At 64.9% G+C, this 56,588-nt stretch carries 54 protein-coding genes and 1 tRNA gene (1 of these 55 running past the window's edge); 33 read left to right on the top strand and 22 right to left on the bottom strand.

The features are described 5' to 3' along the window. The 3 genes from AC1DS6_RS32330 to AC1DS6_RS32320 all read right to left on the bottom strand — a co-directional run. Positions 1-300, bottom strand: the 5' portion of a protein-coding gene (locus AC1DS6_RS32330) for an FAD-binding oxidoreductase (protein WP_477103936.1). 1,113 nt of this gene lie to the left of the window's left edge; the window shows 300 of its 1,413 coding nt (coding positions 1-300); its start codon is at positions 298-300; its stop codon lies off the left edge, out of view. A 29-nt stretch (positions 301-329) separates the two neighbouring features. Next, the gene (locus tag AC1DS6_RS32325; protein ID WP_441636295.1) at positions 330-1,076 is read right to left on the bottom strand and encodes a FadR/GntR family transcriptional regulator; all 747 of its coding nucleotides are present in this window, start codon (positions 1,074-1,076) and stop codon (positions 330-332) included. A 235-nt stretch (positions 1,077-1,311) separates the two neighbouring features. Then, positions 1,312-2,097, bottom strand: coding sequence for an IclR family transcriptional regulator (locus AC1DS6_RS32320; RefSeq protein WP_006155981.1), 786 nt, complete (start codon positions 2,095-2,097; stop codon positions 1,312-1,314). A 237-nt stretch (positions 2,098-2,334) separates the two neighbouring features. On the opposite strand from AC1DS6_RS32320, the gene AC1DS6_RS32315 reads away from it, so the two are divergent. From AC1DS6_RS32315 to AC1DS6_RS32305, 3 genes are read left to right on the top strand one after another with little or no spacing between them, the layout of a single operon-like run. Next, positions 2,335-3,060: a (Fe-S)-binding protein gene (locus AC1DS6_RS32315; RefSeq protein WP_441636298.1), complete on the top strand. Its 726-nt coding sequence runs from the start codon at positions 2,335-2,337 to the stop codon at positions 3,058-3,060. A 41-nt stretch (positions 3,061-3,101) separates the two neighbouring features. Continuing rightward, entirely contained in the window at positions 3,102-4,511 is a 1,410-nt protein-coding gene (locus AC1DS6_RS32310; RefSeq protein ID WP_441636300.1) for a LutB/LldF family L-lactate oxidation iron-sulfur protein, read from the top strand. Beyond that, complete coding sequence (locus AC1DS6_RS32305; protein ID WP_441636302.1) at positions 4,511-4,786, top strand: hypothetical protein; 276 nt, start codon at positions 4,511-4,513, stop codon at positions 4,784-4,786. The genes AC1DS6_RS32310 and AC1DS6_RS32305 overlap by 1 nt, the downstream gene beginning before the upstream one ends. Before the next feature lie 65 nt (positions 4,787-4,851). Here the strand turns inward: AC1DS6_RS32305 and AC1DS6_RS32300 are convergent, their stop codons facing one another. The 15 genes from AC1DS6_RS32300 to AC1DS6_RS32230 form a co-directional block, all read right to left on the bottom strand. Then, positions 4,852-5,646 (bottom strand): ABC transporter ATP-binding protein, encoded by a 795-nt coding sequence (locus AC1DS6_RS32300; protein WP_477103935.1) that lies wholly within the window; start codon positions 5,644-5,646, stop codon positions 4,852-4,854. Position 5,647: 1 nt separating this feature from the next. Then, positions 5,648-6,544, bottom strand: coding sequence for an ABC transporter permease (locus AC1DS6_RS32295; RefSeq protein WP_035860075.1), 897 nt, complete (start codon positions 6,542-6,544; stop codon positions 5,648-5,650). Between the two features lie 149 nt (positions 6,545-6,693). Next, positions 6,694-7,665, bottom strand: coding sequence for an ABC transporter substrate-binding protein (locus AC1DS6_RS32290; protein ID WP_477103934.1), 972 nt, complete (start codon positions 7,663-7,665; stop codon positions 6,694-6,696). 320 nt (positions 7,666-7,985) lie between these two features. Then, the gene (locus tag AC1DS6_RS32285) at positions 7,986-9,044 is read right to left on the bottom strand and encodes an aldo/keto reductase (protein ID WP_441631272.1); all 1,059 of its coding nucleotides are present in this window, start codon (positions 9,042-9,044) and stop codon (positions 7,986-7,988) included. A gap of 95 nt (positions 9,045-9,139) precedes the next feature. After that, entirely contained in the window at positions 9,140-10,174 is a 1,035-nt protein-coding gene (locus AC1DS6_RS32280; protein ID WP_441631270.1) for a quinone-dependent dihydroorotate dehydrogenase, read from the bottom strand. 111 nt (positions 10,175-10,285) lie between these two features. Then, positions 10,286-11,110, bottom strand: coding sequence for an arginyltransferase (locus AC1DS6_RS32275; protein WP_441631268.1), 825 nt, complete (start codon positions 11,108-11,110; stop codon positions 10,286-10,288). A gap of 91 nt (positions 11,111-11,201) precedes the next feature. Continuing rightward, complete coding sequence (gene aat / locus AC1DS6_RS32270; protein ID WP_441631266.1) at positions 11,202-11,948, bottom strand: leucyl/phenylalanyl-tRNA--protein transferase; 747 nt, start codon at positions 11,946-11,948, stop codon at positions 11,202-11,204. Positions 11,949-11,976: 28 nt separating this feature from the next. After that, positions 11,977-12,561, bottom strand: coding sequence for an NUDIX hydrolase (locus tag AC1DS6_RS32265; RefSeq protein WP_035860091.1), 585 nt, complete (start codon positions 12,559-12,561; stop codon positions 11,977-11,979). Between the two features lie 196 nt (positions 12,562-12,757). Next, positions 12,758-12,833 (bottom strand) — tRNA-Met (locus AC1DS6_RS32260). A 123-nt stretch (positions 12,834-12,956) separates the two neighbouring features. Next, positions 12,957-13,709 (bottom strand): RES family NAD+ phosphorylase, encoded by a 753-nt coding sequence (locus tag AC1DS6_RS32255; protein WP_441631264.1) that lies wholly within the window; start codon positions 13,707-13,709, stop codon positions 12,957-12,959. Continuing rightward, entirely contained in the window at positions 13,669-14,058 is a 390-nt protein-coding gene (locus AC1DS6_RS32250; protein WP_035860093.1) for an MbcA/ParS/Xre antitoxin family protein, read from the bottom strand. Before AC1DS6_RS32250 ends, AC1DS6_RS32255 begins: the two co-directional genes overlap by 41 nt. A 156-nt stretch (positions 14,059-14,214) precedes the next feature. Beyond that, positions 14,215-15,450: a benzoyl-CoA 2,3-epoxidase subunit BoxA gene (boxA, locus tag AC1DS6_RS32245; RefSeq protein WP_477103933.1), complete on the bottom strand. Its 1,236-nt coding sequence runs from the start codon at positions 15,448-15,450 to the stop codon at positions 14,215-14,217. A 74-nt stretch (positions 15,451-15,524) separates the two neighbouring features. Further along, positions 15,525-16,949: a benzoyl-CoA 2,3-epoxidase subunit BoxB gene (boxB, locus tag AC1DS6_RS32240; RefSeq protein ID WP_441631260.1), complete on the bottom strand. Its 1,425-nt coding sequence runs from the start codon at positions 16,947-16,949 to the stop codon at positions 15,525-15,527. Positions 16,950-17,027: 78 nt separating this feature from the next. Beyond that, positions 17,028-18,710 (bottom strand): 2,3-epoxybenzoyl-CoA dihydrolase, encoded by a 1,683-nt coding sequence (gene boxC, locus AC1DS6_RS32235; protein WP_477103932.1) that lies wholly within the window; start codon positions 18,708-18,710, stop codon positions 17,028-17,030. Positions 18,711-18,844: 134 nt separating this feature from the next. Further along, positions 18,845-19,783, bottom strand: coding sequence for a helix-turn-helix transcriptional regulator (locus AC1DS6_RS32230; protein ID WP_441631256.1), 939 nt, complete (start codon positions 19,781-19,783; stop codon positions 18,845-18,847). Between the two features lie 222 nt (positions 19,784-20,005). On the opposite strand from AC1DS6_RS32230, the gene AC1DS6_RS32225 reads away from it, so the two are divergent. From AC1DS6_RS32225 to AC1DS6_RS32180, 10 genes are all read left to right on the top strand, one after another. Continuing rightward, positions 20,006-21,640 (top strand): benzoate-CoA ligase family protein, encoded by a 1,635-nt coding sequence (locus AC1DS6_RS32225; protein ID WP_441631254.1) that lies wholly within the window; start codon positions 20,006-20,008, stop codon positions 21,638-21,640. A gap of 48 nt (positions 21,641-21,688) precedes the next feature. Further along, complete coding sequence (locus AC1DS6_RS32220; protein WP_441631252.1) at positions 21,689-22,504, top strand: alpha/beta fold hydrolase; 816 nt, start codon at positions 21,689-21,691, stop codon at positions 22,502-22,504. Between the two features lie 145 nt (positions 22,505-22,649). Then, a complete protein-coding gene (locus AC1DS6_RS32215; RefSeq protein ID WP_045241734.1) occupies positions 22,650-23,831 on the top strand; it encodes an ABC transporter substrate-binding protein in 1,182 nt (393 codons plus the stop codon). 137 nt (positions 23,832-23,968) lie between these two features. Next, entirely contained in the window at positions 23,969-24,835 is an 867-nt protein-coding gene (locus AC1DS6_RS32210) for a branched-chain amino acid ABC transporter permease (RefSeq protein ID WP_441631249.1), read from the top strand. Positions 24,836-24,839: 4 nt separating this feature from the next. After that, positions 24,840-25,865 (top strand): branched-chain amino acid ABC transporter permease, encoded by a 1,026-nt coding sequence (locus AC1DS6_RS32205; protein ID WP_441631247.1) that lies wholly within the window; start codon positions 24,840-24,842, stop codon positions 25,863-25,865. After that, the gene (locus AC1DS6_RS32200; RefSeq protein ID WP_441631245.1) at positions 25,862-26,665 is read left to right on the top strand and encodes an ABC transporter ATP-binding protein; all 804 of its coding nucleotides are present in this window, start codon (positions 25,862-25,864) and stop codon (positions 26,663-26,665) included. Before AC1DS6_RS32205 ends, AC1DS6_RS32200 begins: the two co-directional genes overlap by 4 nt. Beyond that, positions 26,662-27,372, top strand: coding sequence for an ABC transporter ATP-binding protein (locus AC1DS6_RS32195; RefSeq protein ID WP_441631243.1), 711 nt, complete (start codon positions 26,662-26,664; stop codon positions 27,370-27,372). The genes AC1DS6_RS32200 and AC1DS6_RS32195 overlap by 4 nt, the downstream gene beginning before the upstream one ends. A 306-nt stretch (positions 27,373-27,678) precedes the next feature. After that, on the top strand, positions 27,679-29,580 hold the full coding sequence (locus tag AC1DS6_RS32190; RefSeq protein ID WP_035860122.1) for a potassium transporter Kup: 1,902 nt from the start codon (positions 27,679-27,681) through the stop codon (positions 29,578-29,580). Between the two features lie 321 nt (positions 29,581-29,901). Next, positions 29,902-30,147 carry an AbrB/MazE/SpoVT family DNA-binding domain-containing protein gene (locus AC1DS6_RS32185; RefSeq protein ID WP_052686225.1) on the top strand — a complete coding sequence of 82 codons (246 nt, stop codon included), beginning with the start codon at positions 29,902-29,904 and terminating at the stop codon, positions 30,145-30,147. Continuing rightward, positions 30,147-30,569: a type II toxin-antitoxin system VapC family toxin gene (locus AC1DS6_RS32180; RefSeq protein WP_441631240.1), complete on the top strand. Its 423-nt coding sequence runs from the start codon at positions 30,147-30,149 to the stop codon at positions 30,567-30,569. Before AC1DS6_RS32185 ends, AC1DS6_RS32180 begins: the two co-directional genes overlap by 1 nt. A 140-nt stretch (positions 30,570-30,709) precedes the next feature. On the opposite strand, the gene AC1DS6_RS32175 is transcribed toward AC1DS6_RS32180, so the two are convergent. Then, the gene (locus AC1DS6_RS32175; protein ID WP_441631238.1) at positions 30,710-33,079 is read right to left on the bottom strand and encodes a Tex family protein; all 2,370 of its coding nucleotides are present in this window, start codon (positions 33,077-33,079) and stop codon (positions 30,710-30,712) included. Positions 33,080-33,243: 164 nt separating this feature from the next. Here AC1DS6_RS32175 and AC1DS6_RS32170 point away from each other — a divergent pair, with 164 nt between their 5' ends. From AC1DS6_RS32170 to AC1DS6_RS32160, 3 genes are all read left to right on the top strand, one after another. Continuing rightward, positions 33,244-34,056, top strand: coding sequence for a hypothetical protein (locus tag AC1DS6_RS32170; RefSeq protein WP_441631236.1), 813 nt, complete (start codon positions 33,244-33,246; stop codon positions 34,054-34,056). A gap of 140 nt (positions 34,057-34,196) precedes the next feature. Beyond that, the gene (locus tag AC1DS6_RS32165; RefSeq protein WP_035860131.1) at positions 34,197-34,400 is read left to right on the top strand and encodes a DUF465 domain-containing protein; all 204 of its coding nucleotides are present in this window, start codon (positions 34,197-34,199) and stop codon (positions 34,398-34,400) included. A 144-nt stretch (positions 34,401-34,544) separates the two neighbouring features. Further along, complete coding sequence (locus AC1DS6_RS32160) at positions 34,545-36,656, top strand: DNA repair helicase YoaA (RefSeq protein WP_441631277.1); 2,112 nt, start codon at positions 34,545-34,547, stop codon at positions 36,654-36,656. Between the two features lie 84 nt (positions 36,657-36,740). Here the strand turns inward: AC1DS6_RS32160 and AC1DS6_RS32155 are convergent, their stop codons facing one another. Next, the gene (locus tag AC1DS6_RS32155) at positions 36,741-37,571 is read right to left on the bottom strand and encodes an outer membrane protein assembly factor BamD (RefSeq protein ID WP_035860133.1); all 831 of its coding nucleotides are present in this window, start codon (positions 37,569-37,571) and stop codon (positions 36,741-36,743) included. 16 nt (positions 37,572-37,587) lie between these two features. On the opposite strand from AC1DS6_RS32155, the gene AC1DS6_RS32150 reads away from it, so the two are divergent. After that, positions 37,588-38,805, top strand: a complete 1,218-nt coding sequence (locus AC1DS6_RS32150; RefSeq protein ID WP_035860220.1) for an RluA family pseudouridine synthase — start codon at positions 37,588-37,590, stop codon at positions 38,803-38,805. Beyond that, positions 38,795-39,586 (top strand): peptidoglycan editing factor PgeF, encoded by a 792-nt coding sequence (gene pgeF, locus AC1DS6_RS32145; protein ID WP_441631233.1) that lies wholly within the window; start codon positions 38,795-38,797, stop codon positions 39,584-39,586. Before AC1DS6_RS32150 ends, pgeF begins: the two co-directional genes overlap by 11 nt. 13 nt (positions 39,587-39,599) lie before the next feature. Here pgeF and AC1DS6_RS32140 read toward each other — a convergent pair whose 3' ends face one another. Continuing rightward, complete coding sequence (locus AC1DS6_RS32140) at positions 39,600-39,881, bottom strand: hypothetical protein (RefSeq protein WP_441631231.1); 282 nt, start codon at positions 39,879-39,881, stop codon at positions 39,600-39,602. A 370-nt stretch (positions 39,882-40,251) separates the two neighbouring features. Between AC1DS6_RS32140 and phaC the strand changes: the two genes are divergently transcribed. The 12 genes from phaC to AC1DS6_RS32080 all read left to right on the top strand — a co-directional run bounded on the left by phaC (position 40,252) and on the right by AC1DS6_RS32080 (position 52,346). Next, positions 40,252-42,045, top strand: a complete 1,794-nt coding sequence (phaC, locus tag AC1DS6_RS32135; protein WP_441631229.1) for a class I poly(R)-hydroxyalkanoic acid synthase — start codon at positions 40,252-40,254, stop codon at positions 42,043-42,045. Between the two features lie 79 nt (positions 42,046-42,124). Further along, a complete protein-coding gene (locus AC1DS6_RS32130; RefSeq protein WP_441631227.1) occupies positions 42,125-43,306 on the top strand; it encodes an acetyl-CoA C-acetyltransferase in 1,182 nt (393 codons plus the stop codon). Between the two features lie 115 nt (positions 43,307-43,421). Next, positions 43,422-44,162 carry a 3-ketoacyl-ACP reductase gene (locus AC1DS6_RS32125; RefSeq protein ID WP_035860140.1) on the top strand — a complete coding sequence of 247 codons (741 nt, stop codon included), beginning with the start codon at positions 43,422-43,424 and terminating at the stop codon, positions 44,160-44,162. Between the two features lie 200 nt (positions 44,163-44,362). Continuing rightward, positions 44,363-44,611: a hypothetical protein gene (locus tag AC1DS6_RS32120; protein WP_441631224.1), complete on the top strand. Its 249-nt coding sequence runs from the start codon at positions 44,363-44,365 to the stop codon at positions 44,609-44,611. 6 nt (positions 44,612-44,617) lie between these two features. Then, positions 44,618-45,169: a polyhydroxyalkanoate synthesis repressor PhaR gene (phaR, locus tag AC1DS6_RS32115; RefSeq protein ID WP_035860143.1), complete on the top strand. Its 552-nt coding sequence runs from the start codon at positions 44,618-44,620 to the stop codon at positions 45,167-45,169. A gap of 262 nt (positions 45,170-45,431) precedes the next feature. Then, on the top strand, positions 45,432-45,734 hold the full coding sequence (locus AC1DS6_RS32110; RefSeq protein ID WP_441631222.1) for a type II toxin-antitoxin system HigB family toxin: 303 nt from the start codon (positions 45,432-45,434) through the stop codon (positions 45,732-45,734). Between the two features lie 3 nt (positions 45,735-45,737). Further along, positions 45,738-46,094: a helix-turn-helix domain-containing protein gene (locus AC1DS6_RS32105; RefSeq protein WP_477103931.1), complete on the top strand. Its 357-nt coding sequence runs from the start codon at positions 45,738-45,740 to the stop codon at positions 46,092-46,094. Between the two features lie 427 nt (positions 46,095-46,521). After that, complete coding sequence (locus AC1DS6_RS32100) at positions 46,522-47,502, top strand: tRNA dihydrouridine synthase (protein ID WP_441631218.1); 981 nt, start codon at positions 46,522-46,524, stop codon at positions 47,500-47,502. Between the two features lie 178 nt (positions 47,503-47,680). Further along, the gene (rimO, locus tag AC1DS6_RS32095; protein ID WP_045241720.1) at positions 47,681-49,060 is read left to right on the top strand and encodes a 30S ribosomal protein S12 methylthiotransferase RimO; all 1,380 of its coding nucleotides are present in this window, start codon (positions 47,681-47,683) and stop codon (positions 49,058-49,060) included. 103 nt (positions 49,061-49,163) lie between these two features. Beyond that, positions 49,164-50,348 carry a beta-ketothiolase BktB gene (bktB, locus tag AC1DS6_RS32090; RefSeq protein ID WP_441631216.1) on the top strand — a complete coding sequence of 395 codons (1,185 nt, stop codon included), beginning with the start codon at positions 49,164-49,166 and terminating at the stop codon, positions 50,346-50,348. Positions 50,349-50,360: 12 nt separating this feature from the next. Beyond that, the gene (locus AC1DS6_RS32085) at positions 50,361-51,014 is read left to right on the top strand and encodes a hypothetical protein (protein WP_441631214.1); all 654 of its coding nucleotides are present in this window, start codon (positions 50,361-50,363) and stop codon (positions 51,012-51,014) included. A gap of 105 nt (positions 51,015-51,119) precedes the next feature. After that, positions 51,120-52,346, top strand: a complete 1,227-nt coding sequence (locus AC1DS6_RS32080; RefSeq protein WP_441631212.1) for a cystathionine beta-lyase — start codon at positions 51,120-51,122, stop codon at positions 52,344-52,346. 60 nt (positions 52,347-52,406) lie between these two features. On the opposite strand, the gene serB is transcribed toward AC1DS6_RS32080, so the two are convergent. Then, a complete protein-coding gene (gene serB, locus AC1DS6_RS32075; RefSeq protein WP_441631210.1) occupies positions 52,407-53,261 on the bottom strand; it encodes a phosphoserine phosphatase SerB in 855 nt (284 codons plus the stop codon). 1,271 nt (positions 53,262-54,532) lie between these two features. On the opposite strand from serB, the gene AC1DS6_RS32070 reads away from it, so the two are divergent. The 3 genes from AC1DS6_RS32070 to AC1DS6_RS32060 all read left to right on the top strand — a co-directional run. Next, on the top strand, positions 54,533-54,994 hold the full coding sequence (locus tag AC1DS6_RS32070; RefSeq protein ID WP_441631208.1) for a hemerythrin domain-containing protein: 462 nt from the start codon (positions 54,533-54,535) through the stop codon (positions 54,992-54,994). Positions 54,995-55,127: 133 nt separating this feature from the next. Next, positions 55,128-55,262, top strand: coding sequence for a hypothetical protein (locus tag AC1DS6_RS32065; RefSeq protein WP_441631206.1), 135 nt, complete (start codon positions 55,128-55,130; stop codon positions 55,260-55,262). Positions 55,263-55,725: 463 nt separating this feature from the next. Further along, the coding region (locus AC1DS6_RS32060) for a phospholipase D-like domain-containing protein (protein ID WP_441631204.1) at positions 55,726-56,588 on the top strand (863 nt) is incomplete at its 3' end.

Raw genomic sequence — 56,588 nt, 5'->3', positions numbered from 1 at the left:
ACGGATCGCGTTCATGCGGTCCATGCTCAGCACCACGTTGACCGGACTGCTGTCAGGAGCGGCGCCGCCGCACAGGCCGGTATTGCCGCCGCGCGGCACCACCGGCACCGCGGCCTGCTGGCACAGCGCCAGGCAGCGGGCCACCTCATCCACCGAGCGCGGCCGTACCACGGCTTGCGCATTGCCACGGTAAAGGCCGCGCCAGTCGGCGAGCCAGGGCGCGACCTGGTCGGGCTCGGTGGCAACCACGTCGGGGCCCAGTGTTTCGATCAGGCGGGGCAGGAAGGCTGTATTTTGCATGGTGGTTCTATCTGGAGAGACGATGCGGCTCAGGCCGCTGAATGGGATGGTTCCTGCCGGGCTGCGGGGGACTCGGCGCGCGCGTGCGGCCGCAGGCCCAGGCGCGCCGCCGCGCCCTGCAGATGGGACACGGCAGCGGCGCGCGCCAGTTCCGGGTCGCCGGCACGGATTGCGTGGAAGATGGCCAGGTGCTCTTGGTGGACTTGTTCGGACAGGCCATCCTGCTGGCGCGTATTCAGCCGTGCCACATGCACGGCCTGGTGCAATTGCAGGTTCAGGTATTGGAGCAGTTGCAGGTAGTACTTGTTGTGCGTGGCGGTGGCGATTGCCACGTGGAAGGCGGTGTCCGCCTCCACGCTGCGGTGAGGATCATGCAGTTGCGCCGCCAGCCGCTCCAGCAGCGATTGCATCTCAGCGACATCCTGCGCGGTGCGTCGTTGCGCGGCCAGCGCGGCGGCAGCGCTCTCGAGGTCGAGCCGCAGTTCGTAGATGCTCGCCAGTTCGTCGCGATCGATGTCCATCTCCCGCGGCAACTGGAAACCGGCGTTGCCCACGCGGGAGCGCACCGTGCTGCCCACGCCCTGACGGCTTTCGATCAGGCCCTGGGAGCGCAGGTGTTCGGTCACCTCGCGAATGACGGCCGGGCTCACGCCGTAGTGCCCGGCAAGCTGCTTGCCGGTCGGCAGGCGGGCGCCAACGGGGTACGTGCCGTTGGCGATCTCGGCGCGCAGTTGCTGGGTCACCTGTTCGGTGAGGGTGATGGCTTTGGTACGCATGCCCGGCAGGATATCGTTGTTCAGGTTATCTGAAAACTAAGTGTAAACCCTTGCCGTTGCGGATCGATGCATGAATGGGGAAATGGGGTTAAGCGCGCCGCCGGCGATTGAGGATCAATAACAGCCAAGCGGCAACCCAGCGGCAGGCGTCAGCGGAAAAGCAGGATAGCGGGGTGAAGGCGGTGCCGGGACCGGGCGGGAAGGGTGTCCCGCCTATCCCTCACCCCCGAGGGGCTCAGGCGGCCACGTCGGTCGCGTAGCCCATGCCGCGCGAGATCTGCAGCGCGGTTTCCTTCAGGTTCTGCAGCCAGCTGTCCTGCAGGCGGTCGGCCGGGGCCGATAGCGAGAGCCCGGCAACCAGCCGGCGCGAATCGTCGTAGATGCCGGCTGCAATGCAGCGCACGCCGAGTTCCAGTTCCTCGTTGTCGCGCGCGTAGCCGTTCGTGCGGACCCAGTTGAGTTCGCGTTCCAGCTTGATCAGGTCCGTGATCGAGGTGCGCGTATGGCCGGCCAGCCCGGTGCGGGTGGCATAGTTGCGCACCCGCGCGACTTCGTCGGCCGCCAGGAACAGCTTGCCCACGGAGGTCAGGTGCAGCGGCGCGCGTCCGCCAATGGCGCGCACCACCTGCATGCCGGAGCGTTCGCTGTACGCGCGCTCGATGTAGACGATCTCATCGCCCTGGCGCACAGACAGGTTGACGGTCTGGCCCGTCACGCGATGCAGTGCGCGCATCGGCGCCAGTGCCGCGTCGCGTACCGACAGGCGGGCCTTGACCAGGTTGCCCAGTTCCAGCAACCGCATGCCAAGCCGATAGCTGCCGGGATCGGAGCGGTCGACGAAACGGCAGGCCACCATATCGTTGAGGATGCGGTGCGCCGTGGAGGGGTGCAGGCCGGTGGTCAACGACAGTTCTTTCAGGCTGACCGGATCAGCATGCTGGGCTAGCGCATCCAGCAAGGTCATCATGCGCTCGATGACCTGGATGGATGTCTTTCCTGGTGCCTTGTCTGCTTCTGCCATGGGGAAATGTTGCCGTGCGGCAAATTAAGCGGTTGCCTGATTCTATCTCGCATTGTGAAAATTTCAATAGGTGAAATGACATTACCGAAAGAAACTTCAGATTCCGCCGATGGCGGATGTGCCGGGAAAGGCATGCAAAAATGCAGTGAATTCCCCCGCGCCATGAACGCTTTTGTATGCCGCACGGTGCGCAAGAGCGCATAATTGCGGGGTTTCGGGGTCTGGAAAAGGGAAACAATGCGAGTCGGTCTGTTCGCCACCTGCCTGGTGGACCTCATGCGTCCGGAAATCGGTTTCTCGGTGCTCAAGCTGCTGGAGAAGGCGGGTTACGAAGTGATGGTGCCCGAGGCGCAGACCTGTTGCGGCCAACCTGCCTACAACTCGGGCGAACGCGTCGGGGCGCGCGATCTGGCGGAGAAATTCCTGCGCGAGTTCGAGATGTTCGACTATGTGGTGATCCCGTCGGGCTCATGTGGCGGCATGGTGCTGCATCACTACGCCGACCTGCTGGGCGACGATCCCGAACTGAATGGCCGCTATGAGGGCTTGCGCTCGCGCGTGTTCGAGCTGACCGACTTCCTGGCCAACGTGGCCAAGCTGGGCGAATTCGATTCCAGGTTCGCCGGCCGCATTACCTACCATGACTCCTGCTCCGGCCTGCGCGAACTCGGCGTCAAGAGCCAGCCGCGCGCCTTGCTGGCGCAATTGCCCGGCGTACAGTTGAGCGAAATGAAGGACTGCGAGGCCTGCTGCGGATTCGGCGGCACCTTCTCGGTCAAGTACGGCAATATCTCGACAGCCATCGTCGACGAGAAGTGCGCCAACATCAAGGCCAGCGGCGCTGATGCCGTGGTGCTGGGCGACCTTGGCTGCATGCTCAATATCGAAGGGCGCCTGCGCCGGACCGGCGACACACGTACCCAGGTGCTGCACATCGCGCAAGTGCTCGCCGGCGACGCCTGAGCCCGGGCGGACGAAAAACAAACCTTGGCGAGATCCCCGCTATGCAAGTTCGCAGCATGGAATTCAAGGCGCGCGCGGGCCAGAAACTGGCTGACCAGCGCCTGCAGCAGAACCTCAAGAAGCTTTCCACCAAGTTCGTGACGGCGCGCGCCGATGCCATTCGCGACATCGATTTCGATGCCACGCGCGAGGCGCTCAAGGAGCGACGTGACCGCGCGTTGCAGAACCTCGATGTCTGGCTGGCCACTTTCGAGGAAAACGCCACGCGCCGCGGCGCCACCGTGCTGTTTGCCGAAACCACCGCGGATGCCGCGCGGCTGGTGGCGGAGATCGCGCAGAAGCATGGCGTCAAGAAGGTCATCAAGAGCAAATCGATGGTGACCGAGGAAATGCGCCTGAACCAGGTGCTTGGCGAGATGGGCGTGCAGAGCATCGAGACCGACCTCGGTGAGTACATCCTGCAGATCAACGACGCGGAGCCGCCGTCGCACATCATCGCCCCGGTGGTGCACAAGGACAAGGAAGAGATCGCCGACCTGTTTGCCAGGGTGCACCACAAGCCGCGCCTGACCGATATCCCCGAGATGACGCGCGAGGCGCGCGAAGTGCTGCGGCCGGAATTCCTGTCGGCCGACATGGGCGTGACCGGCGGCAACTTCATCATTGCCGAAACCGGATCGGTGGCGGTGGTGACCAACGAAGGCAACGAGGGCATGTGCACGGTGATGCCACGAGTGCACGTAGCCGTGACCGGCATAGAGAAAGTACTGCCGACGCTGGAAGACCTGGCCACCGTGATGCGGCTGCTGCCGCGCTCGGCTACCGGGCAGGCGATCTCCAATTATTTCTCGCTGCTGACCGGCCCGCGTGCCGAGGGCGAGCGCGATGGCCCGGAGCATATGTATTTCGTGCTGGTCGACGGCGGGCGCAGTGGCCTGATCGGGGGCGACTTCCAGGACATGCTGCGCTGCATCCGCTGCGGCGCCTGCATGAACCACTGCCCGGTGTACCAGAAGATCGGTGGCCATGCCTATGGCTGGGTTTATCCTGGCCCGATGGGCAGCGTGCTGACGCCGAGCTATACGGGCCTGGCCAACGCGCTGGATCTGCCACAGGCAGCCACGCTGTGCGGCGAATGCAACCGCGTGTGCCCGGCTTCCATCCCGTTATCGGACCTGTTGCGCAAGCTGCGGGAGAAACAGATGGAACGCGGCCTGCGCCCCTGGCAGGAGCGGCTCGGGCTGCAGGTGTGGGGCTACGTGGCGCGCCGTCCGGCGCTCTATGCCTTCGCCACCCGCATTGGCGCGCGCCTGCTCTCGCGCATGGGCGGCAGCAGCAAGCTGATCGCCAGGCTGCCGATGGCAGGCCGGGGCTGGACGGAGACCCGCGACCTGCCCGCACCGAGCGGACGGACCTTCCGCGAACTCTACAAGGAAAGGAGGGCCCGTTGATGGCCACGACCACTGACAACGCGCCGGCGCTGGCGGCCATGCGCGCAGCGCTTGAACAACATATCGGCGGCCAGCTCGCCGCCGATGGCCTGGTGCGCAACTGGCGCGAGGCAGCGCCCGCGCTGGTATTGCCGCCGATGTTCGAGCAGGCGATGGAAGAGTTGCTGCGCCGGCTGGAGATGTCGGCAGTGTTCGCGCAGGACAGCTGCTCGTTTTCGAGTTCGGCGGTGACCGACCAGCTCAAGCGCTGGCTGGACAAGGCGGCCACGGCCTGAACGTGGCCGGCCAAAATGCGGAAGGCCCCCGCCGAGACGGGGGCCTTCCGCATTTTGGCCGGGGCTTAGCCTAGCAGCAACGCATCGTCATCCAGTTGCTCATGCCGTGTCTGCTCGAACATGCGCAGCAGATCCGGCACGTCCAGTCCGGCGCGCTGATCGCCCGACACGTCCAGTACGACCTGGCCCTGGTGCAGCATCACCGTGCGCTGCCCGTAGTCCAGCGCCTGGCGCAAGCTGTGCGTAACCATCATGGTGGTGAGCTTGGCTTCCTCCACGATCTTGGCGGTCAGCTCCAGCACGAAGGCCGCCGTCTTCGGGTCGAGCGCGGCGGTGTGCTCGTCCAGCAGCAGGATGCGCGAGGGCTGGAGCGAAGCCATCAGCAGGCTCACGGCCTGGCGCTGGCCGCCCGAGAGCAGGCCGATACGGTCCGTCAGGCGATTTTCCAGGCCCAGGTTGAGCAGGCGCAGCTTGTCGCGGAACAGCTCGCGCGAGGGCTTGTTCAGCGCCGCGCGGAAGCCGCGCCGGCTGCCGCGCGCCATGGCCAGCGCCATGTTCTCCTCGATGGTCAGCGCTTCGCAGGTGCCCGCCATCGGGTCCTGGAACACGCGTGCCACCAGCGGGGCACGGTCCCAGGCCGGCTTGCGCGTGACATCGATATCATCGATGGTGATGCGGCCCGAATCGACCATCTGGTCGCCGCTGATGGCGTTGAGGAAGGTCGACTTGCCCGCGCCATTGGAACCGATCACGGCAACGAACTGGCCGGTCGGGATATCCAGGCTGAGGCCGCGCAGCGCGCGCGTCTCGATCGGGGTGCCGGGATTGAAGGTGAGTTTCAGGTCTTGTGCGCGCAGCATCTCAGGCACCTCCGTTCTTGCGGCCGAACAGCTTCTTGCGGGTTCCCGGCAACACCAGGGCGCCGGTCACCAGTACCGCCGTGACCAGGTTCAGGTCTTGCGCCTTGAGGCCGATGAACTCGCTGTTGAGCGCCAGCGCGATGAAGAAGCGGTAGAGGATGGCGCCCAGCACCACGGCCAGCGTGGTGTACACCAGCCGGCGCGCCGGCAGGATGCTCTCGCCGATGATCACCGCGGCCAGGCCGATCACGATGGTGCCGATGCCCATGGAGATGTCGGAACCGCCCTGGGTCTGCGCGAACAGCGCGCCCGCGAGTGCCACCAGGCCATTGGACAGCGCCATGCCGGCCAGCGTGGCGCGGCCGGTGGCGATGCCCTGGGACCGCGCCATGCGCGGGTTGGCGCCGGTGGCGCGCATGGCCAGGCCGAGCTGCGAGGAGAAGAACCAGTCCAGGCCGAGCTTGGCCACCACCACCACGATCAGCAGCAAGGCCGGGCGCAGCATGTAGTCCGGCAGCCAGTCAGGTTGCAGGATGGTGAAAATGGTGGACTCGGTGATCAGCGGCACGTTGGGCTTGCCCATGATGCGCAGGTTGACCGAGTACAGCGCGATCATCATCAGGATACTGGCGAGCAGGTCCATGATCTTGAGGCGTACATTGAGCCAGCCGGTGATGAAGCCGGCAAAGGCGCCCGCCACGATCGCCAGCCCTGTGGCGATGAAGGGATCCTGGCCGGAAGCGATCAGCGTGGCCGCCACGGCGCCGCCCAGCGGGAAGCTGCCGTCGACGGTCAGATCGGGAAAATTGAGGATGCGGAAGGAGATCAGCACCCCCAGGGCGACGAGGCTGAAGATCAGGCCGATCTCCAGGGCGCCCAGAAGGGAAAAGAGGGACATGGGGAAATCCAGTTGCTATTTCCGGCACGGGAGGCCGGATCAGGAACGCCTGGCGCGCTGCCCGGGTCGGGCGACGCGGTACGGGCGTTCCGGGGGCGGGCCCGGATAGAGCCACCTGCGCGCGAACGCGCAGGGTCAGCGTGCCGTGATTACTTGATGACGGTCTTCGCTTCCTTGACCAGTTCGGGCGACAGCGTCACGCCTTGCTTCTCGGCCGCGCCGGTGTTCACGAACAGCTCCAGCTTGTCGCTGGTTTCCGAAGCGATCGCGCCGGGCTTCTCGCCCTTCAGGATACGCACCACCACCTTGCCGGTCTGATGGCCGAGGTCGCCGTAGTTGATGCCCAGCGCGGCAATGGCGCCACGCTTGACGCTGTCGGTATCGGCAGCCACCAGCGGGATCTTTGACTCGTTGGCGACCTTGACCAGGGCTTCGTACGCCGACACCACGTTGTTGTCGGTGTTGGTGTAGATCACATCGACCTTGCCGATCAGGCTCTTGGCGGCGGCGCCGATGTCGACCGTGCGCGGCGCGGCGGCTTCCTTCAGCGTCAGGCCTTCCTTGGCCAGCATCGCCTTCAGTTCCTTGACCACCACCACCGAGTTGGCTTCACCGGGGTTGTAGACCATGCCAACCGTCTTGGCCTTGGGCACCACGCGCTTGATCAGGGCAACCTGGCGGTCCAGCGGCAGCTTGTCCGACACGCCGGTCACATTGGTGCCCGATGCGCCCCAGCCCTTGACCAGCTGGGCGGCAACCGGGTCGGTCACGCCGGAGTACACCACCGGCACCGACTTGGTGGCGGCCACCACGGCCTGTGCCGACGGCGTGGCGATGGCGACGATCACATTGGGCTGGTCGCCGACGAACTTGCGCGCGATCTGCGCGGCGGTGCCGGTATTGCCCTGTGCGCTCTGGTATTCCCACTTCAGGTTCTTGTCGGCATCGTAGCCAGCGCTCTTCAGTTCGTCGCGCACGCCATCACGGATGGCGTCCAGCGCGGGATGGTCGACGATCGACAGCACCTTGACGGTCTGGGCCTGCACGGCGCCGCCATACAGCAGCGCGAGGGCCACGGCGCTGCCCAGGATGGTCTTGCTCGATGTCTTGAGACACTTCATGGTATGGATCTCCCCCGGAGTGGGTTCTGGGTAATCAGCCGCTCTTGGTTTTCGATGGGTTTGGTCCGCAGTCCTGCCCGGTGGCGCGTGGCGCCGGCCGGCCGGTCCGTTGCGGGAACGACACACCAGGCGGCAGGCAGGCGGTCGCTGGGGCGCAGCGGATACGACGGCGATAAGCCTGCGAGGATACCATTTTCGAGACGCGATTTGCCCTGTTTTGCCCTGTTCTAGTGCGGCACTAGGGGAAAACGGCAGGACCGGAGCGCGCTGAGGGCGGCTCCGGTTGGCGCGCCGGCATCGGTGCGCGGAACGCGGGAAGTCTACTGGGCGGGGTTGTGAATCTCGGCGTGGATGTGGGCGATGGCTGCGGTTGCCGCTTCGGGCAGGGGCACCTGCCAGGCGTCGATGTTCTCGCGCAGTTGCTCCACCGAAGTGGCCCCGACGATCGTGCTCGCCGCGAACCAGCGCGAGTAGGCCCAGGCCAGCGCCAGCGTCGCCGGCGAGATGCCGTGCTCGCGCGCCAGCGCCACATAGCGGGCGGCGGCGGCCAGGCTTTCCTGGCGCAGGTAGCGCGGGCTCCAGTCGGGCGGGAAGCGCGTGAGCCGCCCTTTGGCCTGCGTGTCGAACACGGGATGCGCGAGATCGCCGCCCAGGTATTTCCCGGTGAGCTGCCCAAAGGCCAGCGGGCTATAGACCAGCAGGCTGACGTCGGTACGGAAGCAGGCCTCGTCCAGGCCCTGCTCGTAGCTGCGGTTGAGCAGGTTGTATGGGTTCTGGACCGTGGCGATGCGCGGCAGGCCGTGCAGCTCTGCCTGCTTGACGAATTCGGCCACGCCCCACGGCGTTTCGTTGGACACGCCGACGTAGCGGATCTTGCCCGCGCGTACCAGTTCGCCCATGGCTTCAAGCTGCGCCTGGACCGAGGCGCACTCGCGCTCGTTTTCCGGATTGAACTGCTTCTGCCCGAAGATGGGCGCGTTGCGAGCCGGCCAGTGGATCTGGTACAGGTCGATGTAATCGGTTTGCAGGCGCGCCAGCGAGGCGTCCACCGCCGCGCGGATGCTGTCCGGCGTCAGGTCGCTGCCGTTGCGGATCCACGGCATGCGCGCCGGGCCGGCGACTTTGGTCGCCAGCACGATACGGTCGCGCTGCTGGCGCTTGAGCCAGCTGCCGACGATGCGCTCGGTGCTGCCATACGTTTCGGCGCGCGGCTTGACCGGGTACATCTCGGCGGTGTCGATAAAGTTGATGCCGCGCGACACGGCGTAGTCGAGCTGGCTATGGCCTTCGGCTTCGGTGTTCTGCTCGCCGAAGGTCATGGTGCCGAGGCAGATGCGCGAGACCTGCAGGTCGCTGCGGCCCAGACGAATGGTTTCCATTGGCTATCCTTGTTAGGCGTTGACGCCCGGTATGGGGAGGGCGGCTGTGGTATCACCGGCTGCCAGCACCCTGGCAACCCCAATCGAAGCGCGCCTCAGCCGCGCAGGGCGGCGGCACATTCCTTGACCAGCACCGGTCCGCGGTAGATCAACCCGCTGTACACCTGTACCAGTTGCGCGCCGGCCGCAATCTTGGCTTGCGCGTCGGCGCCGCTGAAGATACCGCCCACGCCCACGATGGGCACCGCATCCCCAACCACCTCGCGCAGGCCCTTGACGACGCGCGTGGACGACTCGAACACCGGCCGGCCCGACAGGCCGCCGGCTTCCTCGCCGTGCGGCAGCCCCTTGACCGCGTCGCGCGCGATGGTGGTGTTGGTGGCAATCACGCCATCGATGCGGTGGCGCACCAGCGCATCGCCGATATTGCGGATCTGGTCGGCGTCGAGGTCGGGCGCGATCTTGAGCGCGAGCGGCACGTAGCGCTTGTGCTGGTCGGCCAGGCGCTGCTGCGCGTCCTTGAGCGTCGAGAGCAGGCTGTCGAGTTCACTCGCGCCCTGCAACTGGCGCAGGTTCTTGGTGTTGGGCGACGAGATATTGACGGTGACGTAGCTGGCGTGCGGGTAGACCCGTTCCAGGCAGTGCAGATAGTCATCCACCGCGCGCTCGATCGGCGTATCGGCGTTCTTGCCGATGTTCAGGCCCAGTACGCCGCCCTCGGCCTTCCAGCGCGACGCCTTGACGTTGGCGATAAACGCATCCACACCGCCATTGTTGAAGCCCATGCGGTTGATCAGCGCATCGGCCTGCGGCAGGCGGAACATGCGCGGGCGGGGGTTGCCCGCTTGCGCGCGCGGCGTCACGGTACCCACTTCGATAAAGCCGAAGCCGAACGCCGCCAGCCCGTCGATATAGGCGCCATCCTTGTCGAGCCCGGCGGCCAGGCCCACCGGATTGGGAAACCGCACGCCCATCACCGTGCGCGGGTCATCGGCGATGGTGTTGCCGATGCAGCCCGCCAGCCCCAGACGCTTGGCGCGCAGCAGGTTGTTGAGGGTGAAATGGTGGGCGTCCTCCGCATCCATCGAAAACAGGGCGGGGCGAAACAGGGGATAGAGCGCGTTCAGCACAGGGAATCAGCTTGGAAGTCGGGACCAGGACGGCATTGTAGCGGTTGGGCCGGAAGCGGTACTGCCGCGCAGGCGCGACCCGGCTCCAGCCGCCCCCCCGGATACCGGCCATCAAGTCTCCGGCGCTTCCTCGCCGGGCTGCGGCGGAACGATCGGGATGGCAGTGGGAGAGGCAACCGCGACCGCTTCCTGTGGCGAATCGAAGGGGCGCCACTGGTTGGCGGTCAGCACCTGCAGCGGCTGGTAGCGCGCCTTATAGGCCATCTTGCGGCTATCGGCGATCCAGTAGCCCAGGTACAGGTGCGGCAGGCCGAGTTCGCGGGCCTGCTGGATCTGCCACAGGATGTTGTAGGTGCCATAGCTGGCTTTGACTTCCAGCGGGTCGTAGAAGGTATAGACCGAGGACAGCCCGTCGTCGAGCACGTCGATCATGCTGACCATGCGCAGGCGGCCGGCCTCCGGCGAGCCCGGCGGTTCGCGGAATTCGACCAGGCGCGAGTTGACCCGGCTTTGCAGCAGGAACTGCTCATACTGGTCCCGGCTGTCCTGGTCCATGCCCCCACCGGCATGGCGCATCGACTGGTACAGGAGATAGAGCGAATAATGCTCTTCGACATAAGTCAGCGGCGCCACCAGGGCCTGCAGGCTCTCGTGCTGCCGCCAGGCCCGGCGCTGGCTGCGGTCGGGGCGAAACTGGTCCACCACCACGCGGCATGGCGTGCAGGCGCGGCATTCATCGCAATAGGGGCGGTAGGTAAAGATGCCGCTGCGCCGGAACCCGGCGCGGACCAGCCGCGAGTAGACGTCGGCATTGATCAGGTGGGCGGGCGTGGCCACCTGCGAGCGCGCCATGCGGCCATCGAGGTAGCTGCAAGCGTAGGGCGCCGTAGCGTAGAACTGCAGCGCGGAAAGGGGGAGTTCCTTTAGCTTGCTCATGTGTCTGCAACGGCCAGGGATGAAACAGCAACGCAGGTAAGCCGATGGCGCCGTGACCGGACGCTGCGCAGTGTGGCCGGAGGGGCGGGCCCTATGCCCGATCCTGAATCCGGGTCCATCTCTGCAGCACCGTCTTGTCGAAGCGCCACGGGTTGATATCCGGCTGGCGGGTGGCGATGCGGATATGGGCCGCGAACTCAGCACGCGGAATCGGACTCGCCCCGAGCGAAGCCAGATGATCGGTTTCCTGCTGGCAGTCTATCATCGCCACGTCGTGGTTGCCGAGGAACGCGCACAGCGCGGCCAGGGCAATCTTGGAAGCGTCCGTGCGCCGCGCGAACATCGATTCGCCATAGAACATGCGCCCGAGCGCCACGCCATACAGCCCGCCCGCGCGCTCGCCGCGGTACCAGCTCTCCACGCAATGCGCCAGGCCGTTACGGTGCAGCGCACCATAAGCGGCAATGATGTCTTCGGTGATCCATGTGCCATGCTGGCCCTCCCGCGGGGTCAGCGCGCAAGCCTGCATCACGGCGATAAAGTCGTCGTCGACGCGGATTTCCCAGTCGGGGTCGCGCAGCACGCGCTTGAGGGTCTTGCGGAAGGTGGCGGAAACCCGCAGCGCCTGTGGCGCCAGCACCATGCGCGGATCGGTGCTCCACCACAGCACCGGCTGGCCTTCGGCATACCAGGGGAAGATGCCTTGCCGGTAAGCCAGCAGCAGGCGCTGGGCCGACAACTCGCGGCTGGCCGCCAGCAGGCCGGGCGCGTCCGACCCGGGGCCGAGCGCACGCTCGACCGGCGGGAACGGATCATGCGGATCCAGCCAGGTGATCATGCGGGAGTGGCGGGCAACGCGCCCGTGTTCAGGGTTCGACCGTGGCCCGGCTGGTCAGCGGGCGCATCGGCTTGTCGATATCCAGGCTGTGCAGGCGGAAGGTGCCGTCCGTCAGCCGTCCCGCCGCGCGGTCAGCGAAGAAGCAGCGCAGCGAATGGATCACGGTGGGGAAGGCCAGTTCGTCCCAGGGCACGTCGGCTTCCTCGACCAGCTTCACCTCCAGGCTCTCCTCTCCCGCGGAGATATCGAGATCCTCCAGCGTGGCCAGGTAGAACATATGCACCTGATGCACATGCGGCACATTCAGGATGGAGAACAGCTCCCCGATCTTTACCCGTGCACCGGCTTCCTCGAGCGTCTCGCGGGCGGCGCCCTGCGCGGTGGTCTCGCCGATCTCCATGAAGCCGGCGGGCAGCGTCCAGAAGCCGTAGCGCGGCTCGATGGCGCGCTTGCACAGCAGGACCTTGTCCTCCCACACGGGAATGGTGCCGACTACATTGCGCGGATTGACGTAGTGGATGGTGCTGCAGTTGTCGCACACTGAACGCAGGCGCGAGTCGCCTTCTGGGATGCGCAGCACGACCGCATGGCCGCAGTTCGAGCAGAATTTCATGAGAGGCGTCCGGGAGGAATGGCGAAAGTGTATCACCGCCGATGCGGGCTGCCGGGGGTGCGATGCTAGTTTGGGAAAGGTCCGCGAACGGGGTGGCGGCCATGTAGAGAATTCGTCGCGCAAAAAACAAAAAACGCCCGGAGGGGCGTTGATTTGTTCTGCGTCCGACAGCCGGTCGCGTGGGTCTGCGTGGCTTTGGTTGCGGGGGCAGGACTTGAACCTGCGACCTTCGGGTTATGAGCCCGACGAGCTGCCAACTGCTCCACCCCGCGTCCGTCGAAGAAAAAGATTGTAAGGCAATTCCTTTTGTTGCGCAACAGCTAATTGCGTAACAATGGGAAAAGGCGCAAGACCATGCCCCTGCAACGCATGCCAGCGCGATGGCGCACCGTCATTCAGTCCTTGTCCGTGCCGTCCGGGCTGCGCTGCCACGCGCTGGCCGGGAACTGAAAACTGTCTCGCTGCAGCAGGTCGTCTCGCTGCCAGATGACACGGTCGGGACGTACCGTCAGCATCCAGGTGGTGGTCACGCGGGGGTTGGGTTCGGCGAAGGCGCGCGGCGTCAGCAGCGCGGCACAGGGGCCGTGTTCCGGGTCGCGTACCGAGGTGTAGCGGATCATGCCCAGGCCCGCCTCGCGCGCCACCCGGGCCAACGCCTGGCACGCATCGTAGCGGACGGGATCGGTCCACTGCGCCGCATCTTGCACGAAGGGCGGGGCGTCGAGCGCGATGCCGTCGGTGCGAACGCTGACCTGAAACAACGTGTGCGGGCGCGCATCGATGCGCGGCAGCGCGGGACTGTCGAGCAGGAAGCGCCAGCGCCAGTAGCCAAGCTCGGCGCAGGCGGTGCGGATATCGTCGGCGCCGTAGAACACGCCTGGATCCTGTTCGGCGCGAAAGCGCGAGCCCCACGGCGACGGGGGGTAGCGGAACGGCGTGAACAGCAGGTAATGGAGATGGCGAGCGTCGGCGGGCACGGCGGGCTTGCCGGCGTCGAGCACGGCTTCGAGCACTGCCTGTTCTTCCAGGCTGTCGACCAGCGGCATGGTCGAGACTACGTGCTGGGCCTCCACCGCGCGCCAGAGCGTGAGCGCAAAGGCCTTGCGCTCAGACGCGACCGCGGGTGGCATCCAGATAGTGAACGACACGTACCAGGCCCTCGGTTGTGCGGATCAGGTCGAGCGGTTTGCCGCCCAACGCCAGGTTTTCATTGGCAAGCCAGAGACGGGCCTGGTCGCTGTGTCCGAGGATGGCGTCGAGCGAGCGGAACAGGCGCACGAACAGCACGCCGAATTCCCATTCCTTGCGGTGCGCATCGAGCACATAGCCGCCGGATGCCATTCGGGAAACGGAGGCTGTGCTGATGCCCAGCACGTTGGCCACGCCTGCCTGGCTGATGCCGAGAAAGCCGGCGGCACGCATCACCGCCTTGGTGAGTGTGGTGCCGGGGTCCGGACTGCCGGCAGGAAGATGCTCGGGGACTTGCCTTGGTTGCATCGCCTCGCTCCTGTTTCTTCAGAAACATTATAGGCGGTTCGTTTCGTAAGGGAAGTAGTAAACGACGCCGCATCTGTAGGGTTTGGTGGCTTCGGCGGCGGCAAGTTCTCCGGCAATACGATATGTGGCCGGCCAGATTGCATTGGCCTGACAGGCCTAATAAGTCTCGATGTGGAGCCGTCCCTCCGCTTTCATGCGCGCCTCCAGTTCGGCCCAGGGAAGTCCCGCATCCGCGCACGCATCCCCGAACGCGGCGAGCACGCCGTCTTCCATGCCTTTGAGACCGCAGATATAGACATGGCCGTGCGGGTCGTTCAACAGGCCGGCCACGCGCGCGCCGGCATCCCGGATAGCGTCCTGCACATAGCGGCGTGGCTGGCCGGAGTCGCGCGAGAAAGCAAAGTGGATATCCAGGAAACTCGGCGGCAGTTTCATCAGCGGGCCGAAGTAGGGCAGTTCCCGCGCATTGCGCGCGCCGAAGAACAGCATGCGCTGCCCGGCGAAATGGTCAAGGTTGCGCCGCATGCGTTCGGTCATGGCGCGCATCGGTGCCGAGCCTGTGCCGGTGCAGATCATCATCACGCTGGCTTCGCGGTGGTTCGGCATCAGGAAGGTGCTGCCGAACGGGCCGACCACGCGCACCTCGTCGCCGCGCGCGAGGTCGCACAGGAAGTTGGATGCCACGCCGCGAACCGGCCGCCCCTCGTGGTCCTGCTCGACCCGCTTTACCGTCAGCGCGATGTTGTTGTAGCCCGGCCGCTCACCATCGCGCGGGCTGGCGATCGAGTACATGCGGATATAGTGCGGCTTGCCCGCCGCGTCGGTGCCGGGCGGCACGATGCCGATAGCCTGGCCTTCCAGTACCGGGAAGAAGTGCTGCCCGAAATCCAGCACGATGTGGTGGACGTCGCTCGACGCGTCGTCGGCGGTCAGGCGGTAGTTGCCGGCGACAGCGGCCGTGGCGGGAGCACGCACGCCGTGCAGGTTGACGTAGGGATGCGCGGCCGACCAAGGCGCCTTGGGCGAGGTATGCCCGCTGGTTTCCACCTGTTGCGCCTGCGGTTCCTGCGCACTTTCCGGCGCGGCCGGATCGGGCTGGCTCTCTGCCTCGCCGGTTGCCGGCAGCGGCGTGTGGCCAGGCAGTTCATCGCAGAGCAACTGCGCCGCGATCGGATAGGCCTCGCTTTTCAGTATGGTGCGCCAGTTGTCGATGGCACCGGTAGGGCACGGCGACAGGCAGGCGCCGCAACCATTGCATACGTCGGCCTTGACCACATAGTTGCGGTCGTCGTGGGTAATCGCGTCGATCGGGCAGGTGTCTTCGCAGGTGTTGCAGCGGATGCAGATTTCGGGGTCGATCAGGTGCTGCCTGATGATCTCGGGGGCGCCCATCTCTTGTCTCCTTGGCGTGCGGCGGGTCTGTTGCCGCCGCTGCGCCGAACGTTGCCGGTGGGTCAGTCGTTGCGTCAGTTGAAGCGCACGTACTCAAAGTCCATGGGCTGGCGGTTGACGCCGACCATCGGCGGCGCGATCCAGTTGGCGTACTTGCCGGGTTCGGTCACGCGGCCCATCAGCGAGGCAACGAAGGCGCGGTCTTCTTCCGTTGCCAGCCATTCACGTTCACTCGCCTGCCATTGGCCTTCGGTAAGCAATTCGCCCGCGGGCGAGACATGCACGTTGGCAAAGCTGCCGATCTTGCGGTTGAACGCCTTGTGCGGCACCGTCATGCGGAAGTCGATGCCGTGCTTTTCAATCACCTTGTTCCAGCGCGCCACGCCGCCGATGGAATCCTTGATGTAGTCGTCGCGCAGCACCTCGTTGAGCGCGTTGAGCATGGGTACCTCGCGCTCGCCCAGGCGGCCGTCCTGGATATCGAGGATGCGGTACACGTCGCCCTTGAGCACGTGGTCGTCGTTGCGCTTGCCTTCCTCGAAGCGGCCCTTGAGCCCGGCGCTGTAGAAGGTGGCGGCGTTGGACGACTGGTCCGCGCCGAACAGGTCGATCGTCACGCTGTAATGGAAGTTGAGATAGCGCTGGATGGTTTCGAGGTCGATCACGCCCGCCGCGCGGACCTCGGCCGGATCCCGGATATCGCGTTCGCGCATCACTTCGCAGGTGCGCTGGATCACGCGTGAGACGCCGGATTCGCCCACGAACATATGGTGGGCTTCCTCGGTCAGCATGAAGCGCGTGGTGCGCGCCAGCGGATCGAAACTGGATTCGGCCAGCGCGCAGAGCTGGAACTTGCCATCGCGGTCGGTGAAGTAAGTGAACATGAAAAAGGCCAGCCAGTCGGGCGTGCGCTCGTTGAAGGCGCCGAGGATACGGGGGTTGTCCTCGTCGCCGGAGCGGCGCCCGAGCAGCGCTTCGGCTTCTTCCCGCCCGTCGCGGCCGAAGTGGCGGTGCAGCAGGTAGACCATGGCCCACAAGTGGCGGCCTTCCTCCACATTGACCTGGAACAGGTTGCGCAAGTCATACAGGGAGGGGCAGGTCATGCCAAGATGGCGCTGCTGCTCGACCGAGGCTGGCTCGGTGTCGCCCTGGGTGACGATGATGCGGCGCAGGTTGGCACGGTGCTCGCCCGGCACCTCCTGCCAGGCCGCCTCGCCTTTGTGCTCGCCGAAATGGATGCGGCGCGCGGGATCGGCGGGCTGGAGGAAGATGCCCCAACGGTAGTCGGGCATCTTGACGTGATCAAAGTGCGCCCAGCCGGAAGGATCGACCGAGACCGCGGTGCGCAGGTAGACATCGTGCTGGTGCGAGCCCTCTGGCCCCATGTCGCGCCACCAGTCGAGGAAGGCAGGTTGCCAGTGCTCCAGCGCGCGCTGGAGCGCGCGGTCATCCGACAGGTTGACGTTGTTGGGGATCTTCTGGCTGTAGTCGATGCTCACGGGATGTCTCCTGGTTTTCTTTTTGTCTTCTATTTATCTTCTTTTGTCTTGTCGCGTGTTGCACTTGCGAGTGCCGGTTCAGACGCGGTCCCAGTCGAAGCGGGCCTTGTTGCCGGAGCCGAAGACTTTGAGCGCGCCGTGTTCGCCAATGGCATTGGGCCGGTTGAAGATCCAGTTTTGCCAGGCGGTGAGGCGGCCGAAGATGCGGGTCTCCATGGTTTCCGCCGGCCCGAAGCGCAGGTTCGCTTCGAGCCCGGTCAGCGCGTCCGGCGACAGGCTTGCGCGCTCTTCGATGGCGATGCGGATCTCGTCTTCCCAGTCGATGTCGTCGGGCGTGGCGGTGACCAGCGCCAGCGAGGCGGCGCTGATGGCGTCTAGCGGCGCGCCGGCATGGTCCTGCACGGCCTGGATCGCGGCCTCATCCTGGTAGAAGCGCGCGGCCAGCCGCGTCAGTCCGTTGACCATCGGGTAGCGGCCGAAGTTGGCAGCGCAGGCGAACAAGCGCGGCGCGTCGTCCGGCGCGTCGGGCAGGTGCAGCATATAGCTGCGGTCGGCAGCCAGCGCCAGTTCCAGCAAGGTGCCAGCAAAGCACGAGTCCGGTTCGATCAGCGCGAACAGCGTGCGGGAGGAAACTTCCAGGCGCGCCAGCGTGCGCCGCAGCATGCCGATGGTCTCGCGCACGAACCAGTGGCCGGCATGCGCTTCCAGCAGGGCATCGGTGGCCAGGACCTGATGCGGGTCGCCTTCGGTCTTGAGAATCCAGATGCCGATGTCGAGATGATTGGCGCGCAGCGTGAGGATGGCGTCGTCGAGCTCGCGCGCCATCTTCAGCGGCCACCAGTCGGCGCCAGCGGCGAGGATCTGGGCTAGCGTCTGCGGCTGCTGTTTGCGGGGGCCGAATACCGCTAGCGTTGCCTTGCGCGCAGCCGGGTCCAGGTGTACCTGGACGGTGTCATAGCGGTAGCCGTGCGCATCGTGGCTGCGCGACAGCGGCGTGAGCCGTACGCCCGGCTGGTCCGCGGGGCGGTCGCTGTCGGCGGCAAGCGCAAGCGCGCGCTGTTGTACGTGTTCGGCAAACCGCGCCGGTTTCACCACGGCATCGACCAGCTTCCACTCGAGTGCCCTCTGTCCGCGCACGCCCTCGGTGGTGGTGCAGAAGATGTCGGCATGGTCGCGCCGCACGCGGCGCTTGTCGGTGACGCGCGTAAGGCCGCCGGTGCCCGGCAGCACGCCGAGCAGCGGCACTTCGGGCAGGCTGACGGCCGATGAGCGGTCATCGACCAGCACGATTTCGTCGCAGGCCAGGGCAAGCTCATAGCCGCCGCCGGCGGTGGTGCCGTTGCAGGCCGCGATGAATTTCAGGCCTGAGTAGCGGCTGGCGTCCTCGATGCCGTTGCGGGTTTCGTTGGTGAACTTGCAGAAGTTCACCTTCCAGGCATGGGACGACTTGCCGAGCATGAAGATGTTGGCGCCAGAGCAGAAGATGCGTTCCTTGGCGCTGGTGAGCACCACGGTACGCACCTCGGGATGCTCGAAGCGGATGCGCTGCAGGGCATCGTGCAGTTCGATATCCACGCCGAGGTCGTAGGAGTTCAGCTTGAGCGCATAGCCGGGCCGCAGGCCGCCGTCCTCGTCGACATCCATGGACAGCGTGGCGACCGGGCCGTCGAACGCCAATTTCCAGTGGCGATATGTCGCGGGGTCGCGTTCGAAAGTGATGGGGGGATGCGCGGTGGTGGCAGGGACGGCCGGGGCGGACATTGTTGTCTCCTTTATGCACTATATTGTCGATCATCCTCTGTGATGAAATATAGTGCACAAATCCGGACGGCGCAATCCTTGTGCGATAACTTTCAGACCGGGCTGGCACGCCGGGCGGCAGCCAGCGCCGCCGCTCAGGTGCCCAGCACGCGGAGCTGGGCGCGCAGTGCCTGCAGGGAGGTGTTGGGATCCTGGCCGCTGGTGTCGATCGTCGCATCGGCGCGCGAGTAGAGCGGGGTGCGCGCCTGCAGGATGCGGCGCAAATCGTCCATGGCCTCCCGGTTGCCTTCCATCGGGCGCATGTCACCTTGCGCCACCACGCGCGCCATATGCTCCTCGGGCGAAGTCTTTACCCAGACCGCGTAGCAGCGCGCCAGCAGCAGGTTGAAGGTGGAGGGCTCCGAGACCAGGCTGCCAGGCGTGGCAAGCACCATGCGATCGTGCTCGCGCAGCACGCGTTCGAGTGCGCGCATCTCGTAGCGGCGGTAGGCCGCCTGTCCGTACAGCGAGTGAATCTCTGCCAGGCTGGCGCCGGCTTCCTGCTCGATGACGCCGTTCAGTTCGACAAAGGGTACTTCCATTGCCGCCGCCAGCGCCCGCCCGAGGGTGGACTTGCCCGCGCCGCGCAGCCCGATCAAGGTGATGCGGCGATGACGCAGGTCATGGGACGCCGACGGCGCCAGCGCGTAATGGCAGGCTTCGCGCACGCGCGCCAGGTCACCGGCGGGCAGTTGCGCCAGCCATTGCACCAGTTGCGAGAATTCGGAGGCCGGCTGGCCGCCGGGGGCATGCTGCGTTTCCATCTCCGCCAGCACCACCGGCAGGGGCACGTCGAGCGCGCGCGCGACCTGCCGCAGCAGCAGCACGGAAGCATTGCCGGTACCGGTTTCCAGGTTGGCGAGATAGCGCTCGGAAACCTCCGCGCCGCGAGCCAGGTCCTTGCGCGACATGCCGCGCGCAGCGCGCAGCGAGCGAATGCGCTCCCCGAGTTGCGTCAGGTAGGGATCGCGCTCGCCGGCAGGGCGGGAGTCGGAGGAGTCTGGGGCCAGCAGGGGATCTGGATCGCGGCGCATGGACGGCTTTTACGTGTCAATGAGATCCGGGAGGCATCCGGATCGGGGTTGCGATTATAAGGGACAGTACGCTCGTGTCATATAGTGCATTACTCTGCTTGCATAATAGTTGATATGCAATAAAATGCATCAACAAAAGAAAGAACAGAAGACACAACAAATACCTGACTCCGTTTCCCCATGACCAAGCTTGACCGGGGGACGGCATCGAGGAGTGGAGACATGACGCCCCCTGTTGCATCCCCGTCCCCGGTGGCCGGCGCGGGTTTGCCGCCGGCTGCCGTCGCAGTGCTGCCGGCACGGTACAACGCGGCCGCGGACCTGCTGACGCGCAACCTCACCGCCGCCCGCGCCGGCAAGCTCGCCTATGTGGACGATGCCGGCACGCTCACCTTTGCCGCGCTCGACCGGCGCAGCCGGTGTTTTGCCGCCGCGCTGCTGGCGTCCGGTGTGCGCCCGGAGGAGCGCTTGCTGCTGTGTGCCCTCGACACCATCGATTTCCCCACGGTCTTCCTCGGGTGCCTGCTGGCTGGCGTGGTACCCGTGGCCGTGAATACCCTGCTGACGGTCGACGACTACGCTTATATGCTGGAGCACAGCGGCGCGCGCGCGGTAGTGGTGTCGGCGCCGCTGGCCGCCACGATGCGCGAGGCTATCGGCAAGGCCGGCACGGATCCCGCGCTGATGCTGGCCGGCCCCGATGACGCATCCGCCGGCCCGGCGCCCAGCGTGGCCGGGATGGCAGGGCAGGGCGCGCCGCTGGAAGGCGCTGCCGCAACGCGACCGGACGACATTGCATTCTGGCTCTATTCGTCCGGCTCCACGGGGCGGCCGAAGGGCACCGTGCATACGCATGGCAACCTGTTTCATACCGCCGATCTCTATGCGCGCCAGGTGCTCGGCCTGCGTGAAGACGATGTGGTTTTTTCCGCGGCGAAGCTGTTCTTTGCCTATGGCCTAGGCAACGCGCTGACGTTCCCGCTCGCTGTTGGCGCCACCACGGTGCTGATGGCCGAGCGCCCCACGCCGCAGGCTGTTTTCCGGCGCCTGCGCGAGCACCGGCCCACGGTTTTCTGCGGCGTGCCGACGCTTTACGCAGGCATGCTGGCCGCAAGCGACCTGCCCGCGCGGGCGGACGTCGCACTGCGGCTTTGCACCTCGGCGGGAGAAGCGCTGCCCAAGGATATGGGCGATCGTTTCCAGGCGCATTTTGGTTGCGACATCCTTGATGGGATCGGCTCCACGGAGATGCTGCACATCTTTCTCTCGAACCGTCCCGGCGACGTGCGCTACGGCACCACCGGCAAGCCGGTGCCCGGTTATGCGCTGAAGCTGCTCGACGAAGCGGGTCAGCCGTGCGCGCCGGGCGAGATCGGCGACCTCTTTATCAAGGGGCCGAGCGCCGCGCTGATGTACTGGGGGAACCGCGACAAGAGCCGCGACACCTTCGTTGGCGAATGGACCCGCAGTGGCGATAAATACCTGCAGGATGCGGACGGCTATTTCATCTACGCCGGGCGCAGCGACGACATGCTCAAGGTGGGCGGCATCTATGTCTCGCCATTCGAGGTGGAGGCGGTGCTGGCGCAGCACCCGGCCGTGCTGGAGGCCGCGGTGATCGGCGTGACCGATGCCGACGGGCTGGTCAAGCCCAAGGGCTTCGTGGTGATGCGCCCCGGCCACTCGTGGCATGAGGACATGGCGGCGGAGTTGCAGGTCTTTGTCAAGTCGCGGCTGGCTCCCTACAAATATCCGCGCCAGATCGAATGCGTGGCCGAGTTGCCGAAGACGGCCACCGGCAAGATCCAGCGTTTCCGCCTGCGCCAGCGCGAGGAAGCTGCGCAGGCCGGGGGCTGAGAATCAAAGTCCAAGGCAAGAAACAAAGACATAGGCAAAGGCAAAAGCATGCAAAGCGAGTTGGTGGAAATTCCTTTCGACGGCCGCCGTATCCAGGTGGAAGTGCAGTGGCTGCGCCCGGACCGGCAGGAGCGCCCGCTGGTGGTCTTCCTGCATGAAGGGCTGGGTTCAATCAGCATGTGGCGCGACTATCCGGCCGCCCTGTGCGAGGCCGGCGATTTTCGCGGGCTGGTGCTGTCGCGCTATGGCTATGGCCGCTCCACGCCGCGTCCCGCGGAGGAAAAGTGGGGCGTCGACTTCATGCACCGGCAAGCGAGCGAGGCCTTGCCGGCGCTGTTTGATGCACTTCAGATCGGGCCCGGCCGCAGCCGCGGCATGCCCTGGCTGTTCGGTCACAGCGACGGCGGCTCGATCGCCCTGATCTACGCCGGCAGCTTCCCGCAGGCAGTCGACGGGATCACCGTGCTGGCGCCTCACATCATGGTCGAGGACGTGTCGGTGAACAGCATCCGGGCCACCCGCGAAACCTACCTGCAGACCGATCTGCGCAGCAAGCTGGCACGCCATCATGCCGACGTGGATTCGGCCTTCTGGGGCTGGAACGACATCTGGCTCGATCCCGCCTTCCGCGCCTTCGATCTGCGGCCCTTGCTGCCGCAATTGCGTTGCCCTGTGCTCGCCGTGCAAGGCGAAGACGACGAATACGGCACCATGGCACAGATTGAGGGTATCCATCGATATGCGCCACAAACCGTCCTGCTTAAACTCCCGCGATGCGGCCACTCGCCGCACCGCGACCAGCCAGGGCCGTTGACGGATGCGGCGGTCCGGTTTATAACGGCGCATACTTCATACCTAAAATAATTTCGCGCCCCCTGCACGTTAGCCTGCATTTCCAGCGATTCCGGCAGTTCGCGAAGTCCGCGATTGCCGCGAGTCGCCCGGAAGCCCGCAGGCCGGCGATGCCGGCCCAGGCGACGGAAGTCGGCTTGACCACCAGGAGACATCCATGCATCGCTTCACATCGCGCGGGCTGGCGCCCGCATGCCTTGCCATTGCTGCATCCTTCGCCTTCGCCGCGGGCGCCAGCGCCCAAGGCACCGGCAAGATCAAGGTTGGCTTCATGCTGCCCTACACGGGTACTTACGCCTCCCTCGGCAATGCCATCGAGAATGGCTTCAAGATGTACGTGCAGGAGCAGGGCGGCAAGCTGGGCGGGCGTGAGATCGAGTACTTCAAGGTGGACGACGAGTCCGATCCCGCCAAGGCGCCGGAGAACGCTACCAAGCTGATCAAGCGCGACCAGGTCGATGTGGTGGTAGGCACGGTACACTCCGGCGTGCAGATGGGCATCGTCAAGGTAGCCAAGGAAAACAACACGCTGCTGATCATTCCCAATGCGGGCGTGGACGAAGCCACAGGCCCGCTGTGCGGCCCCAATATCTTCCGTTCTTCGTTCTCCAACTGGCAGCCGGGCTATGCCATGGGCCACGTGCTGGCCGAACGCGGCATGAAGAAGGTGGTCACGCTGACCTGGAAGTACGCGGCCGGGGAGCAGTCGGTCAAGGGCTTCAAGGAGGCCTTCGAAGCCAAGGGCGGCAAGGTGGTGAAAGAACTGAGCCTGCCGTTCCCCAACGTCGAGTTCCAGGCGCTGATCACCGAGGTGGCGTCGATCAAGCCCGATGCGGTGTTCGTCTTCTTTGCCGGCGGCGGCGCCGTGAAGTTCGTCAAGGACTGGGCCGCGGCGGGCCTCAAGGACAAGATCCCGCTCTACGCCTCGGGTTTCCTTACCGACGGCACGCTGGAAGCGCAGGGCAATGCGGCGCAAGGCCTGGAAACCACGCTGCACTATGCCGATGGCCTGTCCAACGCGCGCGACAAGGGCTTCCGCCTGGAGTACGCCAAAACCTACAAGCTGCAGCCGGACGTGTACGCCGTGCAAGGCTACGACGCCGCCCAGCTGCTGGCCGCCGGCGCCGGCGCGGTGAAGGGCGACATGACCAAGAAGGCCGAGGTCATCAAGGCGATGGAGCAGACCAAGGTCGACAGCCCGCGCGGCGCCTTTACGCTGTCGAAGGCGCACAATCCGGTGCAGGATTTCTACCTGCGCAAGGTGGACGGCCGCGAGAACAAGGTCGGCGCGATTGCCGTAAAGGGGCTGGCCGATCCGGCGCGCGGCTGCCGTCTCTGAACGGTTGAATGCTGTGGCCCGGCGCCGCTCCCGCGGCACCGGGCAGAAGTCCGGCCCGCCATGCCGTGTCCCGTCCGGGCCGGTAGCGGCGGAGCCGCATACCGCAACCGAGTTGCCGCTTTGCCGCATGGATATCCATGGATATCGTTTCCTTCTTCATACAGTGCCTTAACAGCATCCAGTACGGTTTGCTGCTCTTCCTCGTGGCGAGCGGCCTGACCCTGATCTTCGGCATCATGGGCGTGATCAATCTTGCCCATGGCAGCTTCTACATGCTGGGTGCCTACCTGGCCTTCACCCTGGCCGGGCTGACCGGCAACCTGTTGATCGCCATCCCGCTGGGCATCGTGCTGGCGGTGGCATTCGGCTATGTGCTGGAGTGGGTGTTTTTCAGCTACCTCTACGAGCGCGAGCATCTGCAGCAAGTGCTGATGACCTACGGCCTGATCCTGGTGTTCGAAGAGATGCGCAGCATCCTGGTGGACGACGACGTGCACGGCGTGACGGTGCCGGCGATGCTCGACTGGGCGCTGCCGATCGGCAACGACATGACCTATCCGGTCTATCGCCTGTTTATCTCGGCGATTTGCCTGCTGGTGGCCGCGGCCTTGTACCTGGTGATCCGCCGCACGCGGCTGGGCATGATGATCCGCGCCGGTGCGACCAACCGCGAGATGGTGCAGTCGCTGGGCATTAACGTCACGGTGCTGTACCGCTTCGTGTTCGCCCTCGGGGTGGCGCTGGCGGTGCTGGCCGGCATGATCGCCGCACCGGTGTCCTCGGTCTATCCCGGCATGGGCGGCCAGGTGCTGATCGTGTGCTTCGTGGTGGTGGTGATCGGCGGCATCGGCTCGGTCAAGGGGGCCATGGTGGCCTCGCTGCTGCTGGGCTTTGTCGACACATTCGGCAAGGTGTTCTGGCAGGAGGCCTCCGGCGTGCTGATCTACCTGTTGATGGCACTCATCCTGCTCTGGAAACCCCAGGGCTTGTTCAAGGCGGGGTAAGGATATGCCGAGCGATATCAACGCACTGGACCGTCCGCTGCGCGCGCGTGGCGGGTCCGCGCACTTGCTGGGCGGCCTGGGATGGCTGGCGGCCTTTGCCGTGCTGGCGGTGCTGCCGCTGCTGCTGAATGCGGACGGGCAACGTTTCTATATCGAGTTGCTCAGCAAGGTCATGATCATGGCCATCTTCGCGCTGTCGCTCCAATTGCTGATCGGCTACAGCGGGCTGGTCAGCCTGGGTCACGCCGCCTATTTCGCCATGGCCGCCTATGCCACCGCGATGATGGCGCCGCAGGCCGGGCCGGGCAATGGCTGGCTCTTGCTGCTGGGCGCGCTTGGCGCGGCGGCGCTGCTGGCGCTAGTGGTGGGCGCGCTGGTGCTGCGCACGCGCGGCATCTATTTCATCATGGTCACGCTCGCCTTCGCCCAGATGGTGTACTTCGTGTTCCACGACACCAAGATCGCAGGCGGCAGCGACGGCACCTATATCTATTTCCGGCCCGAGTTCGGCTTGTTGGGGGCGCGGCCGTTCGATGTCAACGACGTCACGCATTTCTACTGGCTGGTGCTCGGCGCGCTGGCGCTGACGGTGGCCGGCCTGGCGGTGGTGCTGCGCTCGCGCTTCGGCCATGCGCTGGTGGGCATCAAGCATAACGAGCAGCGCATGCGCGCCGCCGGCTACGCCACCTACCGCTATCAGCTCGGCGCCTTCGTGGTGGCCGGCACGTTTGCCGGCCTGGCGGGCTATCTGTATGCCATCCAGTATGGCTTCGTCAATCCGGAGATCGCATCCTGGCACCAGTCCGGCAACGCCATGCTGATGGTGATTCTGGGCGGCGCCGGAAGCCTGGCCGGGGCGGTGCTGGGCGCCTTTTCCTTCGTGTTGCTCGCGGAATGGTTCAGCACGCTGACGAAGCACTGGCAACTGCTGATGGGCGGTTTCGTCATCGTGGCGGTGGCCTTGCTGCCACATGGACTGGTCAGCCTGGCGCGCGGGGTTGCGCGCCGGCGCCAAGGGGGATCCCGATGAATGCACCTGTCTTGTCGGCCCGCAAGCTGACCCGCCGCTTCGGTGGCCTCACGGCGGTGGGCGACGTGGATATCGACCTCGCCTTGCATGAGATCCACGCGGTGATTGGCACCAATGGCGCGGGCAAGTCGACGCTGATCAATATGCTGTCGGGCGAACTGCCGCCTTCGTCGGGCAGGCTGCAACTGCAGGGGCGCGACGTGACCGGCTGGTCGCAGCCGCGCCTGGCGCGCGAAGGCGTTGGCCGCAGCTACCAGCGCAACAATATCTTCCTGCCGCTGACGGTGCGCGAGAACTGCCGGCTGGCGGCCCAGTCGCGCGCGCAGCGGGCCTGGCGGCTGTGGGAAGACGCGCAGCGCTGCCGCACCAGCCGCGCGCTGGGCGACGAGGCGCTGGAGTGCGCTGGCCTGGCGGGTTGTGCCGATACCGTCGCCACGGCCTTGTCGCATGGCCAGAAGCGTCAGCTCGAGGTCGCCATGTGCCTGGCCACCCAACCTACCGTGCTGCTGCTGGATGAGCCGCTGGCGGGCATGGGCGCGGAGGAGTCGGCGCGCATGCTGGCCCTGTTGCGCTCGCTGCGCGATGGCCATGCGGTATTGCTGGTCGAGCACGACATGGAGGCGGTCTTCTCGGTCGCCGACCGTATCACTGTGATGGTCAACGGCGCCGTTATCGCCTCGGGCGAACCGGACGCGATCCGCGTCAACCGCGAAGTCCAGCAGGCTTATCTTGGCGAAGAGGGCGAGGAGGGGGGGGCGACCCCCGTGCAAGCGGCGCCACGCAGGGAGCAAGCGGCATGAGCGCGATGATTCAAGCGAGCGGCGTGCACGCCTGGTATGGCAGCAGCCATGTCCTGCGCGGGGTCGATTTCAGCGTTGGCGCGGGCGAGACCGTGGGATTGCTTGGGCGCAACGGCATGGGCAAGAGCACGTTGCTGCGCACCTTGCTGGGCCATGTGCGGCAGCGCGAGGGAACCATTCTTGTCGCCGGGCGCGACGTTTCGCGCGCGCAGCCCTATGAGGTGGCGCGCCTGGGAGTGGCCTATGTGCCCGAAGGGCGTGGGATTTTCCCCAACCTCTCCGTGCGCGAGAACCTGGTGATGGCGGCGCGCAAGGGCCCGTCAGGACGGCTGGACTGGGACGAAGCAAGGGTGCTGGATCTCTTTCCGCGTCTCAAGGAGCGCCTTGGCCATGGCGGGCAACAGCTTTCCGGCGGCGAGCAGCAGATGCTGTCGATCGGGCGCGCCCTGATGACGAATCCCGATTGCCTGATCCTGGACGAGGCGACCGAAGGCCTGGCGCCGCGTATCGTCGCCGAGATCTGGCAGGTCATCGCCACCGTGCGCGCCACCGGCATTGCCTCCGTGGTGGTGGACCGCAACTACCGCACGGTACTGGCTAATGCCGACCGCGTGGTGGTGCTGGAGAAGGGCGCGGTTGTCATGAACGGTCCCGCCGCGGAACTGGCGGTGCAACCGGGCCTGCTGGATCGCTATTTAGGTGTCTAATTGTGCCTAAATCGACACAAATTGTGGTGGTGTAGCAACGGCAAGACGCATGCATGGCTCCGCCAGGTTTGTGGTTCAAGGCGCGCAAAGCGCTTGACCGGCCGGGACTTCCCTCTCATGCTTGACGCGTCATCAGCATATGGCGGGTTTCCAGGCGGGACGCTCCCAGTGGTCGCCACCCGGCACTTCATCTAGAATGGCGCGCGTTTGTGCAATGCAATAGCGGCGCGTTGCCGTTGCGCCCGATCAGGCGCACGCGCCGTGTGCCGAGGGCGTTGCGCGAGCCCTTCAACCAGACCTTTATCCATGACCCAGCCCGCAACCACCAGTCATTATTTTGTAGAAAGTCCCAGCAGGCGCGCGCTGGTGATCGGGGCAATCGGTGTCGTCTTCGGCGATATCGGTACCAGTCCGTTGTATGCGTTGAAGGAGTGCTTCAGTAGCGAGCATGGCATTCCCTTCAGCGACGCGGCCGTGATGGGCATCATTTCCATGCTGTTCTGGGCGATGATCATCGTGGTGTCGCTCAAGTACGTGATGTTCGTCATGCGGGCCGACAACGACGGCGAGGGCGGCATCCTGGCCCTGATGGCGCTGGCGCTGCGCACCGCCGCGCCGCGTTCGCGGATGGCGAAACTGCTGATGATGTTCGGCATCTTCGGCGCCTGCATGTTCTATGGCGACGCGGTGATCACGCCCGCGATCTCGGTGCTGTCCGCCGTCGAGGGCCTGGAAATCGCCGCGCCCGGGCTTTCTCACTTTGTCATACCGATCACCCTGGTGATCCTTGTGGCCCTTTTCATGATCCAGCGCAGCGGCACCGCCGCGGTGGGCAAGCTGTTCGGGCCGATCATGATGGTGTGGTTCGTGGCGCTCGGCGCGCTGGGCGTGTATCACATGGTGCATGCGCCCGGGATCCTGATGGCGGTGAATCCGTACTATGGGGTCATTTTCCTGATGGAGCATTCGCTGCAGGCCTTTGTGGTGCTCGGCTCGGTGTTCCTGGTGCTGACCGGCGCGGAAGCGCTCTATGCCGATATGGGCCACTTCGGCATCCGTCCGATCCGCATGGGCTGGTTCGCGGTGGTGATGCCGTGCCTGATGCTCAACTATTTCGGCCAGGGCGCCATGCTGCTGCAGAATCCCGAAGCCATCAGCAACCCGTTTTACCTGATGGTGCCGCAGCCTTTGCTGATCCCCATGGTGCTGCTGGCCACCTGCGCGACGGTGATTGCCTCGCAGGCGGTGATCTCGGGTGCCTTCTCGCTGACCAGCCAGGCCATCCAGCTTGGCTTCGTGCCGCGCATGCGCATCCGCTATACCTCGGACGCGGAAATCGGCCAGATCTACCTGCCGGTCATCAACTGGCTTCTGCTGGTGCTGGTGGTGATCGTGGTGGTGGCCTTCAAGAAGTCCGACAATCTGGCGGCTGCCTACGGCATCGCGGTGACCACCACCATGGTGATCACTACTTTCCTCGCCGCCGTGGTCATGCGCAATGTGTGGAAATGGAACCCGGTGCTGGTGACGCTGATCGGCCTGACGTTCCTGCTGGTCGACCTGGCCTTCTTCTCCGCCAACCTGCTGAAGATCGCCGAGGGCGGCTGGTTCCCGCTGCTGATGGGCGGCAGCGCCTTCTTCCTGCTGATGACCTGGCACAGCGGCCGCAAGCTGCTGCGCGCGCGCAGCCTGGAGGATGGCATTCCGCTCGAACCCTTCATCGGCGGCCTGCTGGCTCACCCACCGCACCGGGTCGAAGGGACGGCCGTCTTCCTGACCGGCAATACGGAGTCGGTGCCGGTCTCGCTGCTGCACAACCTCAAGCACAACCGCGTGCTGCATGAACGCGTGGTGTTCCTGAGCTTTGTGACGCGCGACGTGCCCTACGTGGACGACGATCATCGCCTCACGTGCAAGGACCTTGGCGGCGGCGTGTTTATCCTCAAGTCAGAATACGGCTTCAAGGAAACACCGGACGTGCAGCGGGTGCTGGACCTGGCCCAGCGCAAGCTCAATATGCAGTTCGAGTTGATGGAGACGTCGTTCTTCATCGCACGCGAGTCGGTCATTCCTTCAAAGCTGCCGGGCATGTCGATGTGGCGCGAGAGCTTGTTCGCCTGGATGCATCAGAACGGCGCCAAGCCTTCGGATTTCTTCCAGATCCCGGCCAACCGGGTGGTTGAGCTTGGTACCAAGGTGGAGATCTGACGCCAGGTTTGAGGGCTCGCATGCGCTGACGAGCCACGGCCGTGCAAACTGAATGTTTGATGCCCTATGGCTACAAGATCCGTCAATTCCTGGATCTTGTAGCCATAGGGCATCTTTTTTTGGTTTGATGTCTGTTGTTCACGACCCACCGGGTGGCGGTTGGCTAGTCTGTGCGCGGGACCGACCTCCGCACGTTTCGGATGGCCTGGGTGCTTCTGCCGCATCGGTAGCCGGCGCACGTTTGCTCCTGGCTACAGGTTGCCCCGGAATCAGCGATGCGCTAGTATGTATATACGTTAATGTATATCAAAGGGGGCGACGGTGAACCTGCAAATCGCGAAATGGGGCAATAGCCTCGCGCTACGTATCCCCGCTGATTACGTTCGCCACGCTGGTCTCAAGGAGGGCGACCAAGTGCAGGCCAACCTGACCGTGGATGGCGGTATAAGCATTCGTGCGGCCAAATGGGACCGGAAGGCTTTCGCGCAAGAACTGGAGTCGACTCGCGAGGCGATGCCGATGACGGAATCGGTCATGAAGGAGTTGCGGCACGGAGCGCGCTACTGATGGTGTACGTTGACACGAGTGTACTGGTGGCGCTCTGCGTGAATGAGCCAATGAGTCCCGCTGTTTCGCAGTGGTACGCGGCGTGTACCGAAGAAATGGCCTCTGCCGCGTGGTGTGTTACCGAATTCGCGAGCGCCCTTGGCATCAAGCAGCGGACAAAACAACTGTCGGTCGAACAGGGGGCATCTGCATGGCAGGCATTCGAACGCCTGTGTGCTGGCGACCTACAGTTACTGCCAGTCGAACCGCAGACATTCCATCGCGCTGCAGTGCTAACCCTGGATGCGTCCGCGGGGCTCCGTGCGGGCGATGCGCTGCACCTTGCATCTGCGCTGGATGCCAAGGCTAAGACCATGGCGACGCTCGATGACGTGCTGGCCCGCAATGCGAAGCGAATGAAGATTAATCCGCTCGCGTTTTGAGCGCCGCCTGGCGGGGCGCTCCTTATCGCCTACCTCGCAGATTCACATCTCCAAGGGGTAACTCCGTCATAATGCCGCACACGCGACAAAAGAAGCCCCTGTGCATGGCACAGGGGCTTTTATCCACGGGCGCCTGACGCTCAGCGCTTGAGCTTGGCGAACGCCGCCGCCATCGCGCCGGACGGCTCCGCTTCGCGGCGCTGGCCGCCGAAGCCCTTGCCCTGGCCGGGGCGCTGTCCCTGTCCCTGGCGCGGCCCGTTGCCGCGGTCCGATTGTCCCGCGCGGACCGGGCCCTGGCCGGGCTCGTCGTCCAGGCGCATGGTCAGGCCGATACGATTGCGCTTGACGTCCACCTCCATCACCTTGACCTTGACGATCTGGCCGGCCTTGACCGCCTCGTGCGCGTCCTTGATGAACTTGGTGGAGAGGGCGGAGATGTGGACCAGGCCGTCCTGGTGCACGCCGATATCGACGAATGCGCCAAAGGCTGCGACGTTGGTGACCACGCCTTCGAGCACCATGCCGGGTTGCAGGTCCTTGATGTCCTCCACGCCGTCCTGGAACGTCGCGGTCTTGAACTCGGGACGCGGGTCGCGGCCGGGCTTCTCCAGTTCGGAGAGAATGTCGCGCACCGTCGGCAGGCCGAAGGTCTCGTCGGTGAAGGTCGTCGGCGACAGGCCGCGCAGCGCGTCGCGGTTGCCCATCACGTCGGGCAGGCCCTTCTTGATATGGTCGAGGATGCGCTTGACCACGGGGTAGGCCTCCGGGTGCACCGAGGAGCGGTCCAGCGGATTGTCGCCATCATTGACGCGCAGGAAGCCGGCGGCTTGTTCGAATGTCTTGTCGCCCAGGCGCGGCACCTTTTTCAGCGCATCGCGGTTGGCGAACGCGCCGTTGGCATCGCGGTACTCGACGATATTGCGCGCGAGCACGGTGTTCAGGCCCGATACGCGCGCCAGCAGCGGGGCCGAGGCGGTATTCACGTCCACGCCCACGGCATTCACGCAATCCTCCACCACGGCGTCCAGCGCGCGCGCCAGTTCGCGCTGGTTCACGTCATGCTGGTACTGGCCCACGCCGATCGACTTCGGGTCGATCTTGACCAGCTCGGCGAGCGGATCCTGCAAACGGCGCGCGATCGAAACCGCACCGCGGATCGACACGTCCAGATCGGGGAATTCCTTGGCCGCCAGTTCCGATGCGGAGTACACCGAGGCGCCGGCTTCGCTGACCACGATCTTGGTCAGCTTGGCCTCGGGCAGCTGTTTCATCAGGTCCTGCACCAGCTTGTCGGTCTCGCGGCTGGCCGTGCCGTTGCCGATCGAGACCAGCATCACATTGTGCTGCTTGGCCATGCGCGCCAGCGTGGCGAGCGAGCCGTTCCAGTCGCGGCGCGGCTCGTGCGGGTAGATGGTGGCGGTGTCGATGAGCTTGCCGGTGGTGTCGACCACGGCCACCTTGCAGCCCGTGCGGATGCCCGGGTCGATGCCCATCACCGACTTCGGACCGGCCGGCGCGGCCAGCAGCAGTTCGTGCAGGTTGCGGCCGAACACCTTGATGGCTTCGCTCTCTGCGGTTTCGCGCAGTTGCGTCAGCAGCTCGGTCTCGAGGTGCGGCTGCACCTTGACGCGCCAGCACCAGCGGCACACGTCGGCCAGCCACTTGTCGGCGGGACGGTTCTGGTTCTGGATGCCGACGTGGCGGGCAATCATGCCTTCGCACGGGTGCGGCACCATGGCGTCCTGTTCCTCGCCCAGGCCGAGCTTGACCATCAGCACGCCCGCATTGCGGCCGCGGAACAGCGCCAGCGCGCGGTGCGACGGAATGGTGCGGATGGTCTCGCTGTATTCGTAGTAGTCGCGGAATTTCTCTTCCTCCGCGCCTTCCTTGCCTTCCATCACGGACGAACTCACCATGCCGTTGTTCCACAGGTGCTCGCGCACCTTGCCGAGCAGTTCGGCGGTTTCGCCGAATTGCTCCGACAGGATGTCGCGTGCGCCGTCGAGTGCGGCCTTGACGTCGGGCACGCCGCCATCGGCGGTGGGATTGCCGTTGACATACCTGGCGGCCTCGGTCTGCGGGTCCAGCGTGGGATCGGCCAGCAGGGCAAGGGCCAGCGGCTCGAGCCCGCACTCGCGCGCGATCTGGGCACGGGTGCGGCGCTTGGGCTTGTAGGGCAGGTACAGATCTTCCAGGGCCTGCTTGGTCTCGGCGCCTTCGACGGCCGCGCGCAGTTCGGGCGTCAGCTTGCCTTGCTCCTCGATGGAAGCGAGGATGGTGGCGCGGCGCTCTTCCATCTCGCGCAGGTAAAGCAGGCGCTCTTCCAGGTTACGCAGATGCGTGTCGTCCAGGTTGCCGGTGACCTCCTTGCGGTAGCGCGCAATGAAAGGCACGGTCGCGCCTTCGTCGAGCAGTTCCACGGCCGCGGCCACCTGGCGGGGTTGGACGGAGAGTTCGGCCGCGATGAGCGACACGATCTTTTGCATGACGGAAGCTGGCAGATTGGACATCAGGAAAACAGTCGGTCGAAAGCGGGGCATTTTGCCACAAGCTTGCCGCGGCGCGGCGCGGTGTTCAGGGCAGGGCACAGCCGGCGTTCCGGCGGAGGCTGGCCAGGCATCAATAAGCCGCCGTGCCCTGGGGCAAGAGGCGGGGCGGATGTTAGAATCCGGGCATGATCGTCAAGCCACATCCGGCCCCACTCGCGGCCGCGTTATCCGACTGCTCCGCCACCCCGGCCAAGGCCCGCTCTCTGTCCGCGCAGCTGCGGCTTGCCTTGCTGTGCGCCGGCCTGGCGGTGTTGCTCATGCCAATGCGCGGCCATGCGCAGGCGGCCCCGGGCGCTGCGCAGGCCCCTGCCCAGGCAACTGAGGCGCAAGCGCCGCAGCCGCCGTCGCGGGATTTCGCCGCGGAGCGCAAGGCCATCGTCGATTCGCGTGCCTGGACCGATTATCGCTACGGCAAGGCGGAGCACGATTGCTACAACAGTTTTTTTGTTACGCACTGCATCGACAAGGCCAAGGATGTGCGCCGCGGGGAACTGCAGGTGCTGCGCAAGCGGGAACTGGAGGTTGGAGAAGCGGAGCGCGCCTTCAAGGCGGTCGAGCGCGACCAGGCTCAGGCCATCAAGCGTGCCGAGTACGAAGCCGGCCAGCCTGCCCGCGAAGCCAATGAACGCGCCAGCCGCGAGAGTTTCGAGCGCAAGCAGCAGGAACAGCAACTGCGCGATGCGCAGCATCAGGCCGATGCTCCGCAGCGTGCCGCCAATGCCGAGGCTTACAACAAGAAGCAGGCTGACTTCGATGCGCGCATCAAGGCAGCGCAAGAGCAGGGCGCGCAGCAGGCCAGGCAGCGGCAGGAAAATGTAAAGGCGTTCGAGGCGAAGCAGCGCGAAGCCGAACAACGGCAAAAAGACGTCGACGAGCGCCGCGCCAAGGCCAAGGAACAGCAGGGGCAGGCCACGACGCCGCGTCCCTTCGGTTTCTGAGCGGTGCGAGCCGCGCCCACAGCCGGGGGCAATACCGGCGACAATGGCCGGTGCAAGACGACGCGACGCGCCACGCGGTGCCAGCGTCGGAAGCCATACCGGCCCGCCGGCGCCAGCGCCGGCTTTGATCGGGGGAGCCCATGGACCGCAACCTGAATACCTTATCGCGGCAGATCATGGAGTTGCAGATCGAACACCGCGATCTCGATTACCTGATTGACCGCATGGCGGCTGACGCCACGCACGACGAGCTGCAGCTGCGGCGCCTGAAAAAGCGCCGCCTCAAGCTCAAGGATGCGATTACCTTGCTCCAGCTTCAGCTCGAGCCGGACGTGCCCGCCTGATTCCCCTTGTCCACGGGCCGTCGCTGAAGCGGTCCGCCATAAAGCCTCGCCTTGCCCGCCTCCGAAGAAGACCTTTCCGCCACGCCCGCGGTCCCCGTAACGACCACCGTGTCCGCTGCGGCCGACACGCCAGATACGCCCGCAATGCCGGCCGCCAGCGGTACCGGGCCGTCCGGTGCCGCGGTATCGCATGCCGCCGAACTGGCTACCATCTTCGCCCCGACCGGGACCCTGGCGCAGGGCATCGAAGGCTACCGCCCGCGCGAGGCGCAAGAGCGCATGGCCGAGGCCGTGGCCAGCGCGATCGAGCGCGCCGACACGGTCATCGTCGAGGCCGGCACCGGTACCGGCAAGACCTTTGCCTATCTGGTCCCCGCCATGTTGTGGGGCGGCAAGGTCATCCTCTCCACCGGTACCAAGAACCTGCAGGACCAGCTCTTCCTGCGCGATATCCCCACGGTGCGGCGCGCGCTCAATGTGCCGGTGTCGGTCGCGCTGCTCAAGGGGCGGGCCAACTATCTCTGCCACTACCATCTGGAACGCGCCGAAATCCAGGGCCGCCTGGCCTCGCGGCAGGACGCCGCATGGCTGCGCGAGATTGCCCGGTTTGCCAAGGTGACGTCCACGGGCGACAAGGCCGAGCTTGCCTCGGTGCCGGAAAACGCGCCGGTATGGCAACTGGTCACTTCGACTCGCGACAACTGTCTCGGCACGGAGTGCCCGAACTACAAAGAGTGCTTTGTCATGCGCGCGCGCAAGGAGGCGCAGCAAGCCGACCTGGTGGTGGTCAACCATCACCTGTTTTTTGCCGACGTCGTACTGCGCGACACAGGCATGGCGGAACTGTTGCCGGCGGCCAACACAGTCATCTTCGACGAGGCGCACCAGCTGCCGGAGACGGCCACGCTGTTCTTTGGCGACAGCCTGTCGACCAGCCAGTTGCTGGAGCTCGCGCGGGATACCGTGGCCGAAGGCCTCTCGCACGCGCGGGACGCCGCCGACTGGGTGCGCATCGCGGCACCCCTGGAGCGTGCCGCGCGGGACTTGCGGCTGGCCTTTACCAAGGACAATGCGCGCCTGGCGGTGAACCAGATCGAAGCGGACCCGCGCATCAGCAAGCCTTTTTTTGAGACGCTGGACGCACTCGAAAGTGCGCTGGGGGAGTTCGTGACCCTGCTGGAAAGCCAGGCAGAGCGCGCCGAGTCGCTGGAGCAGTGCCACCGCCGCGCGGTGGAGCTCGATCAGCGCCTGGCGGCCTGGCGTAGCGAATCCAAGGCCGCGCCGCAGCCCGCCGCGAGCGGCGAGGCGCAAGATGGCGCGGTGGCGGCCCCTGCAGCCGCCTTCGGGCCGGACACGGTGCGCTGGGTGGAGGTGTTCTCCCACACGGTGCAGCTGCATCGCACCCCGTTGTCGATCGCGCCAATCTTTACGCGTCAGCGCGAAGGCCACCCGCGAGCCTGGGTATTTACCTCGGCCACGCTCTCGGTGAAGGGCAATTTCAGCCACTACGCTGCCCAGCTCGGGCTGGACAAGGACAGGTCGCTGACCTTGCCAAGCCCGTTCGACTACGCCGAGCAGGGCCTGCTCTACGTGCCGCGAGACCTGCCGGCGCCGCAGTCGCCCCAGTTCACGGAAGCGGTGGTGCAAACCGCGTTGCCGCTGATCGAGGCGGCGGGCGGTCGCGCCTTTCTGCTCTGCACCACGCTGCGGGCGGTGCAGCGTGCCTCCGATATGCTTTACGAGGCCTTCGCGGAGCGCGGCCTGGCACTACCCCTGCTGGTCCAGGGCCAGGCCAGCCGCACGGAACTGCTCGACCGTTTCCGTGAGCTTGGCAATGCGGTGCTGGTCGGCAGCCAGAGTTTCTGGGAGGGCGTCGACGTGCGTGGCGAGGCGCTGTCACTGGTGATCATCGATAAACTGCCGTTTGCGCCACCCGACGATCCCGTGCTGGCCGCACGCATGGAAGTGCTGCAGAAAAAGGGCCTGAGCCCGTTCGCCGTGCACCAGTTGCCGCATGCGGTGATCACGCTCAAGCAGGGCGCGGGGCGCCTGATCCGCTCCGAGACAGACCGTGGGGTGCTGGTGATCTGCGATACCAGGCTGGTGGAGAAGCCCTATGGTCGCCAGATCTGGCAGAGCCTGCCGCCCTTCAAGCGGACGCGCGAGGCCGAGACCGTGATCCGCTTCCTGGAATCGATCCGGGACGGCGGGGAGGCGCCAGCGGCGGACCAAGGGGGCGAAGCGCGGCCCGATTGAGCAGGCAACAAAAAGCCCGGTCGAGACCGGGCTTTTTGTTGCCGGGGCTTGCGCCTCCGGCCTACTCAATTGCATGCCTGCCGTTCAGAACACTTCCCACCAGGACTTGTCCTTGCGGCGTTCTCCATACTTGATGTAATCGCTGTTGGGGAAGTTCTTTTCCATCACGCGGGCGGTATCGTCGCGCAGATCCTTCATGCCCAGCGAGTCGTAGGAACGGATCATGATGTACAGCGCTTCTTCGTTGGCCGGGGCGCCATCATATTCCTTGAGCGCCTGCTGGGCGCGGTTGGCGGCGGCCAGGTAGGCGCCACGCTTGTAGTAGTAGCGTGCCGCATGGACCTCGTGCTGGGCCAGCGCGTTCACGATGTACTGCATGCGCGCGGCGGAGTCCGGCGTGTACTTGCTGTCGGGGAAGCGCGTGACGAGGGTGTTGAATGCGTCATACGCGGCGCGCGCGGCCTTGGGGTCGCGCTCGCTCAGGTCCTGGCCGGAAAAGCGGCCGAGCCAGCCCAAATTATCATTGAAGTTGATCAGGCCCTTCAGGTAATAGGCATAATCCACGTTCGGGTGATTCGGATGCAACTGGATGAAGCGGTCAACCGAGGCCAGGGCCGCGGCGGTTTCGCCATCCTTGTAGCTGGCATAGGCGGAATCGATCTGCGCCTGCTGCGCGAAACGGCCGAAGGGGTAACGTCCTTCCAGCTTATCGTACAGCTTGACTGCACGGGTGAAGTCGCCGGAATCGAGTGCGTCCTTGGCTTCCGAATATAATTTGTTAGCCGACCAGCCGGCAGTTTCGTCTGGTTGATCCGACAGCAGGCCGCACGCCGATAGCATGACGCAGCCGCCTGCGAGCAGAATCGCTCCAATTCTTGCGCGCCAGTTGGCGCGCTTCATGCTCATCGATTGCATGGGCAACATATCCCGGATGAAAAATAGCGTCAAGCATTATAGCCCAAGCCCCTTGCCGGCAACCGCCGCCAAGGGCATCGCGCAGCAAGCTGCCGATTCAGCCGACACTTTGAACGAAGTGGAGGACCTGGAAGACCTGACCGATGTGGCCGCGCTAGGCGGCCTGGAGGCTGGTGCGCAGGCATCGCCGATCGAGTTGGAAATGCAGCAAGTGGAGTTTGAAGTAGACGGTGCGTCACATGGCGAGCGCCTCGATAAATTGCTGGCCCGCCATCTCAGCGGATTTTCGCGCAGCCGCCTGCAGCAATGGATCGAGAGCGGCGCGGTGCTGGTCGACGGCGAGGTGCGCCGCTCGAAGGCTTCGGTCCAGATGGGCGAGCGCGTCGTGGTGCGGCCGCAGGCCCCGGCCGAATCGCGCGCCTTCGTGCCGGAAGACGTGCCGCTCGAGGTGGTGTACGAGGACGCGGCAATGCTGGTCATCGACAAGCCCGCCGGGCTGGTGGTGCATCCCGCGGCCGGCAACTGGGGCGGCACGGTGCTCAACGGCCTGCTGCACCGCTATCCCGAGGCCGTGGGCCTGCCGCGCGCCGGCATCGTCCACCGGCTCGACAAGGAAACCTCCGGGCTGATGGTAGTGGCGCGCACGCTTACCGCCCAGACCGATCTCGTGCGCCAGTTGCAGGCGCGTACCGTCAAACGTACCTATCTGGCGCTGGTGTGGGGCGAGACGCCCGAATCGGGCACCATCGATGCGCCGATCGGCCGCGATCCGCGCGAGCGGATCCGCATGGCGATCGTGCTCACCAACAGCGGCAAGCCTTCGCGCACCCATTTCCGCACGCTGGGCACGGTGCCGCTCGGGCGGGGCCATGTCTCGATGGTGATGTGCCAGCTCGAAACCGGCCGCACGCACCAGATCCGCGTGCATTTCGAATCAATCGGCCATCCCCTGGTCGGCGATCCGGTCTACCATCGCGCCGCTACGCAGCGCGGCCAGCGCCCGGCCATCAAGGCGCCGCTGCCGGTGCCGCTGGGGCGCCAGGCGCTGCACGCCTTCCGGTTGGGGCTGGTGCATCCGACGACCGGCAAGTCCATGTCGTGGGAGGCGCCGCCGCCCGACGACCTGCAGGCATTGATCGAAGCGCTCGATTTCGACCGCGCCGATGATGAGGACGAGGATGACGGCTGGGTGGAGGGCGAGGACGGCGCATGGGAGTACGGCGATGACGACTGAGGCGCCGTGGCTGGTTCCTGACTGGCCGGCCCCGGCGCGGGTGCGCGCGTTGTCCACCACCCGTCAGGGCGGCTTGAGCCAGGCCCCTTACGGCCTGGCGGACGGCAGCCCGGGCGGGCTTAACCTCGGCACCCACGTGGGCGACGATCCCTCGGCGGTCGCCGGCAACCGGGCGCGCCTGGCCGCGCGGCTGCCGGCCGCGCCAGGCTGGCTGGAGCAGGTGCATGGCTGCGCGATCGCCACCGAGGACAAGTTCGCGGCCGATGGCGCGGTTCCGCAGGCGGACGCAAGCATTGCCGCGACCCCTGCGCGGGTCTGCGCCGTAATGACCGCGGATTGCCTGCCGGTGCTGCTCTGCGATCGTGCCGGCACGGTGGTGGGCGCGGCGCACGCTGGCTGGCGCGGGTTGTGCGGCGGGGTGATCGAATCCACGGTGGCACGCATGGGCGAGCGGGCAGGCGCGCAGGCCGAGTGGCTGGCCTGGCTTGGTCCTGCGATCGGCCCGCAAGCCTTCGAGGTCGGCGCCGAAGTCCGGCAGGCCTTTCTTGCCCAGGCGCTGCCCGAAGAAGCGGGACCGGTGGATCGCGCATTCCGCGCCGGCGCGGACGGCAAGTATTTCGCGGATATCTATGCGCTTGCCCGCATCCGCCTCGCGCGCGCGGGCTGTACCGCGGTGTATGGCGGCGACGCCTGCACCGTCAGCGATGCGCGGCGCTTCTACTCTTACCGGCGCGATGGCGTCACTGGCCGCATGGCCAGCCTGGTCTGGTTGGTCGCCTGAATTCCCCTCGCCGTTAGTCCCGGGCGGGCGGCAGGGCTGGTCGCGCGCCCGTCGCCTGGGCGGGTTGGGTTGCCTCGGGCTCCCCGGCGGCCGCGGGGTCCGGCTCGCTCTTGGCCTGTTTTGCTTCCTCGGCCTTGCGCCGGCGCCGGCGTCCAGGCGTGCCCATGATGTACACCAGGATCGCCACCGGGAACAGGCCATAAAAGACGAAAGTGGCCACGCCCGCGACCACGGTATGTACGGTAATGGCCATCATCAGGACCACGTACAGCCAACCGATTGCAACGATGTACATCAGAAAGTCATCCTTCTCGTGCAAGCTTGCCCCGGGGCCGGAGTGGCTGCGCCGGGCTGCCCGCAGATTCGCGCCGGGCGCATTTTGCCATTAGCGCCGGTCCGCGCAATTTTCCGCATTGACAGGCAGAACATTGCAAGGCAACAATGGCCTCGAGTGGCTTGCGATTATGTGTTCGCGAGCATTCGCAGGCTCCGCCGGCACCATCCGGTCCGCGGAGAGGCGTGTCCGGCAAGCATACCGCATGACGTCACCAGCCGAGGGTGTCAGCGCGGGCCGGTTTCGAGGCTGGAGGCGGGGGTGAGTCCCGCAGTGGTGGCACGCCGCCCAGCCAGCTTTCAAATAAGTGACGGCAGAGAGACGAAACATCATGGCAACCGGCAAAGGTGCGGCAGCTTCCGCCAAGGAAGACAAGTCCCAACCGTTTTCATTTGCTTCGGGGCCATTTGATCCAGCGACATGGCTGGAATGGACCCGTCAGGCACAGGCCAACGGTATGGCGACCCAGCAGGGCATGTCCGGCATGCCCGGCATTCCCGGTTTCGAGGCTTTGACGGGTTCCGCCATGGCGGGCGTGAAGATCGCGCCCGATCAGTTGGCCGGCATCCAGCAGCGCTACATGAAGGACTTCAGCGAGCTGTGGCGAAGCATGGCCGAAGGCGGCGCCAATCCGGCGGAGGCACTGGCCGACCGCCGCTTTGCAGGCGATGCCTGGCGCAGCAGCGCGGCCTTTCACTACGCGGCTGCCTTCTACCTGATCAACGCACGCGCCATGAATGAGCTGGCCGACGCGGTCGAGGCCGATGCCAAGACCCGCCAGCGCATCCGCTTCGCCGTCTCGCAGTGGGTCGATGCCATGTCGCCGGCCAATTTCCTCGTCACCAATCCGGAGGCGCAGAAAAAACTGATCGAGTCGGGCGGTGAGTCGCTACGGGTTGGCGTGCTCAACATGCTGGAGGACCTTGGCCGCGGCAAGATCTCACAGACCGACGAATCCGCCTTCGAAGTGGGCCGCAACGTGGCTGTCACCGAGGGTGCGGTCGTCTACGAGAACTCCTACTTCCAGTTGCTGCAATACAAGCCGAGCACCGAAAAGGTGTTCACGCGCCCGCTGCTGCTGGTGCCGCCGTGCATCAACAAGTACTACATCCTCGACCTGCAGCCGCAGACCTCGCTGGTGAACTACATGGTGGAGCAGGGGCACACGGTCTACATGGTGTCCTGGCGCAACCCGGATGCCTCGATGGCCGAGATCAGCTGGGATGACTACATCGAGCATGCCGCCATCCGCGCCATCGAAGTCACGCGCGAGATCAGCGGCCAGGACCAGATCAACGTGCTGGGCTTCTGCGTGGGCGGCACCATCGTGTCCACCGCGCTGGCGGTGCTGGCCAAGCGCGGCGTGCGGCCCGTGGCCAGCCTGACATTGCTGACCACGCTGCTGGATTTCGCCGAGACCGGCGTGCTGGATGTGTTTGTCGACGAAGCCCACGTCAAGCTGCGCGAAGCCACCTTGGGCGGCGTCGGGGGCGCGCCATGCGCGTTGCTGCGCGGCGTGGAACTGGCCAACACGTTCTCTTTCCTGCGCCCCAACGACCTAGTCTGGAACTATGTCGTCGACAACTACCTGAAGGGCAATACTCCGGTACCGTTTGACCTGCTGTTCTGGAACGGCGACGCCACCAACTTGCCGGGACCCTGGTACTGCTGGTACCTGCGCCATACCTACCTGCAGAACGAACTCAAGGAGCCGGGCAAGCTGACCGTGTGCAATGCGCCGGTGGACCTGGGCAGCATTGACGTGCCCACCTATATCTACGGCTCGCGCGAGGACCATATCGTGCCCTGGGCATCGGCCTACGCCTCGACCGCGCTGCTCAAGAACAAACTGCGTTTCGTGCTTGGGGCATCGGGCCATATTGCCGGTGTGATCAACCCGCCGGCCAAGAAGAAGCGCAGCCACTGGACCAACGACAAGCTTCCGGCGTTGCCAGAGGACTGGCTCAGCGATGCCACCGAGCATGCCGGCAGCTGGTGGCCCGACTGGGCATCCTGGCTGGGCAAGCACGCCGGCGCGCGCAAGGCAGCGCCCACCGACTACGGCAACAAGGATTACCGCGCCATCGAGGCGGCACCGGGCCGCTACGTCAAGGCGAAGGCATAGGATTTGTCCGGGCCGGCACCCCATTGGGCAGCCGGCCTCTTTCACCCCTTATCCGCATTCAACTCGAGAGGACCTCCCAATGACTGACATCGTCATCGTATCCGCTGCCCGTACCGCGGTGGGCAAGTTCGGCGGCTCGCTCGCCAAGATCCCCGCACCTGAACTCGGCGCCATCGTTATCAAGGCCGCGCTCGAGCGCGCCGGCATCAAGCCCGAGCAGGTCAGCGAAGTGATCATGGGCCAGGTGCTGGCCGCCGGCTCCGGCCAGAACCCGGCGCGCCAGGCCGCGCTGAAGGCTGGCCTGCCCGTGATGGTGCCGGCCATGACCATCAACAAAGTCTGCGGCTCCGGCCTGAAGGCCGTGATGCTGGCGGCCAACGCCATTGCCGCGGGCGATGCCGAGATCGTGGTGGCGGGCGGCCAGGAAAACATGAGTGCCGCGCCGCACGTGCTGCCGGGCTCGCGCGACGGCTTCCGCATGGGCGATGCCAAGCTGGTCGACAGCATGATCGTGGACGGTCTGTGGGACGTCTACAACCAGTACCACATGGGCGTCACCGCCGAGAACGTCGCCAAGGAATACGGCATCACGCGCGAAGCGCAGGACGCGTTCGCGGCGGCCTCACAGAACAAGGCCGAAGCTGCCCAGAAGGCTGGCAGGTTTGACGAGGAAATCGTGCCGGTGCCGATTCCCCAGCGCAAGGGCGATCCGGTGCAGTTCGCCACCGACGAGTTCGTGCGCCACGGCGTCACGCAGGATGCGCTGGCTGGCCTGAAGCCCGCCTTCGACAAGGCCGGCACGGTGACCGCGGCCAATGCCTCGGGCCTGAACGACGGTGCCGCCGCGGTGGTGGTGATGTCGGCTGCCAAGGCCAAGGAACTCGGCCTGACTCCGCTGGCGACCATCCGAGCCTACGGTACCGCCGGTGTCGATCCCAAGGTAATGGGCATGGGCCCGGTACCTGCATCGCAGCGTTGCCTGTCGCGCGCCGGCTGGAGCGTGGAAGAGCTCGACCTGATGGAAATCAACGAAGCCTTCGCTGCCCAGGCCCTGGCCGTGCACAAGCAGATGGGCTGGGACACGTCCAAGGTCAACGTCAACGGCGGTGCTATCGCCATCGGGCATCCGATCGGCGCGTCGGGCTGCCGCGTGCTGGTCACGCTGCTGCATGAGATGAAGCGCCGCGGTTCGCGCAAGGGCTTGGCCTCGCTGTGCATCGGCGGCGGCATGGGCGTGGCGCTGGCGGTGGAACGCGAGTGACAATCTGCATCGCTTGCCGCAACGCATAGCGCGCAAGCTGGTCTGAGGGGTGTGCTGGCGGGGAGAGGGCTTCTTCCCGCTGGTTTCAATAAAAACTAGCCATCAAGGAGTAGATATGACTCAGCGCATTGCATACGTAACCGGTGGCATGGGTGGCATTGGAACGGCCATCTGCCAGCGTCTGGCCAAGGATGGCTACAAAGTGGTGGCCGGTTGCGGCCCCAACTCGCCGCGCCGTGAAAAATGGCTCGAGCAGCAGAAGGCCCTGGGCTTTGATTTCATCGCGTCGGAAGGCAACGTTGCCGACTGGGATTCGACCAAGGCCGCATTCGACAAGGTCAAGGCCGAAGTCGGTGAAGTCGACGTCCTGATCAACAACGCCGGCATCACGCGTGACGTGGTGTTCCGCAAGATGACGCGCGCCGACTGGGACGCCGTGATCGATACCAACCTGACCTCGCTGTTCAACGTGACCAAGCAGGTCATCGACGGCATGGCGGACCGTGGCTTCGGCCGCATCGTCAATATTTCGTCGGTCAATGGGCAGAAGGGCCAGTTCGGGCAAACCAACTACTCCACCGCGAAGGCAGGCCTGCACGGCTTCACCATGGCGCTGGCGCAGGAAGTGGCGACCAAGGGCGTGACCGTGAACACGGTGTCGCCTGGGTACATTGCTACCGACATGGTCAAGTCGATCCGCCAGGATGTGCTGGACAAGATCGTCGGCACCATTCCCGTCAAGCGCCTTGGCGCGCCCGAGGAAATTGCGTCGATCTGCGCCTGGCTGGCGTCCGATGAGTCGGGCTTCTCGACCGGCGCGGATTTCTCGCTGAACGGCGGCCTGCATATGGGGTGATGGGCTAGGGCCGCCTTTGGTATTCGGGTGGCTTTTTGTCTTGGGAGGTCCTCTTCGGAGGGCCTTTTTTGTTTTTGGTGGCGGAACTGGCAGGGCGGCCAATCCGGGCAGTCAACCGAAGTCCCCGCATGTTCTCCAAATAGACCTTGAGCTGCCCCATTCCCCGCAGCAATATTGCATTGCACTCCCTGCACCGCACCATGCCGACTGAACCGGGTAAAAACCTGCCCCCGCATTTCCCGCAATCCATTGCCCCGTGCGGGTTTTCCTTAACGGCCCCGGCTTTCAATAGTGCCTTGTTGGGCATAGAATCAGGGCAGCGGCTTGCCCGCACCAAAATAGATCATGCGTTGCAGGTCAACACGTTGTATCCCCCGCTGCCGGTTTCGATTTTGCGCACCGCACAGCATGCGGTGCAGCAGCATGCAACAGCGACGATAAAAGGATAGAGCACGATGGCTACCACCAAGAAAGGCGCAGAGCGACTGATCAAGAAGTATCCTAATCGCCGGCTCTACGATACGCAGACCAGCACCTACATCACGCTAGCCGACGTCAAGCAGCTCGTGATGGACACCGAGGATTTCAAGGTGATCGACGCCAAGTCAGGCGACGAGCTCACGCGCAGCATCCTGCTGCAGATCATCCTGGAAGAAGAGACCGGCGGCGTGCCGATGTTCTCCAGCTCCATGCTGTCGCAGATCATCCGCTACTACGGCCATGCCATGCAGGGCATGATGGGGACCTACCTGGAGAAGAACATCCAGGCCTTTATCGATATCCAGAACAAGCTGGCCGAAAACTCCAAGGGGCTATACTCCGGCGAGCCGTTCAGCCCCGACATGTGGTCCCAGTTCATGAACATGCAGGGCCCGATGATGCAGGGCATGATGAGCAACTACATCGAGCAGAGCAAGAACCTGTTCGTGCAGATGCAGGAACAGATGCAGAGCCAGGCCAAGAACATGTTCGGCACGTTCCCGTTCAACCAGCCGGACAAGAAGTAAGCCGTCGCCAGCCGCCCTGGCGAGGCGGCATGGTATTGCCTGGCAGGGCAACAGTTCTGTAACAGTTCTGTTGGGCGGGCCTGGCCCGGTTAGGGCCAGGAGTCGGGATCTCCCTCCATTGGCACAAGGCCGCTCGCTGCCGCCGACACTGCGTATTCCACCATTCGAATTCCATTTACCGCCCCCGCTTGCGCGCAAGACGGGTGACTGCGTTTGCCGAATCGATCTGACGTAGTCCCATTTTGGGACTATAATCAGTGCCATGCGAATTATTGCGAAACGACATCTGCTGATGTTCTGCGAGAAGCACCCGGGCGCAAAGCAGCCGCTGCTGGCGTGGCACGAGGAAGCCATCCGGGCGCGATGGTCGACACCGCAAGACATCAAGGACCGATACGCGTCGGCCAGCTTCGTAGGTAGCAATCGTGTGGTGTTTAACATCGGCGGTAACAACTACCGGTTGATCGTCGCAGTCGCATACCGCGTGGGCGTTGTGTACGTGAAGTTCATCGGGACACACGCCGAATATGACCGGGCCGATGCGGCAACCGTGGAACTGGAGTAACGCATGGACATTCGACCTCTGCACACTGACGATGACTATCAGGCGGCGCTGGCCGACGTGTCGGCGCTCGTCGATATCGATCCGGTACCCGGCACCCCGGAAGGGGATCGCCTGGAGATCATGGCAACCCTCATCGAGCGCTATGAAGCGGATCATTTCCCGCTGGAGCACCCGGACGCAATCGAGGCAATTCGTTTCAGGATGGAGCAGGGCGGTCTGACTGCACGCGATATGCAGCCGTATTTCGGAAATCTGAATCGGGTGTATGAGGTGCTGAACCGCAAGCGAGGCCTCAGCCTGGCCATGATCCGGCGCCTCAATCAGGAACTGAAAATCCCGGCGGAAGTCTTGATCGCCTGACTCCTGCCTTTCGCGTTAAGCAGGGCGTCCCGCCAGGCGAGCGCCACAAAGCCAGAATCCCGCGCAAGGCGGGACAGGACCGGGCAGGTGCGGACGCCGAACATGCCACCTGCAAGCGCAACGCACTGTGAAATCCAGTTGCGTCCCGGCGCGAAAATCCTGCCGAGATTTGCTGGTTGGGGCGATCGGTTAAAATCACGCATATCCGGGTGACGCGCGGCTTCATCGCGCTGGCTACCCTTCTCAAATGTGGCGATTCATATCGAGGACTCGCCTGCACAGTGCGAATCCCAATGCCTTCCGAAATCCAGGACATTCACCAGGTGCTTGCCGCCGAGGCCAGGCCCGTTCCGGCGGCCGGTTTCGTGTTTTCCGGTTTTCCGGCATATCGCCAGGACAAGCGCCACACTTCGGCGCCAGCTTTCGCATGAGCCGGCTGTTTCTGGCCCCCATGGAAGGGCTTGCGGACTACGTGTTGCGCGACGTGCTGACCGGCGCGGGCGGATACGACGGGTGTGTGTCCGAGTTCGTCAGGGTGACCGGCTCTCTGCTTCCCGAGCGCGTCTACGAGAGGGACACCCCCGAGATCCTCGACGGAGGCCATACTCCTAGTGGCACGCCGATGGTGATCCAGCTGCTTGGAAGCGATCCGGAATGGCTGGCGCTGAACGCGGCCCAAGCAGCGACGTTGTCGCCGCATGGACTCGACCTGAACTTCGGTTGCCCCGCCAAAGTCGTCAACAGGCACGGTGGCGGGGCCATGTTGCTGGCGGACCCTGAGCTGCTGAACCGGATCGTTTCGTGCGTTCGCGCCGCGGTGCCTGCCAGCATCGCCGTAACGGCAAAAATGCGGCTTGGCGTGTCCGATACCTCGCTGGCGATCGACTGCGCCACCGCGCTGGCGGAAGGCGGCGCGGCTTCCCTCGTCGTGCATGCCAGAACGCGCGACCATGGCTACCGGCCGCCGGCCCACTGGGAGTGGATCGCGCGTATCGATGCTGCCGTGGACGTGCCCGTTGTTGCCAACGGAGAAGTCTGGACGGTCGCCGACTGGGAACGCTGCCGGGCAGTCAGCGGCTGTGCCGACGTGATGATAGGGCGGGGCGCCGTATCCGATCCTTTCCTGGCCTTGCGGATACGCGGGCTGATGGAAAGGGTGGCATCCGGCGAGGAATGGCCGCTCGTGCTTCGTCACATTGCCGACTACCTGAAGAAGTTGCAGGCCCGTGTCGAATGCCGTCATGAGCACGGACGCGTCAAATTGTGGCTCAGCTATCTGAAGCGGACCTGGCCGCAAGCCGCCGAGCTGCATGCGGCCATCCGGCGCCTGCAAGATTCGTTCGAGATTCAAGACGTGATTGAGCGTGCCCTGGCGGACATGCCAGGGACTTCATCCGCGCGGATGTGACGCCGCTGCGCAGGGCAGGCTGGCCCATTGATGCGATGAGACTGGTTGCGACAGGTTTACCGCGGCATGTCGGGGATCAGGCGCCGAGAAACTTTGGCGAGCGGTTAAAATGCGCGATTGGCTTTGTACCGCCAGGCGGCCATGTCCCGCCTCGCCCGCCCCACATTTGGAAGTAACCGTGAAAAACCCTTCAGAATCAACGACTAATAAAGACCATATTCCAAATGTGGGATTCGTGAGCCTTGGCTGTCCAAAGGCGCTTGTGGATTCCGAGCAGATCATTACCCAGCTGCGCGCCGAAGGCTATGCCATCAGTGGCACCTATGACGGCGCCGACCTGGTGGTCGTCAACACCTGCGGCTTTATCGACGAGGCGGTGCAGGAAAGCCTGGACGCGATCGGCGAGGCGCTGGCCGAGAACGGTAAGGTTATCGTTACCGGCTGCCTGGGCGCCAAGAAGAACGCGGCGGGCGAGGACATCATCACCTCCGTCCACCCGAAGGTGCTGGCCGTGACCGGCCCGCATGCGCTGGGCGAGGTGATGCAGGCGGTGCACACGCATCTGCCCAAGCCCCATGACCCGTTCCTCGACCTGGTGCCGGCCGCCGGGATCAAGCTCACGCCCAAGCACTACGCTTACCTGAAAATTTCCGAGGGCTGCAACCATCGCTGCTCTTTCTGCATCATCCCTTCGATGCGCGGCGACCTGGTCTCGCGTCCGGTGGCGGAAGTCATGCTGGAAGCCGAGAACCTGTTCAAGTCCGGCGTCAAGGAACTGCTGGTGATCTCGCAGGACACCAGCGCGTACGGTGTGGATGTGAAGTACCGCACCGGCTTCTGGGACGGCCGCCCGCTCAAGACGCGCATGACCGAACTGGTCGCGGCGCTGGGCGAACTCGCCGCCAGGTACGGCGCCTGGGTCCGTCTGCATTACGTGTACCCGTACCCGCACGTCGACGAGATCATTCCGCTGATGTCGCAAGGCCATGTGCTGCCTTACCTGGATGTGCCGTTGCAGCACGCCCACCCGGACGTGCTCAAGCGCATGAAGCGCCCGGCCAATGCCGAGAAGACCATGGACCGCATCCGGGCCTGGCGCGAGATCTGCCCCGAACTGACCATCCGCAGCACCTTTATCGCGGGCTTCCCCGGCGAGACGGAGGAAGAGTTCCAGACGCTGCTGGACTTTATCGCCGAGGCCGAACTGGACCGCGTGGGCTGCTTTGCCTATTCGCCCGTAGAGGGTGCCACCGCCAACGATCTGCCAGGCGCCTTGCCTGACGAGGTCCGCGAAGAGCGCCGCGCGCGCTTCATGGAAGTGGCGGAGGAAGTGTCCGCCCGGCGGCTGCAGCGCAAGGTCGGGCAGACCCTGCGCGTGCTGGTCGACGAGGTCAACCAGGATGGCGGTATCGGCCGTTCCTCGGCTGACGCGCCGGAAATCGACGGCCTGGTTTATATCGACCCGCCGGCGCAAGGCTCGCCGCGCTACAAGGTCGGGGAATTCGTCTCGGTGAAGATCACCGGCGCCGATGGCCACGACCTCTGGGGCGAGGTCTGAGCCAGGCAAGGTCCGTGCGCTGCGATAGGTAAAAGTACGCTCGTTCGTTTTTTGCGGCGCGCCGTTATACTGTGCGCTGCAACATCAGCCCTGGAGACACAAAATGACACGTGAAGTGGTGGTGGTGAGCGGCGTCCGGACCGCAATCGGTACCTTTGGCGGCAGCCTGAAGGATCTTTCCCCGACCCAGATGGGCGCCATGGTCGTGCGCGAGGCGCTGGCCCGCGCGCAGGTCAGCGGCGATGAAGTTGGCCACGTGGTGTTCGGCAACGTCATCCAGACCGAGCCCAGGGACATGTACCTGGGTCGCGTGGCGGCAGTGGAGGGCGGCGTCACGATCGACGCTCCGGCGCTGACCGTCAACCGCCTGTGCGGCTCGGGCCTGCAGGCCATTGTCAGCGCGGCGCAGACCATTTTGCTGGGCGATGCCGATGTGGCCATCGGCGGCGGGGCGGAGAGCATGAGCCGTGCTCCCTACCTGGCGCAATCGGCCCGCTGGGGGGCGCGCATGGGCGACGCCAAGATGCTCGACATGATGCTGGGCGCGCTCCACGATCCCTTCCACGGGATCCACATGGGCGTCACCGCCGAGAACGTGGCCAAGGAATACGACATCAGCCGCGGCCAGCAGGACGAGGCCGCGCTGGAGTCCCATCGCCGCGCCTCGGCAGCCATCCGTGCCGGCCACTTCAAGGACCAGATCCTGCCGGTCACGCTGAAGGGCCGCAAGGGCGACGTCACCTTCGACACCGACGAGCACGTGCGCCACGACGCGGTCCTGGAAGACATGACCAAGCTCAAGCCGGTCTTCGTGAAGGAAAACGGCACGGTCACCGCAGGCAACGCCTCGGGCCTGAACGACGCCGCTGCCGCCGTGGTGCTGATGGAGCGTGCCGAGGCCGAGAAGCGCGGCCTCAAGCCGCTGGCCCGCCTGGTTTCCTACGCCCACGCCGGCGTCGATCCCAAGACCATGGGCATTGGCCCCGTGCCGGCCACGAAGAAGGCGCTGGAGCGTGCCGGCCTGACCGTGGCGGACCTCGACGTGATCGAAGCCAACGAAGCCTTTGCCGCGCAAGCCTGCGCCGTCACCAAGGCGCTCGGGCTGGATCCGGCCAAGGTCAATCCGAACGGTTCGGGCATCTCACTGGGCCACCCGATCGGCGCCACCGGCGCGCTGATCACCGTCAAGGCGCTGTACGAGCTGCAGCGGGTGCAAGGCCGCTATGCACTGGTCACCATGTGCATCGGCGGCGGCCAGGGTATTGCGGCCATCTTCGAACGCATCTGATCCGAGGCTGACTTGCGGCGCGTAGCGACTCTATCCCTCTCCGTTTCCCTGTCACTGGCAACCGGACTGGCAGCGGCAACGCTGGCTGGCGCCGCGCTGGCCGCCGGCGGCACCGAGCTGTCCACGGGCACGCCCGGCGCCGGTACCGCCGGCAATAGTGCGGGCAGCCCAGAGGGCTTCGGCATCAACCAGGCGATCCGCGAGGGTGAGTCGAAACGCGGCACCCAGCTTTCCACCGGCGCGGCGCCCAAGGCGCTGGCGCCGCGTCCCGAATACGCGTCATTACCGGTCTACGTGGGCACGCTCGGCGACCAGCCGGTGCGCCTGCGGCTCGGGCCCAAGCCCGACGAGCGCGACAGCGTGCATGGCGAGTACAGCGTCGGCCGCGCCGGCGGCGTGCGCGTGCTGGCCGGCGAATATGAAAACGGCGCCTTCCTGATGGAAGAGTCCAATGACGGTACGCACGTCACTGGCAATTGGGAAGGCACCATCGACGGCGCCGGCGTGGTTCATGGCAACTGGACCGACCCCGTCAACCCGGCCATCGTGCTGCCCTTCATGATCCGGCCTTTGGGCGTGCTAGTGATCCCGCCCTTCGACATGACCCCCAACAGCGGCATCACCTACGCGCCGCCGCCGCCGAAATCGTCGATTTCCGGCCGCTGAGGGAGCGGGGCGGATAGCGCCGGGTAAGGCGCACGCAAGCCAACACGCCCCCGATTGCTGGTAAGCTCGAACGTTCATCGAGTCATTGCCAGACAAGGAATCGCCGTGTCCGACCGCCAGCCTCCCGAGAAGTCCGCTGCCCAACCCGCCTACCTGCAGACCGTGGCCGTCCAGCCCGAGCTGGATATCGCACCCGGCTTCGCTTCATTTTCCCCTCCCACGCATCGCGGCTCCACCGTGGTCTTCCGCAACCTGGCGGAGTTGCGCGCACACGGCGACGGCGCCACGACCTACTGGCGCTACGGCCTGCATGCCACGCCCACCAGCGAAGCGCTGTGCCAGCATCTGGCGCTGATCGAGGGCGCGCGCAAGACGCTGCTGCTGCCATCCGGCCTCGCCGCTATCTCGCAGGTGTACTTCGCGCTGGTCAAGTCGGGCGATGACGTGCTGGTCCCGGACAACGTCTACGGCCCTAACCGCGACCACGGCGAATGGCTGGCGCGGGACTTCGGCGTGTCGGTCCGCTATTACGATCCGATGATCGGCGCCGGGATTGCCGGCCTGATCCGCCCCAATACCCGCCTGATCTGGATGGAGTCGCCGGGGTCGGTGACGATGGAAGTGCCCGACACCGAGGCCATCGTGGCCGCGGCGAAGGCGCGTGGCGTGCTCACCGCGATCGACAACACCTGGTCGGCGGGCGTCTATTTCCGGCCCTTCGACAAGGGCATCGACATCTCGGTGCAAGCGCTGACCAAATACCAGTCGGGCGGCGGCGACGTGCTGATGGGCGCCGTGCTGACCCGCGACGAAAAGCTCCACGACCGCCTCAGGCGTGCCCGCATGCTGATGGGCTGGGGCGTGTCGGCGGACGATTGCTACCTGGTGCTGCGCTCGCTGCCGAGCATGCCGGTCAGGCTGGCGGCACACGACCGCGCCGCGCGCGAAGTGGCTGAATGGCTCTGCCAGCGCCCGGAGGTGGTCAAGGTCCTGCACCCGGCCTTGCCGGACTGTCCGGGGCATGACTTCTGGCGGCGCGATTTCAGCGGCGCCACCGGCTTGTTCTCGGTCGTGCTGCATGCGCGCTATACGCGGGCCCAGGTCGATGCCTTTGTCGAGGCGCTGCGGCTGTTCGCGATCGGCTGGTCGTGGGGCGGAGCGCACAGCCTCGCGGTGCCGTATCACGTCCAGACCATGCGTCCCCAGGGCAGCTGGCCGCCAGCGGGCTGGCAAAACGCCGGCGAACTGGTACGCCTCTACATCGGGCTGGAGGATACCCGCGACCTGATCGCCGACTTGCGCGGCGCGATGGAGTCGCAACTGGTGGCATGACATGGAACGGGCTGCGCCGGACATGATCCGGGGCGGCCCGTCACTTGGTCACTTGGTCATTTAATGCGGAAACAGTTGCAGCAAGCCGTCCAGCCCGACGTGGTTGAACGCAACGCTTGCCTGCGCGCGCACCACCGGCTTGGCCCGGAAGGCCACCGACAGGCCGGCCACGGCCATCATCTTGAGATCGTTGGAGCCGTCGCCCATGACGATGGCCTGGGACGGCTCCACGCCGATCTGCGCGCACATTTCCTGCACCGTGCGGGCCTTGACGTCGGCATTGACGATCTCGCCCAGCACCTGGCCGGTGAGCTTGCCGTCAATGATCTCCAGCGTATTCGCGCGGGTGACATCGAGTTTCAGCCGAGGCTTGAGCTTCTCGGTGAAATGCACGAAGCCGCCTGAAACCAGCAGGGTGCGCATGCCCAGGGCCTGCACGGTCCGCAGCATGTCTTCCGCGCCGGGCGACAGGCGCAGGCGCTCTTCATACACGCGGTCCAGCACGCTGGCGTCCAAGCCCTTTAGCAGGGCCACGCGGCGGCGCAGGCTTTCGTTGAAGTCGGTGATCTCGCCGCGCATGGCGGCTTCGGTGATGGCCGAGACCTCGGCCTTGAGGCCGCAGAAATCGGCGATCTCGTCGATGCACTCGATGGTGATCAGCGTGGAGTCCATATCCATCGCCACCAGCTTGAAATCCGAGAGCTTGCGGCCGGCGGGCACGATGGCCCAGTCGATGGCACGGGGGGCACAGCAGGCGTCGAGCGCTTCACGCAGGGCGGGCGTCAGTGGTGCGCTGTCGCTGGCCGTTGCCACGGTTTCGTCACGCAGTGCGAGGGAAGGCGCGTGGGCAAGCGTGCGGATGGCATCGATGTCGGCGGAAGCGAGCGGGGCGAGGCTTTGCAGGATCAGGGGCATGGCGGGGGGCGCCGCGCGGCGAGGGCGTGGCGGCGGGTGCGTTGAATGCGGAGACCGTGCCGCGCTAGGCGGCGAAGGACAGTATTGTAACTGCCCCTGTGCCTGCCTCATAACGGGAAGCGAATTCGAGGTCGGCAGGTCCGTTGGCCGCACGTTATCGGGCAGCCGGCCGGTGTTTGCAGTGAGCCGTGGCTAAAGTTGCGTGCTTGAGGAATGTTGTGATCCCTGCCGGGGCGAGGACGACAGGGTTTCGCAGAGCACCCGTGAGTTCAGGTGGATGTCCGCGTTGCGGTATTCGGCGGTGAGGCCGTAGCGGGTGTGTTGGCGGGGGTTATCCATTGGGCGCCTCCTTGTGCGTGGCGGGCACGCGGTAGGAGGGGGCGATGGGAAAGCGGCATGCGAGACATGCCGGCGGTCCGGTACGGCTGAGCGCGTATTGACGCATGGTACGACCTCCTCTGTATGCGGCTTGAATCCCGCACCCCACTTCCAAATGGGGTGGGCGGGCGCATGGCAAGGTTGGAAGACCGGACAAAGGAACCGGCAGGGCCGAAGCCCTCCCCGCCAAGGCCCGCCCTCTGAGGACGTGCGCAGGCGTGACGGATGTAAAAATACCGCCGGCTGGCGGTGATCCGCCTTTGTTCGGGCTTCCAAACCCGGTCGCTGTGGTTGCAGCGACAAGAGAGTATAGCGTGAGATTGTCGAGTGGAACTCTGTGTAGGTGCGGTCGGTAACTGCTCTTAGATAGGTCGGCAGTTCATTCACGCCAAGCTGTGTGACCAACATGGGTCGAGAAGCGGTTGAATGTCATAGCTGCTTTACATGACTGCTTCCGACCCTTCTGCGCCATTCGAGGCTTCCACAACTCGAAGTCGGCTATCCGGGATCAACGGACATCCGCCTCCTCTGTCGCTCCGGCAGTTGATTGGCCAAAGGAGCCGTTCGGCCGCAGGCGGCCCGGGCCCATTAGGAGCTGAATCGCCTGCGGGCCGAGACCCTCGGACGGTTTTGGTCGACCGGGCCACCAAGCAATGCGCCGTGCGGCGCTTTTTACAAGATGATGGCCGTCTTGACCGACTTGCCTTACCAACGGTCATGCGCGTGCGAATCATTTACATGCTGGTGTCATCGGGCGGCCGGAAATAGCCCGCCTGTGAATTGAGGGGGGACGTTGCTGACGCAAGCGGCGCAAAGTGGCACGGATTGTGCGGCTGTTGGCGGGCGCTTACCCGCATTCCGCAGTTTGGCGCTTTCAAGACCGAGGCAACAACATGGACAAGTCGAAGATCCCGGCAGGCCAGCGCCAGGCGTTGGGCGCACTTATGGATGACCACCGTGCCGTCAAGAAGCTCTTCAAGTCGTTTGAGGAGAGCAAATCCGACAAGGAATCGATTGCCGGCGAAACCTGCAATCAACTCGCAATGCACGCCCGGATTGAAGAGGAGATTTTCTATCCGGCGCTCCGAGGTGTTTCCGGTGATCTCGATGACCTCCTCGACGAGGCGAATGTGGAACATGGCGTCGCCAAGGACCTCATCGCGGCGATAAGAAGAGCCGCCGATAGCGACCGCCTGGAAGCGACTTACAAGGTGCTTACGGAGTACGTGGGGCACCACGTACAGGAGGAAGAGGGGGAGTTGTTCGAACTCGTCATCAAGCACAATATTGACCTCCGCGAGGTGGCAACGCAATTGGCAACGCGAAAAGAAGAACTCATGGCGCTTGCAGCGTAACTTCCCGCTTTAGGGCCCGCAGCTTCTGGTAGCTGCGGGCTCTTTTTTGTCGCGGTGAAGCCATGAGCTCATGGCACGTGCCTTGCGATGTTATGTCGGTGCGGCGATCCGCCGCATTGTTACGGAGAGAAAAATGGCAGAGCAACCGCAATCGGAACAGACCCCTGAAGATTTTGATCAGGAGGAGCAGCAGCCAGAGAAGGCTGGCGAAGAAGAGGTGCCTGAGGAGCCCATAGAACCGGCTGACACTGAAGGCGAGAAAACTTGATGTACTTGCGCCGGCGTGAAGAAAGGCCCTGGTCTTCTCGCCCAGCCCCTCTCGCATCAGCGCGGTTTTCGAGGCAAAGGCACGACGATGAAAAATCCCTGGACTAAGAAGAATCCCCTCATGAGCATCTGGCTGAGCAGCGCCAATTCCGTAGCAGGTGCAGCTCGCGGACGGATCACTGCCGAAGGCCGGCGTCAGTCAACCGCAGTCAGGAAGGCAGCGACCAAGCAGGCTTACGGCTTCTGGAGCGACATGCTATCTGGCCCCAAACGCCCACCGGCCAAAAGGACGAAGCGCCGATAGCAGATCGGAGGAGCATCGCTGATGCTATGGAAGGGGCGGCAGATGTAGGCACGATATGCAGGATTGCAGAAGGCAACCTTGCGACGGTACCTTTTTCAACCTCGCTCAAGAAGCAAAGAGCTGAAGGTCAGGGATGCCATATTTCACTGCGGGGCGACGCATGATCTGGTATACGGTTGTCGTGGTTCTCCTGACGGCTGCAGCCGGTATCGTGGCCTACAACTTCATCGAGGGAGAAAAACGTATCGAGCGCCATTTACAGCGTCTTTACTCGATCGACGATCCTCACTTTGAACGAGAACTGAGCGTGCTTCTGGGACCACCAGTAGTAGGGGGAAATCGCTATCGTTTGCTGAAGAACGGAGACGAGATATTTCCTGCGATGTTGAGCGTAATCCGCGGCGCCAGGAAGTCGATCAACTTCGAGTCGTACATCTACTGGAGCGGGGATGTCGGCAAGGATTTTGCTGAAGCGCTGGCTGAGCGAGCGAGAGCGGGGGTCAGGGTTCATGTACTGCTCGACTGGATGGGCAGTGCGAAGATCGACAAGGCGACGCTCGATGTCATGACCGACGCCGGGGTGGATTTAAAGCGGTATCACCCGGTACGTTGGTACACGCTTGGCAAGCTCAATAATCGCACTCACCGAAAGCTATTGATTGTCGACGGCACGGTTGGCTTCACTGGTGGTGTCGGTATTGCGCCGGAATGGACTGGTCACGCCCAGGATCCGCAGCACTGGCGCGACACGCACTTTCAGGTCGAGGGGCCGGTGGTGGGTCAGATGCAGTCGGTCTTCCTGGACAACTGGATCAAGGTGAGCGGCGAGGTGCCACACGGCGAGGACTATTTCCCCGTGCTGCCGCGTGTTGGGCAGGGGCGAGCGCAGATCTTCAGCAGTTCGCCCACCGGGGGCAGTGAAAGCATGGCGTTGATGTACCTGCTTGCTATCACCGCCGCCAGCCGATCCATCGATCTATCATCCGCCTATTTTGTGCCTGACGACCTGACACTGAAAGCACT

The organism is Cupriavidus sp. 05L310, from assembly GCF_056398185.1.
Note: the sequence above shows the minus strand (reverse complement) of the source record. Positions and strands in the feature narration are given on the sequence as shown.

Excerpts from the sequence above, each read along its gene's own strand:
- AC1DS6_RS32325 (WP_441636295.1), bottom strand. The coding sequence starts at position 1,076 with ATGCGTACCAAAGCCATCACCCTCACCGAACAGGTGACCCAGCAACTG.
- AC1DS6_RS32320 (WP_006155981.1), bottom strand. The coding sequence starts at position 2,097 with ATGGCAGAAGCAGACAAGGCACCAGGAAAGACATCCATCCAGGTCATC.
- AC1DS6_RS32315 (WP_441636298.1), top strand. The coding sequence starts at position 2,335 with ATGCGAGTCGGTCTGTTCGCCACCTGCCTGGTGGACCTCATGCGTCCG.
- AC1DS6_RS32310 (WP_441636300.1), top strand. The coding sequence starts at position 3,102 with ATGCAAGTTCGCAGCATGGAATTCAAGGCGCGCGCGGGCCAGAAACTG.
- AC1DS6_RS32305 (WP_441636302.1), top strand. The coding sequence starts at position 4,511 with ATGGCCACGACCACTGACAACGCGCCGGCGCTGGCGGCCATGCGCGCA.
- AC1DS6_RS32300 (WP_477103935.1), bottom strand. The coding sequence starts at position 5,646 with ATGCTGCGCGCACAAGACCTGAAACTCACCTTCAATCCCGGCACCCCG.
- AC1DS6_RS32295 (WP_035860075.1), bottom strand. The coding sequence starts at position 6,544 with ATGTCCCTCTTTTCCCTTCTGGGCGCCCTGGAGATCGGCCTGATCTTC.
- AC1DS6_RS32290 (WP_477103934.1), bottom strand. The coding sequence starts at position 7,665 with ATGAAGTGTCTCAAGACATCGAGCAAGACCATCCTGGGCAGCGCCGTG.
- AC1DS6_RS32285 (WP_441631272.1), bottom strand. The coding sequence starts at position 9,044 with ATGGAAACCATTCGTCTGGGCCGCAGCGACCTGCAGGTCTCGCGCATC.
- AC1DS6_RS32275 (WP_441631268.1), bottom strand. The coding sequence starts at position 11,110 with ATGAGCAAGCTAAAGGAACTCCCCCTTTCCGCGCTGCAGTTCTACGCT.
- aat (WP_441631266.1), bottom strand. The coding sequence starts at position 11,948 with ATGATCACCTGGCTGGATCCGCATGATCCGTTCCCGCCGGTCGAGCGT.
- AC1DS6_RS32265 (WP_035860091.1), bottom strand. The coding sequence starts at position 12,561 with ATGAAATTCTGCTCGAACTGCGGCCATGCGGTCGTGCTGCGCATCCCA.
- AC1DS6_RS32250 (WP_035860093.1), bottom strand. The coding sequence starts at position 14,058 with ATGCAACCAAGGCAAGTCCCCGAGCATCTTCCTGCCGGCAGTCCGGAC.
- boxA (WP_477103933.1), bottom strand. The coding sequence starts at position 15,450 with ATGGGCGCCCCCGAGATCATCAGGCAGCACCTGATCGACCCCGAAATC.
- boxC (WP_477103932.1), bottom strand. The coding sequence starts at position 18,710 with ATGTCCGCCCCGGCCGTCCCTGCCACCACCGCGCATCCCCCCATCACT.
- AC1DS6_RS32230 (WP_441631256.1), bottom strand. The coding sequence starts at position 19,783 with ATGCGCCGCGATCCAGATCCCCTGCTGGCCCCAGACTCCTCCGACTCC.
- AC1DS6_RS32225 (WP_441631254.1), top strand. The coding sequence starts at position 20,006 with ATGACGCCCCCTGTTGCATCCCCGTCCCCGGTGGCCGGCGCGGGTTTG.
- AC1DS6_RS32220 (WP_441631252.1), top strand. The coding sequence starts at position 21,689 with ATGCAAAGCGAGTTGGTGGAAATTCCTTTCGACGGCCGCCGTATCCAG.
- AC1DS6_RS32215 (WP_045241734.1), top strand. The coding sequence starts at position 22,650 with ATGCATCGCTTCACATCGCGCGGGCTGGCGCCCGCATGCCTTGCCATT.
- AC1DS6_RS32210 (WP_441631249.1), top strand. The coding sequence starts at position 23,969 with ATGGATATCGTTTCCTTCTTCATACAGTGCCTTAACAGCATCCAGTAC.
- AC1DS6_RS32205 (WP_441631247.1), top strand. The coding sequence starts at position 24,840 with ATGCCGAGCGATATCAACGCACTGGACCGTCCGCTGCGCGCGCGTGGC.
- AC1DS6_RS32200 (WP_441631245.1), top strand. The coding sequence starts at position 25,862 with ATGAATGCACCTGTCTTGTCGGCCCGCAAGCTGACCCGCCGCTTCGGT.
- AC1DS6_RS32195 (WP_441631243.1), top strand. The coding sequence starts at position 26,662 with ATGAGCGCGATGATTCAAGCGAGCGGCGTGCACGCCTGGTATGGCAGC.
- AC1DS6_RS32190 (WP_035860122.1), top strand. The coding sequence starts at position 27,679 with ATGACCCAGCCCGCAACCACCAGTCATTATTTTGTAGAAAGTCCCAGC.
- AC1DS6_RS32180 (WP_441631240.1), top strand. The coding sequence starts at position 30,147 with ATGGTGTACGTTGACACGAGTGTACTGGTGGCGCTCTGCGTGAATGAG.
- AC1DS6_RS32175 (WP_441631238.1), bottom strand. The coding sequence starts at position 33,079 with ATGTCCAATCTGCCAGCTTCCGTCATGCAAAAGATCGTGTCGCTCATC.
- AC1DS6_RS32170 (WP_441631236.1), top strand. The coding sequence starts at position 33,244 with ATGATCGTCAAGCCACATCCGGCCCCACTCGCGGCCGCGTTATCCGAC.
- AC1DS6_RS32165 (WP_035860131.1), top strand. The coding sequence starts at position 34,197 with ATGGACCGCAACCTGAATACCTTATCGCGGCAGATCATGGAGTTGCAG.
- AC1DS6_RS32160 (WP_441631277.1), top strand. The coding sequence starts at position 34,545 with ATGCCGGCCGCCAGCGGTACCGGGCCGTCCGGTGCCGCGGTATCGCAT.
- AC1DS6_RS32155 (WP_035860133.1), bottom strand. The coding sequence starts at position 37,571 with ATGCAATCGATGAGCATGAAGCGCGCCAACTGGCGCGCAAGAATTGGA.
- AC1DS6_RS32150 (WP_035860220.1), top strand. The coding sequence starts at position 37,588 with ATGAAAAATAGCGTCAAGCATTATAGCCCAAGCCCCTTGCCGGCAACC.
- pgeF (WP_441631233.1), top strand. The coding sequence starts at position 38,795 with ATGACGACTGAGGCGCCGTGGCTGGTTCCTGACTGGCCGGCCCCGGCG.
- AC1DS6_RS32140 (WP_441631231.1), bottom strand. The coding sequence starts at position 39,881 with ATGTACATCGTTGCAATCGGTTGGCTGTACGTGGTCCTGATGATGGCC.
- phaC (WP_441631229.1), top strand. The coding sequence starts at position 40,252 with ATGGCAACCGGCAAAGGTGCGGCAGCTTCCGCCAAGGAAGACAAGTCC.
- AC1DS6_RS32130 (WP_441631227.1), top strand. The coding sequence starts at position 42,125 with ATGACTGACATCGTCATCGTATCCGCTGCCCGTACCGCGGTGGGCAAG.
- AC1DS6_RS32125 (WP_035860140.1), top strand. The coding sequence starts at position 43,422 with ATGACTCAGCGCATTGCATACGTAACCGGTGGCATGGGTGGCATTGGA.
- AC1DS6_RS32120 (WP_441631224.1), top strand. The coding sequence starts at position 44,363 with ATGCCGACTGAACCGGGTAAAAACCTGCCCCCGCATTTCCCGCAATCC.
- phaR (WP_035860143.1), top strand. The coding sequence starts at position 44,618 with ATGGCTACCACCAAGAAAGGCGCAGAGCGACTGATCAAGAAGTATCCT.
- AC1DS6_RS32110 (WP_441631222.1), top strand. The coding sequence starts at position 45,432 with ATGCGAATTATTGCGAAACGACATCTGCTGATGTTCTGCGAGAAGCAC.
- AC1DS6_RS32105 (WP_477103931.1), top strand. The coding sequence starts at position 45,738 with ATGGACATTCGACCTCTGCACACTGACGATGACTATCAGGCGGCGCTG.
- AC1DS6_RS32100 (WP_441631218.1), top strand. The coding sequence starts at position 46,522 with ATGAGCCGGCTGTTTCTGGCCCCCATGGAAGGGCTTGCGGACTACGTG.
- bktB (WP_441631216.1), top strand. The coding sequence starts at position 49,164 with ATGACACGTGAAGTGGTGGTGGTGAGCGGCGTCCGGACCGCAATCGGT.
- serB (WP_441631210.1), bottom strand. The coding sequence starts at position 53,261 with ATGCCCCTGATCCTGCAAAGCCTCGCCCCGCTCGCTTCCGCCGACATC.
- AC1DS6_RS32070 (WP_441631208.1), top strand. The coding sequence starts at position 54,533 with ATGGACAAGTCGAAGATCCCGGCAGGCCAGCGCCAGGCGTTGGGCGCA.
- AC1DS6_RS32065 (WP_441631206.1), top strand. The coding sequence starts at position 55,128 with ATGGCAGAGCAACCGCAATCGGAACAGACCCCTGAAGATTTTGATCAG.